The sequence below is a fragment of the Alkaliphilus crotonatoxidans genome, assembly GCF_054658015.1.
The window spans coordinates 115,343-173,013 of the sequence record NZ_BAAHXS010000001.1 but is presented as its reverse complement, the minus strand read 5'-3'; the positions used below and the strand labels follow the sequence as shown (position 1 = coordinate 173,013).

The following is a 57,671-nucleotide window of genomic DNA, read 5'->3' as shown; positions in this document are numbered from 1 at the left end:
GGACACGTGGTTACCGGATTAAGTCAATTCCACCAAGGGGGCCCCGTAACCGTACATTATAAGCAAAAAGGCCTGGCATTAAACCAGGAGGAAACCTTTGATTTCATCATTTGTGCCCTTCCCTTTTCCAATGTAAGGATGCTGGAGTTGAACCCTATTTTCAGCAGTAACAAAATGCAGGCAATCCGGATGCTAAATTATTCTCCATCACAAAAAACGATTATGCTCTGTAAAAAACGTTTCTGGGAGGAGGGCCCTCCTGACAGGCGTATTGTTGGAGGCGGTTCGGCTACAGATATGGTCCTTAATACCCTTTGGTACCCATCTAATCAAGGTATCTTTATCTGCGATCAGGAGTTAAATCGAAAATACGGCTGCTTTGAATCGCCCCCCTGTATATGGGATCTACGGCCTGGCGCCGACCCAAATTTACCTGGAGTCTTGATTGCCAGCTATAATTGGACTCAGGATGCCCTTCGCCTTGGAAATTATTCTGAACCTTACCGCTTCGAGCTGGTCAAACGCCAGGTAGAGGCAGTTCATGGGTTACCGGTGGGGTATCTTGATGAAATTGTATTGGATTATCGAACACTGTCCTGGAGCAACCACCCCTGGGCCCTGGGTGGATTTGCCTTTTATAATCCCCAGCAAAAGAGGCTGTTCTCTAAGGTAGCTACTGAACCAGAATATGATAACAGGGTATTTTTTGCCGGCGAACATGTTTCGGTATCCAGGGCATGGCAGCAGGGATCCCTTCAAACAGGTATGCTTGCAGCTAATGAGCTGGCCCTTGCCTGCCATAAGTACATTGAAAAAGCAGCCCAGGAATAAGGGCTGCTTTTATAATCTAAGTTCACTTAATAGTAATTCAATTAAAAGAGAACATTCCATATATAGGTTTCAACAGAATCGTCCTTCCTATCTTTAAAGAAAGACTTTATTTAAGATGAATCACTGTTATCAGGTACTACTGCATATGATAAAATACGTCAGATGGGTTTGATTGGAGGGGGAAGGAAATGGCAGATTTTAGTAAAGAACTATTGACATTACTATCTACTGACTTATTTTTAAATCTTATGAAATCGGGGAGTATTAAGTTAACCCAGATTTATACCCTTCAAACCCTATTAATCAAAGCAGATATTCCCTTTGATTTCCAATATTCCCCCGGTACCCGAAGGATCGCTCCTGGAGCAGAGCTGACCATCCATATCCGCCCTGGTGTTCGACTACAGTTTACAATTTCCTTTGATGGGGGCGGAACCATTTTTGATATTATAAACTAGGTTAACTTCATTCGATATTAACCAAAATTGTAACGGGGCAATGGTCACTACCCATGACATGGTCATGTATTTCTACATCCTTCAGCCGGTCCTTTAGTCTTTCAGAAATAATAAAATAATCTATTCTCCAACCTACATTCCGCTCTCGAGCCCTACCTAAATATGACCACCAGGTATAGGCTCCCTCAAGGTCAGGATAAAGACTTCGAAAGCTATCGATAAAACCATTCTCAAGAAGTGTGGTCATTTTAGCCCTCTCTTCATCGGTAAAGCCTGCACTTTTTTTGTTGGTTTTGGGGTTTTTCAGGTCAATTTCCTGATGGGCCACATTTAGGTCTCCACAAAGTATGACCGGTTTTTTTCCATCCAATTGCTTAAGATAATCACGAAACATATCCTCCCAGGTCATACGATAATCCAGTCTGGCCAGTCCCCGTTGACTGTTGGGGATATAGGCATTAACTAAATAGAAGGATTCAAATTCCAAAGTAATTACCCTTCCCTCCTGATCATGGGCTTCAATTCCCACACCATACTGAACCGAAAGGGGTTTTTTCTTTGTAAATACAGCAGTTCCGGAGTATCCCTTTTTAACTGCATAGTTCCAATAGTCATAATAGCCCTCCAGGCTTAAATCCAGTTGCCCATCCTGGAGCTTTGTCTCTTGAATACAGAAAATATCTGCATCTACCTCTTTTAAATAATCCATAAAACCCTTTCCAATACATGCCCTAAGGCCGTTAACATTCCATGAAACTATCTTCATAAGTTATCCTCCACTTAAGTTGATTATGATTTTACATAATATTCCAATCATTTCCTCGGAAATACAGAGACTCCTGTCTATTGTCTATTCTATCATAAAGTTAATTCTATGGAAAATATTTATCCCTTTAGTCAAAAGCCCACAAAAAATCCAACACCAAAGGTATTGGATATACAATTATGTTTTATTGAAAACTAGCTATTCAGTGCTTCTTCCAGCTGATCTAGCTTGCCTCCAATTTCCCTTAATTCCTTAGTTAGTTCCTCAAGCAAAAGAAGGTTTTTCTTCTCTTGCCTACTTTTTTCCATTGCCTTTACCTTTAAATTCTTTATACCGTAGGGATCATTAAAATATGCCATTTTTTATAACGCCTCCTATTTTTATTTATTATTATTAAATAATTATTATCCATAAAGTAAATTACCCTACTTTATTTCCTTTAAACAAAAAATTGATCCATCATTGTTATTTTTAATATAAGGGCTTGAAAATAAAAAACAATGCTATTCTAATTTCTCAACATCTCGATCTTCATAGTATATCTATCCTTCTTGAAGCTTTATTTAGACTAGGCATATCATCACTACATACTTCTTCGTCTCTGGATCATACTACTGGAACCGTATTTGACTTAGCCACTCATCCTTAGGCGGTATTGCAGGAAAGTTGGTTATTTTTTGTTTTGTTAGTGGGCCTAATAGAAGCAGCATTAGAGGAATGATAGCGCAAACGTGCGGCAGGTTACCTCAAGTCTATTTCTTCTGTAAAATATTGATTTAAACTGAATAATGGGATGCCTCTTCATAGTGGCATCCCATTTCTGATTCTTATTTCTGCTACCTTTATAAAATTTTTGTTTCAAAATCAATGCTCTTACAGTTATTAAAGGCTTTAAACCTTTCAAGACACCCTCGTATGTCCTCATTGTAGAGGCTACAATCTTTAATATCCTCTTCAAACCACAGATTTTTCACTATAAGCGCCTTTTCTTTTTTACGATTGATTACCTCTATCCTTCCAATAAATCTTTCTCCGTGTAGAACCGGTAATACATAATATCCAAATTTTCTTTGGTGAATCGGTGTGTAAATTTCCCATTTATAATCAAAGTCGAAAATTTTGCTTATTAGCCTTCTATCCCATAACAAGTTATCCAGTGGTGCTATAAACTCTGTTCTTTTCAAGAATTTTCGGTTTTCTAGAACCATATCAAGCAAATGCTTGTCCTGTATTAAACAATAAAATGGCTCTTTAATGCTTTCAATCTCAACCTTCATTATTTTATTATTGTTAAATAATCTTTTAAAGGTATTGCTGCGCTCCATTGCCTTTAAACCATCAATGCCCAGCAAAGCGTCTGAAGGCTTATCCCAAAACATTCCGACTGCTCCGATTCTTCTAGCAATCCACCAATCCAGATGCTGCTCTCGTGTTTTATTCGGGTCTGGCTCCTTTAAAATTTCCGGAGCAATATACTCGTCTGCATACGAATAATATTTAATAGTCCCTTTTTTATGGTGTAATATCAGGACTCCTCTGAAATAAAGTGTCTCTAATGCTGCCCTCGCCAATGTAGTCCGGCTCCATGACCAATCAACCTTGTTTCTCAAATCGATGTCCTTTGATGATACACAACCCTTTTCTTTAACAATTTTTATTATTTCGTCAGCTACCTTATTCACTTCTTCTCTACTTCTGGTTGCCTTTGCATAATGTGCCCTATGGCGTGAAAAGTATTTCCAGTCATCAATACGAAATATAGACATATTTTTATCGAAATAGTCAATAAGTTTTCGATCTATGTATAAAAGCTTATATAGCATTTCCTTAGAAAACTCCTCAACCCTCGATTGTAGTACCAACTCAGCATTCTTTCCACAAACATCGATTGGATCAAATTGAATACAGCCTACCTGTCTAATATAATCACTTACCCCTTCTTCTCCTGAAAATTTATAACCATCAATTAATCCATGCTTCAATAGCAGGAACTGACGTGCTTGTTTCTTAGTTAACACATAGCCTTGTCTCTCCTCCATTTCATTATCTCCCCTCTGTTTATCTTAAGACCCGTACGTTACCTTTCCTATTTTTTTTATCTATTAATTCCGCCTCTAGGAGAAACTTACCACTATTTTTCATACTTACTTTCATTCTAATAATTTCTCCTTTTTCATTCTATTTTACCATAAAGTAGTCCAATCAAATCATCCATCTATAATTATATCCTTAAAAACATCTTGCATTAAAGCTATAAAATGGTACCCTTCCACCAACTAATTCTAAGGGGTTAAGACTACACTAAAGGTCATTTTGCATTTTCACCAAAAAACAGAAAAACTCAAGGGCAATAACCCTTGAGTTTTCATATTGATATGTGAGCAAATCTATAAGCCGAGTTCTGTATTAAATGGTCATCTATCTAGGCCCACTGTTACCAGGGGGCTCAAGCAACCTACCACGGGACACGACGGGCAATCGCTTTTTTGTCCCTACTTGGTCTTGCTCCAGGTGGGGTTTACATAGCCAATCAGTCACCTGATTGCTGGTGAGCTCTTACCTCACCTTTCCACCCTTACCCACTTATGTGGGCGGTATCTCTCTGTTGCACTTTCCTTGGAGTCGCCTCCACTGGGGGTTACCCAGCACCCTGCCCTATGGAGCTCGGACTTTCCTCGTCCACAGCAAAGCTGTGTCCGCGACCATCTGACTTACTCACAATATGAACTTTTATAGCTTGAGTAATTATTTTAGCATAAAATTAATGATATGTCAAAATCCAATATTTGGTTTGTTATTTTTGATCCATCGCCAAATTTGCCAGGGCATCGGCTCTTTTGTTATGCTCCCGCCGCACATGCTGAATATCAAAGCTGTCAAACTTGTTGACCAGTGGCATGATCATCTGGTAGAGAGGAATCAACCCTTCATTCTTTACCTTATATTCGCCTTTAATTTGTTTCACCACCAGCTCACTGTCCAGATAGCAGATTACCTCTTTGAATCCCATATCGAGAGCAGCCTCCAGGGCCCTGCTCAAGGCTTTATATTCGGCAACATTATTGGTTTGCCTTCCAATAAATTGGCTAATTTCCCGAACCACTTCTCCTGCTTCATTTTCTATTACAATACCTATTCCGGCCTCTCCCGGGTTACCCCTGGCACCGCCATCGGTGTAAATTACTGCTTTCATCATCAATTTCCTCCATTCTTCTGTGCTCACCTATTATATCAGCAATGATTTGAATAATCAATTTTTTGTTTTTACTATAACCATTGAAATGGGTTAATATAGGTCTGGGATGGAAAAACCTTTACTTTTAGTTGATGAAGGGCTATTTTCTCTTTCAAATAATCTGTCATCCATTCCACAAAAAATGCTTCCGTTTCATAGTGGCCTGCATCAATAATATTGATTCCCAGCTCCAGGGCCATTTGGGCATCATGGTATTTTACATCACCTGTTATCAGACACTGGCAGCCTGCATCTGCGGCGGCTTTAATGTACTCTGCACCACTGCCGTTAACAATACATACCCGTTCAATCAAGCTATTCACATCACCGATTACCCTGACCCCTGGTATATTCAACTGGGATTTCACCGTTTCTACAAATAAATTTAACGAAACATGTTCCTTGAGTTTACCGATTCTGCCAATTCCCCATTGGGGTGTTTCCTTAATCAAGGGATAAAGATCATAGGCCACTTCCTCGTAGGGATGAGCCGTTATCATAGCATCCACCACAGCTTTCAATTGACCTCCGTCAACTATGGTTTCTATTTTAACCTCCTTTACTGCTTCCAGCTGATTTTCACTGCCAATAAAGGGGGAAGCCCCTTCAAGGGGTTTAAAGGTGCCTGTTCCTTCGCTTCTAAAGGAGCAATGGCTATAATTACCGATGTGGCCAGCACCAGCCTGAGCCATGGCAGCAGCCACCTTTTCTTCGTAGGCGTCAGGAACAAAAACTGCCAGCTTATAGTATTGTTTTTTCCCTGTAACCTCTAAAATTTGAATATCCTCTAGATCAAATTTCAAGGCAATCTGTTGATTTAACCCCTCTTCCACCACATCAATATTGGTATGGGCCGAATAGATGGCAATGTTATTCTCTATGGCTTTGTAAATTAATTTGCCCCTGGGATCATCCCGCCGGATCTTTTTCAGCGGTTTAAAAATAAAAGGATGATGAACGATAATAAGCTGTATGTCCTTATCGATTGCCTCCTCTAACACTGCTTCTGTTACTTCTAGGGCCACCATTACACGATCAGCTTGATCATTTAGGCCCCCCAACTGAAGCCCCACCTGATCCCACGATTCTGCCGCATGCTGGGGGGCCATTGATTCAATCAACGATACGATCTCTTTGATTGCTTGAGCCATAATAACACCTCCTGTAATTTTCTTAAACGTTCTTGGGTTTCCTCAAACTTGGTTTGTACCGCTGCATCTTTATTATTTTTCAACTGCAATAGAATATTTTCGGTAGATGCAATCTTTTTTTCGATAAATTCCTTCGCCAAGGAGGGCGGATTTTCCTTCAATTGAAAGCCTATTTCAAAATATATCTCATCGGCTACCGATTGTTGTCCTGCCTCGGCCACTATAATTTCATAGATTCGATGGTCCTCTTTAACCAGAAGGTCTTTTTGTATGCTAAACCCTGAGGAAACAAGATATCTTCGCAATACATCTCTTCCCTGCATGGGCTGTAATATTAATTTGCTTGTCGCAGCTACTGACCTGGAGGCCTCTATAATCTCTTGAATTAATATTCCCCCCATACCGGCTATAATAATTGTATCGGCCTCACCTGCTTCAATGGCCTCTAAACCATCGCTAAGTCTTGTCTCTATATAATTTGCCAAGTCATATTGCTGAATATTTTTTTCGGCAATTTCCAGGGGTTTGGAATTTACATCACAGGCGATTACGCGGGTGGCTATTTGATTTTGAATAAGGTAAATAGGAATATAGCCATGGTCAGTGCCAATATCAGCTACGCAACTGCCTTTTTTAACCTGTTGTGCTATTTTCTCTAGTCTAGGGGTTAATCTTACCTGCATACTTTTGGCTCCTTTATTGAAAAATAAATATACAAAATAAATTTAATTCCCCGGAGGCTGATTTTATGTCAAAGGATAAAAAGAGAAGGAAGGTTGTGCTTCCCCCAGAGGAATTTATTAAATTTCAGTGGGGCGGTCGTACCCAGGAATGGGAGGAAGAAGCTGATCAAAATATGCACAAGCTTCAGGACCAAATTGATTTAACTGAAAGTGATGATGAAAAAAAGAAGAAAATACAATACGCAAAGCAAAAACAGTATTGGTAATTGAAAACCCCTGGGTAACTTGGGTTGAAGTGCCGCCCTTTGCCGGCATTTCCTAAACCTATCATCCAGGGGTTTTTTATATAATGGGTTGCTTTAATTTAATCTATTCCAGATAATCCTTCAACTTCTTACTTCGACTGGGATGGCGCAGTTTTCTTAAGGCCTTGGCTTCAATCTGGCGGATCCGTTCCCTGGTGACATCGAATTTTTTTCCAACCTCCTCAAGGGTTCGGGCTCTTCCATCATCTAATCCAAATCTTAATCGAAGTACTTTTTGCTCCCTAGGTGTCAAGGTGTCTAACACCTCTATCAACTGTTCCTTTAATAATGAGAAGGCGGCTGCTTCAGCAGGGGCAGGAGCATCGTCATCAGGAATAAAGTCACCCAAATGGCTATCTTCTTCTTCACCAATGGGGGTTTCTAAAGAAACGGGCTCTTGAGCTATTTTTAATATTTCTCTTACCTTATCCTCTGAAAGATCCATTTCCTTTGCAATTTCATCAGGCTTTGGCTCCCGGCCCAATTCCTGAAGTAATTGTCTTGAAACCCTAATTAATTTGTTAATGGTCTCGACCATGTGTACGGGAATCCGAATGGTTCTGGCCTGATCGGCAATGGCTCGGGTGATGGCCTGTCTAATCCACCAGGTGGCGTAGGTACTGAATTTAAAGCCTTTGCGGAAATCAAACTTTTCAACGGCTTTAATGAGTCCAAGGTTACCCTCTTGAATTAAATCTAAGAACAGCATGCCACGACCTACATACCTTTTAGCAATACTGACAACAAGCCTTAGATTTGCCTCTACAAGGCGCTTTTTCGCCTCTTCGCTTCCGGCCTCCATTTTCTTAGCCAATTCAATTTCCTCGTCACCAGTTAATAATGGTACTTTACCAATTTCCTTTAAATACATTCTAACGGGATCATCAATGTTAATCCCTTTTAAAAGAGTAACATCATCCTCAATATTTTCTTCAATAACAATGTCAGGTTCCAGCTCATCGAGCTCAACTTCTTCAATTTCGATGTCATCCTTTTCACCTACCACGTCAATTCCCATGGAGGCAAGATGATCATATAATTCATCTATTTGATCTTTATCAATACTAATGTCTTCCAAGGCATCCATAATTTCTGTATAAGTGACCATCCCTCGTTTTTTGCCTTTTTCAATTAATTTCTTTACAGATTCCTTTTTTACTTCCTGTGATTCACTCATTATGTCCCCTCCCTTCCTTTTAAGCTATCGCCTCTTAAGCTCTGTATTAATTTTCATAATTTCCAAACCTATTTTAAGCAACTCCTTCTCAACCTCTTCCTTATTTAATTTTTTATCCTGAAGTAAAGTATTTTGCTTTTCTCTTAAGAGTTTTAGCTGATATAGACTTTTAAACCGCTTTAAATTATCTACATAGGCTTCCAATGTCTTATCTATATCTATATGATTAATATCTGTACTATAGATTTCATCTATTTCATTCTTTAAGTGGTCGAGCCCCTCAAGTGTAATTTCAGCCCCTTGGTGATATCGCTTTAGTATATGGTCTACAATTCTCTGATGGGCTTCCGTAGAAAAATCCTCCACCATTATTTTTGATAATACCTGTGCTAACACCTTTTCATTGGTGAGCATCGTTTTAATAAGCTGTTGCTCGGCAATAAGATGACCCTTTTGCTCAGCCAGAGGAACAGCATCTATATATTTATTATCTCTTTTGTTTCTAGAACTATACTTTTGTTTCGCATCCTGGGAGCCTTCAATTGAGCGCCCATATATTTCAAGCTGAAGGGCCTCTTTAGAAACACCTGTTTCCTTTTCAATTTTATCTATATAAACCTCCCTTTCAACCGGGCTCTTGATTTGCTTCAGCACCAAGGCTAAGGCTTTCACAAATTTTATTTTTCCCTCGGGAAGATTTAAATCAAATTTTCTTTTCGCTAAATTAATCTTATACTCTATTGGACTAATGGCCCTTTGGATTTGTTCCTCAAATTGATATTTCCCATATTGATTAATATAATCATCTGGGTCCATTTTATTGGGCAGTTCAATCATTTTTGAGCTTAGACCTGACTCCTGTAAAATGTCAATACTACGTAGAGCCGCCTTTTGACCAGCCTCATCACCATCAAAGCAAATAATTAATTCCTTGCAATATTTTTTTAAAATCGACGCATGTCCCTTTGTAAAGGATGTTCCCAGGGCAGCCACGGCGTTCTTTATACCATGCTGATGAAGGGCAATTACATCCATATATCCTTCCACCAGTAACAGCTGTTCATTCACAATATGCCTTCGTGCAAAATTTAGACCATAGATTGTATTACTTTTATTAAAAATTTCAGTTTCAGGAGAATTTAAATATTTAGGCAAGGATTGATCCAAGACCCTTCCACCAAAGCCAATTACATTTCCTCTTACATCAAAAATTGGAAAAATGATACGATTTCGAAAACGATCATAGTAATCTGTTTTTTCTTTATTGGGAAGTATAAGCCCACATTTTAGAAGATCCTCAGTTGAGTAGCCGGCTCCTGTCAAAAACCTGAATAATTCATTCCAGCTATTATAAGCATACCCCAAACCAAAGGCTTTAATTGTTTTAGCTGACAATCCCCTTTTGATAAGATAATTGAGTGCCGGGTTGTTGTGTTTGGTTAATTGATTAAAATAGAACTTACCTGCCTTATTGTGTATTTCGTGATAAAGCATTTTCTTTTGTAGCTCTTTTTTTAATTCATTTGTTGCATTTAGCCTCTCTAAAGGGATATTTGCCCTTTGGGCCAATAGTTTGATCGCCTCAACAAAATCAAGGTTCTCGATTTTCATAATGAATTGAATTACATCTCCCCCCTCACCACAGCCAAAGCATTTAAATGACTGTCGTTGACCATTAATTACGAAGGAAGGTGTTTTTTCACTATGAAAGGGACAGAGGGCCTTATAATTTGCCCCCATGGCTTTAATCTGAATGTATTGAGAAATTACTTCGGTAATTTCATTTTTTTCCTTTATTTCTTCAATAATTTCCTCTGGAAGAATGCTTCCCATGCTTACCACCTAATTTTTCTTACCTCTCATTCATTAATAAATTCTGTTTTTATTGTTAAACTCCTTCTAACAATTTTTTATTTCATAATGTTTTTCGATAAATTCCACCAAAGTCTTCTGAAAATGTTGATTATCCTTTTTCTTTCGCGCGGCAGGGCCTTTAATCTTCCTATTTTCCTTAAGGGCTTTCAAATGATAATATCGTTCCTCCAGCATCTGTTGAATCTGTTCGGCCCGATAAAATTCCCCCCAGGGATTCAAGGCATAGGCCCCCTTTCCCAACACCAGTGCTGCAAGGCCGATATCTGCAGTAATAACCAGATCATTTTCTTCTGTAACATTTACGATCGCCATATCTGCTGCTTGGTATTCATTATCGACAACAATTCGTTCCACAGTTTCTTCTGAATGAGAATAGTGACTAGTGCTATGGACTAGAATGACCTTTATTTTATACTTATTTCCACAATTAATAATAATTGATTTAACCGGGCAAGCATCGGCATCAACAATAATTTTCATCATTACATAACAATCCCTCTTTAAGACATGGTGAAGTTTATTCGACATAAATCTTCTTAATTCCTTCAATCCCTATAAAGAAAATCAATTCTGAAAATTGAATTAACTGCCACAGAAACTGCCATTTGGCCAGGGAATAAACTTTTCTTGAAAGAGTCGAATGGCGTAGGTATCTGTCAAAGAAGCAATAAAATCTGTCACAGTTTGGTTTTTTGATTCTTGCCCTTTCAAGTAAGCATATTCCCTGGGAATCTCTTCGGGGTGTCTACTATAATAGTCGTAAAGGGAAGAAACAATAAAAACAGCCTTTTCCTTCTCCTTTTCACAAAGCTCCCCGTAATAAACCTTACTAAACATAAAGCTTCTTAATTCATCCGTTATCTCTTGGAGCTGTCTGCTTTGATAGATTCCTGGTTCGTTTCCCCCTTTAAGCTGCTTTGAGGTTTCCTCAATCAGATCCAGGACAAAGGTATTAATTCGCTGACTATGGGAATCGCCTAAAACCTTAAGACAGATAGGCGGTATTTCTGATTCCTTTAATATACCTGCACTTAAACAATCCTGTATGTCATGGCACAAGTAGGTAATTCTATCAGTGATCTTAACCAGCCTTCCTTCCAGGGTGTAGGGCAGGGTAGAACCGGTGTGATTCAGTATGCCGTCTCGAACCTCCATAGTTAAATTCAATCCTTTACCTTCCCTTTCCAAGATATCCACTACCCTTAAGCTCTGTTCATTATGCTTAAAATGGCCTGTTATCCGGTTTAGTTCCTCTTCACCACTATGCCCGAAGCAGGTATGTCCTAAATCGTGCCCCAGGGCGATGGCCTCTACCAGGTCTTCATTCAAAGCTAAAGCCCTGGCTACGGTTCTGGCAATTTGACTTAGCTCAAGGGTATGACTCAGACGGGTTCTGAAAAAATCATCCTTAACGATAAACACCTGGGTTTTTTCCTTTAATGCCCGAAAGGATTTTGAGTGGATAATCCGGTCTCTATCTCGCTGATATGGGGTACGTATATGACACTCTGTTTCAGCCTTAATTCGTCCCCTGGAATGACTGCTCTTTTGAGCATACCTTGATAGCTGCTTCATTTCCAGGGCCTCTGTTATTTCCCTCAGCTTGCCGTTCATTCTTTTCCCTCACTTATTGGTTTCTTACTTACTTATTTATATACGATATAGAGTAAAAAAATCCTTTAACCGAAGGTTTTTTCTGTACTTCCTAATTTAAACAAATTTTAACCTTTTATACCTAAGATATTATTTACTTAAATGAAAGGCGAGATGCCATTTTGTAAAGTGAAACGCAATATTTGAAACCGACAACTGAATATTTGTAAACGAAACGCAGTTTTTGTACTCGAGAAGCCAGTTTTGAAAACAAAAAGCCACTATTGTAACCCAAATGCAGTTTGATTTTCCGAAAAATCTGGTGTATTATGGGTTAAAATGGGCATGCCAAACAGAGATCGACTCCCTCTCGATTTTTTTGTAATCGGAGAATCCACCCCTGTTTTATGGATTAAGCATGGATAGTTGGCAGCGCAGTACTTAGTTTCTAATGTTACTTTTTGAGAAGACTTTGTTTTAGCGTGATGTTATCGGCTGCAACCGGTGAACATCCGAGTTTATGCAAAACCTCTTCTCCGTGGTAGAAGCTGAACGTTTCGTATGGGCTACGATTGTTCAGCTTTTTTCTTTTGTAGGAATTGATATGATTCATCATCGTTGTGATGTCTTCCTGAACTAGGTGATTAAAGCTTGTCCCTTTAGGAAGCACTCTACGAATCAGGCAATGATTGACTTCAATAGCCCCCTTCTGGTGAGGACAACCGGCATCGCAGTAATAAATCCGTGTGCGCAAATCAGGCCCATACTCAATAGCCTTGGGATTGGAAAACTCACTACCATTGTCCGTAAGAATAACAGGAAACAGTTTTCGAAACGGTTCACGTCCGAGCCGTTGATCAAGGTCATTAAATATATCAATTACCGATTGAGAGGTATTGGATTCCCTCAGGAAAGCAAGCATCAGATTAGTTTCTACGAAATGTATTGTTAGTAGGCACTTACCACCCTGGGAACCAATTACAGTGTCCATTTGGACGATCGCAGTATCAGGATTATCGTCAATGAAGCTTTGGAACGCCTCGTAGTTGCGACCAATTCTGCAGCCCTTGTCTACTTTAAATTCCGGCTTTTTATATCGCTCGCGGAACTTTACTTTCCTGGGTAAATCAATATTGCGCACATCGAGCAAGCAGGCATCGATGTAGTTATAGATGGTTTTTTCACTACACATTATTTCATCTTGATGAGTAACATAAATCTGATGGATGGATTGTCCCTGCTTCACCAGCGGACTGATAATTGCATTAAGTCTGGCTATCTCTTCTTCGCTGACACACAGACCACTACGGGATTCAGAAATAATTTTATGAGCTTTAACATGAGCATGCTCCGCATGGTAGAGGTTTTTCATCAAAGTACACTTACTGATCTGCTCGCAGCCATTGCAGACGTAAGGTACCCGAAATCTTGCAGTACAGATTTCCTCAATGAAGTCAGGGCAGTTGTGGTTACACTTTTGACAGAGTTTGCAGTATGCTGCTGAAAGCCTCGAGCATTCCTTGCCGCAGAGCCTTTTCTTTCTACAGTTAATACGGTTTTTGCAAGCATTGTATGGAAACCCTGGATATCCAGTGGCTACTTCTGCAAGATGCTTACGGACTTCTCTGGAAATCGTTGTCGGATTCTTATGCAATCTCCGAGCAATTTCTTTAAATGATACACTCTCTTTTAGGTATTTTTGAAGGGTTAGCCTCTCTTCGTATGTAAAAAACTTAGACATATTTTACTCTCCTTTTTGCCGCCAACCCATTTAGAATATATGGCAGAGAAAAGGTTTGTAAATAAAAAGATTGGTTCAAGACCAATCTTTTGTAAGCCAGATTGCAACCACCTGGAATTTATTCATTTTATCGCTTTATATATTTTAATTTCAATTGAAAGGGTTGCATTTCGATTTGCAATTAAAGCTAAGATATTATTTTTTTCCCTTCCAGCACCTAACTGCTGGTTAAACAGTTAATAAATGCATCATTTTATAACCTTAATACCCTCATTTAATATTTTTATAGCAGGAAATCAAGGAAATAGGCACTGGCCATAATACGCTTACAACCACGGCCTTACCCTTTCAGGTTGCTATTATTTAGCATATGTTTCTTCGTGCATTAGCTTTCCAATCCTTTCAACATTAAAAGGACCGTTAAATATATGAAACGATCCTTCTATTATTAAAATATGAGTATATTTTCAATAAATGAGGGCTAGATTTATGTTGGCTATTTTCTTTTATTGGCTCCTTCCATAGCTGCTCCAATTGCAACGCCAACACCAATTCCCACTGCAATATTGTTAAGAAGCAAACCAAATACACAGCCCAATGCAATTCCAATTGCCAAGCCGCCACCTCTTTTCTTAGGGGCATTATCTTTATGATTCATAAAAACACCATCCTCTAAGTTTAGCTCCCTACTAGCATTGTCGAGGAAGCAACCCTATAATTCATTAATCAAATACCATCTACTGGAAACTGCAGCTACTTATATCTTCAGTAATTTAAGAATAGTTATTATCATTATACCTGATCACCTTTTTCAAGTCAAAAAGCTGTAATAAAAACCCTCGAGGTATATTTTTCCTTTATAAACCATCGATTATTACTTTCCTTTTATATAGTACAAAATATGGTAACGATTTTTATTCAATAAACACTGCGACGTCCGAAACCAATAAGCCCCAACCACGTTAATGCCGCTGTAATAGCCGTTAAGATAAGTAACGGCACAATTGATACTTCGTTGACAGGAATACTGTAATGGGCATAGGCAAAGGGGGTTAATTTCAGAACGGCCCATCCCACCACTCCGACCTCCCAGAGCATCTCGATGAGAATGAACCCGCCTAAGATCAGCCAGCTGAGGGCTGAAGCAATGCGTGGCAACCAGCCATAAAACAGGGCAGTAATGCCAATAAAAATCCAGACAGGAGGAATTTTGATCAGACTCATTGCTAATACACGAGGAAAATGACTTAATTCTCCTGTAGCTATACTCCATCCCAGGCCGGATGCCAAGCCGAGGACAAGCAGTATCAACATACTGCCTGCGAAAGCAACCACCAAATAGCTACCCATCCATTTGAACCGACTTACGGGTTTTGACAATATTATCTCGGCATAATGTTCTTTTTCTTCCTGCCATATGCTTTGTACCGTTGTGATGGCAAAGACGGATAAACCGCCCATCAGTCCTAAGATGTAAATTAAAATTGCCATGAAAGCTTCCTGATTACCTAACTTTACTATAGCAGTTGCCCATTCAGTATCCATATGGGCGAATGTGGAACTGATGGCTTCGGATATATTTGGAGTACCCATACCCATCATTCCTCCAAGACAAGCCATACCAATTGCCCAAACCAAAATACTGCCTCTACGCTGATGCCATGCAAGGGCCATGGGAGATTTAAGACGAGGAGAGGCATCTGCCGAACCTTCTTTCTGGTTGATAAACCCGGCACCCATGTCACGACGGCCCAGCAGTATATAGGAAAGCAGCATCGGCAAAGCAGAAAGCACGATAAAAGCCAGCAATGGCCAAAATTGATTTTCTCCAAAGGGAACGGTGATACGGAACCATGCTTCAGGGGCAAACCATGCCCAATAGGTAGCTCCGCCACCCATATTATTTACAACCATAGCTACCATGGTTAATCCATATACACCAAATACGGCTCCCCTTGCGCTGCCACTATGAACAAAAATCTGGGAGCATAATCCACCTACACCGGCAAAGATACATCCGGAAGCGACAAGGGTCAGTCCCGTCAGCAGGGAGCCACCCCCTGCAAAGCCGTTTCCCATCAAAAATATTGCAATCAAGAAGCCCGCCAGCAGACTTCCTCCACAGGAAAGGATCAGAGCTGCCGATAGATTAGCATATCTTCCTACCGATCTTCCGAGAATCAATTCGTTTCTTCCAGATGCCTCCTCTGAACGGGTATGACGTATCGTTGTAAGTGCTGCTCCCAACATAACTGTTATGGAAGCCTGTAAAAGACCTCGCCACAGGATAGCTCCTTCCATGCTTAAGGGAACAACAGGTCCAAGTAAGGTAGAGGTAAGAGGACTTTCGGACAATTCAGCTATAAACACTTGCCAATCTGGCATCACCTTGATAAAGGACATCTGTCCGGCAATCACCATCAAGGCAAGCAATATCCATATAGGCAGAATCATTCTGTCTCGACGCAGATAAAGCTTAAGCAGCTTGCCTGTACCTGTAAAATGATTTCCTTTCATGTTAGTTCAACTCCTCCTTTCCCCCAAGCTTGTCTCCGTAGTGACGCATAAACAGCTCCTCAAGTTTGGGAGGCTCCGCCATCAGAGACTTAATACCCATTGGCGCAAGGGCATTCATCACAGCCTCTATGTCATTGGCATCCACCGAAAATCGCCACTTTTCTTCTCTTCGTGATATATCGTGGACCCCTTGCAGCTGATTTAGGTCTACAGGTTTTGCAAGCTCAACGGTAACGGTTGTTCGGGTTAAATGCCGTAGTTCGGCAAGGGTACCGCATTCAACCATTTTCCCCTGGCGAATAATCCCGACTCTATCACAGAGTGCTTCTACCTCCGCAAGAATATGACTAGATAGAAAAACGGTTTTTCCCTGTTTCTTTACTTCTGCGATACATTCCTGAAAGACTAATTCCATTAATGGGTCAAGGCCGCTGGTAGGCTCATCTAAAATCAGCAGCTCAGCATCGGAGGCAAAGGCTGATATAAGGGCTACCTTTTGCCGATTTCCCTTGGAATAGCTGCGGCATTTTTTCTTGGGATTAAGCTGAAATCTGTCAAGCAGTTCCCTTCGGCGGGAAGAGTCAACCTTTCCCTGCAAACGTCCCAGAAAATCAATGACTTCTCCACCGGTTAAGTTGGGCCACAGAGTCACGTCTCCCGGTACATAGACAAGACGACGATGAAGTGTAACGGCATCATGCCAGGGATCACCTCCCAAAAGCTTGGCTTCTCCACCATCTTTACGAAGCAGCCCCAAAAGGATACGAATCGTAGTGGATTTTCCAGCACCATTGGGGCCAATAAAACCATAAACCTCCCCTTGCTTCACGGTAAGATCTAGACCTTGTAAAGCCGCCTGCCTGCCAAAGAACTTTTTAAGATTTCTCACCTCAATAACATTCATTACTTCTCCCTCCAATCAACTATAATAGGTTTTTCTCAGCTCATCCAGATAGCCATCAAATTCGATTCGTATTTGTTCAAAATCAAACTCTGGTGTATCGGTGTTTTTAAACTGCTCTAGTATTTGACCTGCATACCCACCTACAGCCCAATAAATTAATTGCTTAGCTTTTTCGATGTCCAGATGACTTCGAAAGTGTGACGTATCGATATCGCCATAAAATCGCTCAAAGCTAAAGCTTTCTATCTTCTTATGCCTTTTTTCCAGTTCATACTTAACCTCCTCAGAATTCGTCAAAACAACTACTCTAACAAAATCAAAAATCCATGGATTTTTTTGCATCACCTGAATTTTAAGTAGACATGCCTGTCTCAAGCGCTGAAAAATGTCCTTTTCATTCAGATCAATCTTGTTAAAATACTCTGTTTGCAAAAATTCCAGGCAATAGTCATAAAGAAATAGAAAAAAATCCTTTTTATTATTGACATAGTGAAACATTAGGGGCTTTGAAATACCAGATTCCCTGGCAATTACATTGGTTGAAGCTTCATCAAAGCCTTTTCGGGCAAATTCCTTTAATGCCGCATTTAAAATACTATTCCGCCTTTCAGGTGCTAAACTTAAAAATTTAGAAAACATAACAAAACCCTTTCTTATAATCAATTAATTGATTTCATTTACCTATTAGGTCAATAATATTATATGCCTATTTATCTAATAGGTCAATAGGTGATCATATATTTTCAAAAGAATATAAATGATATTTAGTTTTTAATTATTGCTTAATGATTTACTACACGATCTATAATTTAAAACTGATATTTACTTTTTAAATATTATAAATAAATTCGAAAATATTTATTTATAGTTTTGACAACAATAATAACATATGTTATTATTAACATATGTTATTATTAAAAGAGAGGTGTAATCAATGTCCATTAAATTTGCAATACTAGGTATTCTAAGCTGGAAACCAGCTACAGGATACGAATTGAAAAAGATTTTCGAGGAATCTACCTTCATGTACTGGTCGGGGAATAATAATCAGATTTACAAAGCCCTTCTTCAGCTGCAGGATGATGAGCTTGTTACCAGTGAAGTGATCCATCAGGACAGCTCACCTTCTAAGAAAATCTATACCATAACAGAGGAAGGCCTTAAGGAATTAAAGAAATGGATTATGTCATCCCCCGAGGCTCCTGAAATTAAAAAAGCCTTTTTAGTGCAATTTGCCTGGTCAGATATATTAAGTGATCAGGAGCTTAATGAGCTGCTCACAAATTATGAAAATGAAATTAAAGCTCAGTTGGTCATGCAGCAGGAAAAAAGTCGCCGAGCACTTCATTCTCCCGATAGAAGCCATCGAGAGGGCTTAATATGGGAACTGATTTCAGAAAACATAATTTCAACCTATCGTAATGAATTGAACTGGATTCTCAAAGTCCGTCAAAGATTAATGGAAAACCAGGACGCAAAGGAGAAGGAAAAAATGAATTATCAAATTGTAGAAGTAGTGAATAGCAAATATATAGAGCTGATTTCTGCCGTCACCCCCTTAAGCACCGAGAAGGATGCCCTTGACCTGGTGTCTTTATCCATGGAGCACGGAACAAACCTGATTATGGTCCATTATCCTGTTTTATCGCAAGACTTTTTTAAATTAAAGACTGGTGTAGCGGGTGCCATTATTCAAAAGCTCATAAACTACAATATAAAAGCAGCTGCTGTTATTCCCCAGGAGTTTATTCAAAAGGGCAGATTTAAAGAAATGGCCTTGGAAGCAAATAAAGGAAATCATTTTAGAATGTATGGAAGTAAAGAAGAAGCTGAAGAATGGTTATTACAAAAGTAAAATCTAGCCAGGTAAACAATTCCAAAAAGACAGAGTAATGAATTTATATCATTCTAGTTTTCTTCACCCTCCCTATAAAAAAACAGGGCATTGTCTCTTAAAACTTAAAAGACAATGCCCTTACCTTTAATCATCAATATGGCAATTTTCATCTTGTATTTTAGAACTCGTATATTATTAAAAATAGCTAAGAGATCCCTTAATAATTCCTATTAAGTATTCAGATTCCCGGCGGATATGATTAATTACTACCACTGCTATATCATTATTCCTTACTGCTTCGCTTTCTGCAGTAAGCTGATTTAAGAAACCTACAAAGCTCAAACTTTGATTCAGTGCAAATAAGGTAAATTGCTTGATGCTTTCCAGTAATACAGGACTCATTATACCCTTAGAGCTGATAAATGCTTGAATATAACGGACTGCCATTCCCTCTGCTTGGGAAAGCGCCTGTTCCCAGTTTTTCAGGTCTTCTACAAAATTTCCCTCCAAATTTTTGACAACCTGGCGAATCACTACAGTATGTTCACTTTCTTGATTTTTCCACAATTCTATTTCATCCAGTACCTTCAGTGGAGTTTTATCACCGTAACAATATTGCATAAAAATCACCCCTCCAATCATTCCGGTTATTAGGTAAAACCCTTACCTACATTAATATATGGCAATGAAAAGATTAGAGTGATTGTTTTTTCTTTGCCCTTAAAACATTAAAGATTATTTTTTCAATTTCATTAAAGACCTGCTAAATCCTATAAATGGGAACAAGGTGAAAATAAAACAAACCATAAGTGCCGCCATGACAATCACAGAAAAAAAGCCAAAATCAATTATCCTTGTGGTAATAAACCATATAGCAAGCATAATGGCAAAAATACTAGCCCACTTACCGCTCAGCTTCCAATTGACCAGAAGTACCTCCTCACGTGAATCCAAATCACTAAAAATCGGAGCTGTGCCAGCCTTTGCTCTGAAAATCTGATATCCTGAGGCTATAACCACTGGACTCCAACCGCTTGCTTCATAAAAAGCAAGCATGTCATCATTAATTTCCGTCTCTATGTTCAATGCATAATCAAAATCACACGGCTCTCCTTCTTCGAAGCGATAAAAAATACCCTTCATCCCAACCATGTGCCATCCTTTTTTACTCATGTCTTTCAAAAGCTTCATGTCACTTTCAGGGGTCATTGCCAAGCCACCACTCATTTTATATCTAGCCATTGTCTTTCCCTCCTAACCATTTTTCTGCAAGAGATATCAAGTTCTTACGATAATTCAAGTTCTTAATAAGAATCCTTCGCCCTTCCTCTGTAATTTCATAGCGTATCTTGGCATCCTCTTCGCCAATATCCACTATCCATCCGGCATTCTTTAGCTTCTTTAGGGTTGTATACATGGTTGCTGGACCAATCTGAACGGTACCCTCTGTCATGTCCATAATTTGCTGCATAATCCTATAACCATGAATTGGTTCAAGCATCGTTAGAAGAATTAAAAAAATACTATCTGTCAGTTCTCCCGTTTCATATGGACTTGTCTTTGCCATCCATAATTCCCCTCCCTATATCCATCATTGATATATTTATTATATCAATCATGGATATATATATCAATAATAAAATAAGTAAATTAGTCTTTTTCTTAAAATACATCAATCCGGACAATTATTTTTCTTCAAAAAATAACCCCCTGAAAAAAACTAATGATGGTTTGTTTTTCAAGGGGCAATATTTTTATTTTTCTCTAGCAAACGACTGTTTCTACAATAATCTGCAATTTTAATCGAACGAAATTATTTGAAGTTCAAAGTTTGTACCATAAAAAAATACCAGATCGCCCTCTATAATTACTTAATCTGATTTAATTAAGCTTTAAGCTTTTTTTGAACATACCTTAAGATTCTAGGGTTTATAATTAGGTAATTTATAATCATAATATACTGAAAGATATAACCAATAAACGCTTGGATGATTGCAACTCCTTTTGATAATCCAAAGGGCGTCATATCCCCATAGCCAACGGCAAATAGTGTTATAAAACTAAAGTAAATCGAGCGGGTAACAATATCTCTAAATTCTTCCTGATGGGCCACAGAAGAATAGTGGTCAACGATTACACCTACCTCCAAAATCTCTAAAACGATATAAATAACAGCGAAAAAAGAAGCTATGATAATAGAGATAACAAATAATATTATTATATTATAAAAGATAACTGTTCTTCTTCTCATAAATTAGACATTCCTCCCTTTATCAATACTTTGATAAATCATATGCGAATAAAGGAAGATTTATTTTGATAAAAAAAACTGCAAAATTGATAGTAGCTTTCAACAGACTTCTCTTTCTTAAATCTTAATCATATCATATTTTTATAGACAAGCTAATATATTAATAATAAAGTACATAATTCATAGTGGTAAAATGCAACCTTTTGCTAAAATTAGGAGGGAATACAAATGAGAAAACATTTTCAATCAGCACCCAACACCTTTAATTTTATAAATTATACAGGGTTGACAGGGTTATTTGCATTCTCTTTATTGAACCTGGCGGCACTGGTGGAATATATAAAATACTCATTAGGTATATCTAACCACTTCATTGCTCTGTTACCCGCTATTAAATTACTATTAAACATTGATCTTTTGTTTATAGTGGCCCTCATTTTAATATATAATACCATTGAGAAATTTTTAGACTTGAAGCTCCTCTTTACTATAGCCCTGCTGATAGGAATAGTTGGCACATCATATGTCCTAGTAAAGCACAAGCCTATCGTCTTAATTTCAGCCCTAGGCTTATATGGACTAGGAATTTCACTATACGCCAGTATCGCTGGGTTTGCGATTCTCAACCCCAAAAATGATCTCAGTCATAAAGCTAAGTATGATAAATTATAAAAAAGCTTTTACTACAGCTGCACCTATCCCCCCATTATTTGTTTTTGACTCCTCAAATTCGACCGAAACTTTACAATAACGATTATTTTATTGAGAAAAGAAACATCAAAAGGGTATTATCTCATAGATCACTATGAAATAATACCCTTACTTCTTTTTAATACAAACCCTATAAATTTTCAGAGCTTATTTGAAACACTTTTAATGACGATAGGCGCTATACCTATGTGCTTTTATTTCTTCTTAACAGGAATCCATACTTCACTATAGGCATAGTCCCTTTTATCTTCATTCATTTTAGTAAATGAAAAGGTAGGACTATTAATTACTTCGTAATTAGATGAAGGAAGCCATTCTGAGTATATCTTTGCCATTGTTTTTTGCAAGGTGGCAGGAAAGGGCCCTTCATTTGGAAATATGGCCCAAGTACAGGCATCAACTGGTACCTTTTCTAGTAAATCACTAACGTGATTTTTAGTTGTTAAAACTCCTATCAGATGAGTCAAGTATCCTTCTTCCTTTAAGAAATTTGCATCAGCCTCATAGGAAACATTGACAATTTCATAGGGTTCAATATTTTGAAGAGAATGCATCTCTTCTTTTTGTTCGTCGGTTATACTTTGGGCAAGCTTAACAATTTCGTTATTAACACCTTCAAATTGCATTGGGACACGTTTACTCACGCCAACTAAATTAAACGCTGGCTTATCCTCAATTCTAAATTCCATAGAACTTCCTCCCTTGACGGTTAATATAAATGAAAGCTTGGGAAATGATTTACTTATACCTTTTTTTATTACATCTGAGGGTAAAAAGCCACTCCACTTTTTAAATGCTCGAGTAAAGCCATCTATTGACTGATAGCCATATTTTAAAGCCACATCCGTTACCCTTTCTCCATGTAATAAATCTTTACTTGCTTCCGACAATCTTCTGTTTTTGATATATTCACTAAGGGTGAGGCCTGAAAGATAAAAAAATATCTTTCTAAAGTGATAATCAGAAACTCCAGCATATTTAGAAATCATTTCAAGTGACAGATCATCGGTTAAATGATCTTCAATATAGTCAATCACATGATTTAATTCCTTTAACATCATCTCCCTCCTTTCTTATCTACATAATATCAAAGCTATTTTAACGATGCTCGACCTTTTTTACACAAATAATATCGTATTGCTATATACTACAATTAAAATTAAGTCAATAAATTGGGTATTGTACAAAAGCTTGAATGAACTTAAGTTACAATACCCCTTTATTTTCATAATATTAATGGCGTTAAGTGTCTTTGTTGAAAGACTTGTAAAATAATTTTATATTTAAAACCCAACTAAAAATCTAATTACTAATCAATGGGAACTACATGGTTTCCTTTGAAAGTACTTGTTTATCCATATTACTACCTTCCATTCCCATTGTAAAAGCAGGGATTATTAATGACCATCCAAATAGATTCAACAATACACCTATGCCAACAGAACCTATGGTCAAACCGAAGTTAAGAAGATATAAAATTGGGATATATAAAACAAATATCATAAAAACACCTGGTATCATAGCTATGAACTTAAGAATATCATTTTTTACTAGTAACTGAACAAAGCAAAATAGAATTGAAAATGCTACGGGAAGTACGAAAACATATGCCGCCCCTTCAAGGTATATACTTGTAAGTATAGCCATAATTAGATTCAAAGCTATTCCTGCCAGCAGAAACTCCACTTCGCTATTATCCTTTCCTTTGAATTTGTTACTTGCAAAGCCAAAAACAAATATCGCTCCCACCATAATTGCTAAGTATAACAAGTTAGCATGAGGAATGTTTGGTAGGTATATTAAATTGAATTTCAGTCCATTAATCTTAGATAAAATATAAGAAATTAATGTTGCCAATATAGCAAGCACTATTATTGTTAAAGAAGTTGTTATTGTATTTAAAATGATTTTTCTAATATTAAGTTTTTCTTTTTTATATGCTAAAATTGTTAGGGCTATAAAACTGATTACTACAACAACAAGTAGTACGCTTGCAGTGTTTTCACTATATCTTACCACCATACTTGGGGATATATTAAAGAATATTTCATTTGTTGTTGATTCAAAATCTAATAACTTGTCCTTAGGGGTAAAAGCGAAACTTCTGGCAATGTTAAAAATTTGCTCCCCATAATGCTGGATTGAACTTAAATCAATATTTTCATAACTATCTTGATTCGTATGATAATAGTCAAGACTATCAACAACAGCGAAGTTTAAACCATTGAATTTGTACTTAAGAAATACTGAAAAATCGCTTCCATTTGGCATGTTTCTATAGATGTCAGTTGCAAATGAAAAAGCAAATGGATATTTTGCATTTTCAATAAAATATTTTATTAAAGCAGAGTTTTTATCTCCAGTTTCAAACATTATAACAGGTCCTTTGATACCTCTAGCTTCAATATTGACAACAAATTTAACATTTTTAAACGCTTCAACATTTTTTTCAAGTTCATTTACAGCTCCATCTAAATCTGCTTCTTCAGAATCAGTAAACAAAATTTGTATATCGTTTTCCAGTGGAATACTATGAGCTTTTATAGCCCTTATTGTTTCAAGTATTGTAACAACACCATATCCATCATCTCCGGCACCATACGATACTCCCTTTTGTGGGCTTTTATTTTTATAATCCCATCCATAGGCAGAATCATAGTGAGCAACCAACAAAATTGCATCATCTGATTTACCTTCTATTCTTCCATGAATATTTTTGATTTTATAACCAGGAAAGGTATTACTCTTTCTTTCAACGTCATATTCTGAAGTTACAGGATTTAATCCCATTTTTTCCAGCTCATCATAAAGATATTGATATATCTTCTCATGGGCTTCTACATCAATAATTGAGTGAGGTTCCTTTGCAATAACTTCTAAATGTTCTGCTGCATTTATAGCTGAAAATCTACTTTTATCAGCACCAGTATATACCTTAGGAGTTGATAATGTATGGAACCCCAGAAAAACTCCTATAGCCAAAACTATACTGAACGTAATAATATATTTTGTATGACCTTTCATAACTTTTTGCTTCCCCCTTATATTTATTGTTTTATTTTCTAATATCTATCAGTTGCTCACGTTCACTGTAAATCTTTTCTTTATAAAATCATATCCGGATATTAAAGCAGTTAAGCCCTAACTCAATAACATTACCTACTTAATATAATTAGGTATTAACCTAAAAAAATGCCTTTCTATATTCTAGGGAGCTTTGCTTTGAAAAGTTCTTCATTTTGCTCGGCTCCTTATCTACAGTATAATAATTTTGTAAAACATATACTTAATTACAGTTAACAATTATTGAGTAATTTTCCTAGCAACCAAGGTATCTATCAGTTTGTATAATAGTAATAAGCCTAAAAAAGCTAATGAGTACAATCCTAACATAAAGTTAATTGCAAATAACCAAAACCTTCCCCCTAAGCCAATGCTTATCATAACTTGAATTAGTATTATTGTAAGAACGAAAATCATCACATACCCGATAAGATAGTAATGGCTAGGCAACTCAAATATTCCAGTATTTTTGGAAAGTGAAGTAAACTCATTTACTTGAAATTGACTTATAGCCGTTCTTACTGCTTCATCTTTTGTTTTGCCGTTTGCTTCTAAATCTTTTACAAAGTCATTTAAATACTGTTTTAGATCCTCCTTCTCATCTTTCTTCATTATTAAGCTGTTAACGTACGAATCTATATTATCACTCTTTCTGTAAATCGCATTCACCTTAATGTGGTCTACATAGTTTAAAACGCTCCATACGAATGCACTCCCTATAGCAGTTCCATATGTTATAATTTCAAATCCTATATTAATATCAGGGTTAACTTTATTATTATAAAGCGAAAGCACAAATAGTATCATGGAAAGTAGCAATAACCATAGGTATCGAATATCTGATAGGTTGAATATCTTTTTTATCCATAATTTCATAAATATAACCTCCTAAATAAATTTTCCAACTATCTGGACTGTTTCTTTCCAGTCATTAATTAACTGAGACAACTGCTTTTTTCCTAGTTCGGTTATCTTGAAATATTTCCTACGGCCACCACCGGATTCATCTCCCCAATAAAACTCAATAGCTTTTTGACTTTCCAGCCTTTTTAGCGCCAGATACATGGTAGCCTCCAGTATTTCAAAGGCACCCTCCGTTTTCATTTTTATTATTCTTGATATTTCATAACCATAATTATCACCATTACTTAATACACTTAAAATAAGTATGTCAATAGTACCCTTTAACATTTCCTTATTCAAAATATCACCACCCTTAAGAGTACATAATATTATTATGTACTTAATTATTATTAGATTATCACAACTACTCAATAATGTAAAGTACATATTTTTTATGAGTTTCTTTTTCTCTTCTTATTTAAGTCTTTAAGTAAATTATCTAATACATCCTTAAACCCAATTTGCTATAATCGCACCGCAAGAAAATATCATGATTACCCTTGGCATACAAATCTTTTTGGGCAATCGCCATAACCTTCAGTGCTATCAAAATAGACCCATCACCTTTTTTACTATTATGGATTACTTCCTGCAATCCAATGCTGATTGTTCCCATAGAAAAAAATATCTCCAACCATTTAGAAATGGTTGGAGATACAAAAGCTTTTATGTTTAATCTGTCTATTTGACAAGGCCAGTTAATAATAACGCTCCTCTTTAGGTTACAGATAGCATATTGTATAATTTCAACAATCGTACGTCATCTTTAGATACTTTGAGTTGATTAATCAGAGCAGAATCTTCTATCAAACGAGTTTTTGATAACAGCATTTTAGTGGCAATAGGCATCATTGGCCTAGATGAAAATCCGTTAAACAGTCCCCATTTTGTGTCAGAATCCAAATATGAGGCAAGTATCTGAATACTGGCCTTTTCCATAGGTGTGTCCTTGTTATTAAGGGAGATATGGGTAAGTGCATCATAATGTTCAATAAATCCCCAATAAGTATTTTCACAGTTCTGATAGTTTGCAAAATCTTTATAGTTCATATACATCATAATTTTATATTGATGATTTTCTGTTTCAGAGAGTACATCGAATACACAACGTATAATATTGTTGCTTCGTCCATCATAAAGATAGGAGTAGAATTGCGATGCCCCACTGAAAAAGGCAGGATTATTATTCTGAGAAGAGATAACAGTACGTTTCGGTGGACAATAGAGCAATTGTTCAACATGAATTTGCAGAGCATCAGCAATTTCATATAGTGTTGCTATATCAACGGAGATTTCTCCTCTTTCATATTTGGAGATTGTAGATTTACTTTTGTAAAGCACATTGGATAATTGATCCAATGTTAATTTTCTCATTCTTCTAAAAGTCCTAATTTGCTTGCCAATCTGTATATTAATCTCAGACATCATTTTTCCCACCTTTATTTAAAAGTTTCGTATAAATACACAAAAGTTCGAGATTTGGATAGTTTTTACTGTATACAAGGATTTTAACATAGGAGAAGAAAAAAATCTATTTTAAATAGAAAAATCATAAAAAAAATCCACTTACAAGAAACTTCAACCCTTTTGACTGTAAAAATTTTGATTGTTAAAATGAGTTATGCGGTAGAATGACTTACGAATGAATGTCATTTAATTACGTAAGTACAGATAAAATATAAGGTTTTTAAGTAATGAACAGGAGTGATAAAAACATGTATAATTTCGACGAAATTATTGACCGTAGACATACAAATGCTATGAATACGGATGGGTTCCGCAATTATATTTTCAATGCAGATGAGACAATGACATTTCCTTATAAAGATGAAGAATTTATAAGGATGTGGGTTGCAGATATGGAATTTGCAACACCAGATGTTGTAATCGATGGTATTAAAAAACGTTTGGAAAAACGTATTTTCGGATATACCAGAGTATTCGAAAACAGCTATTATGAGGCCTTTGCGAATTGGTGTATGAAACGTTATGGATGGACATTTGATAAAAAGGAGCTAGTTATGTCAAATGGTATTATACCGGCATTGTTTGAGTTAGTAGATTATATTTGTAAAGAGGATGAAAAAGTTCTGTTTTTAACTCCGTCCTACGCATATTTCAAGTATGCGGCTGATTTTAATCATAGAGAGTGTGTATGCTCAAATCTAATTAATGAGGATGGATATTATACAATAGATTTCGAGGACTTGGAAAGAAAAGCTGCAGATGATAAAACAACACTCTTTATCCTTTGCAATCCTCACAATCCTACCGGGCGTGTGTGGAAAGAGGATGATCTGAAGAAAATCGGAAGAATTATAGAAAAGCATCAGCTTTGGGTTATTACTGATGAAATCCATTGCGACTTAATTCGCCTTAATCAAGTACACATTCCCCTAGGGAAGATTATGCCAGATTATAAAAAACTGATTACATGCATGGCACCTAGCAAGACATTTAATATAGCTGGCCTGATGCTTTCACATATTATTATTCGTGAAGAAAGTCTTAGAGAAATATGGCTTAATAGACATTATAATTTTGATAATCCTCTGAGTATTGCGGCTGCACAGGCAGCATATGAAAATGGAGAAATATGGCTTGAGGATTTACGAGCTTATCTGGATGAAAATTTTAGATTCACACAAGAGTATCTTTCTCAAAATTTACCAAATTCAAAATTTAGAGTATCTGAAGCCACTTATCTTGCATGGGTGGATTTAAGTACTTATTTTGAGAAGGATGAGAATTTGCCTTTGTTTTTTGCATATAGAGCAGGGGTTCTACTTGAGGGTGGAGATATGTTCGTTCAGAATTCTGATGGTTTTATCCGATTAAACCTGGCATGTCCAAAGTCTGTGCTGGTAGAAGGTTTGAAACGAATATGTGAGGCAGTCAATACAAAGCATAATGAAAAATTCACAGGGGTTTAAGTTGCACCAGCTTATGCCCCATGGGGAGATTTACAGAACAAATAGCTGTTTTTCAGGCCATTTTTTGTTCCATAATACCTAATCTTAACAAAAAATGAGGTGCTATCTCTTAAAACTCTAAGATATAGCACCCCTACTTTATTCAATAACAAATCTCTTTAATCATTGGTATATAATGCTTTTAGCCCTATTTATTTCTTATTTTGTAATGCCAGCTGATTGGTCTTTGTTGATAATGGCCGCCTGGGCCGCAGCCAATCGGGCTATGGGTACCCTGAAGGGTGAACAGGAGACATAATCTAATCCTAATAAATGGCAGAATTCGATGGAGCTGGGTTCGCCCCCATGTTCCCCACAAATTCCAAGCTTTATTTCTGGCTTAGTCTTTCTTCCCAGCTCTACCGCCAGCTTCATCAGCTTACCCACTCCATTGCGGTCAATCCGTTGAAAGGGGTCCTTCTCTAAAAGCCCCTTATCTAAATATTCCTTAATAAAGGCCCCTGCATCATCCCTTGAAAAGCCATAGGTCATCTGGGTTAGGTCATTGGTTCCAAAGGAAAAGAAGGCAGCTTCAGTGGCAATTTCATCGGCTGAAATGGCTGCCCTGGGTACCTCAATCATGGTTCCTACCTGGTAATCGACCCTAAAGCCAGCTTCAACAAACACTTCTTCAACTGTACGTTCTATTATATCCTTAATATACTTCAGTTCCTTTAAATCCCCCACCAAGGGTACCATAATTTCAGGCTTTACAGTGATCCCCCTTTTGGTCTGCATATGAACCGCTGCCTCCATAATGGCTTGAACCTGCATTTGATAAATCTCTGGGTAGGTGATGGCTAGCCTACAGCCCCGATGCCCCAGCATGGGGTTAAATTCATGAAGGTCATTTACAACGTCCTTCAGCTCATGATAGGAGACACCCATTTCCTTTGACAATTCCAATATATCTTCCTCTTCATGGGGTAAAAATTCATGAAGGGGTGGGTCCAGCAGCCTGATGGTCACCGGTAAGGGCCCCATTACTTCAAATATATTGATAAAATCCTGTCTTTGCATGGGTAATAGCTTCTCTAATGCCTTTTTCCGCTGTTCCAGGGTTCTGGCTAAAATCATTTGACGAACTACTGGAATTCTGCTTTCTTCAAAAAACATATGCTCTGTTCGGCATAGCCCTACTCCCTCAGCACCAAACTCCTTAGCCTGACTGGTGTCTCGTGGCGTATCAGCGTTGGCCCTTACCTTTAATTTTCGATACTGGTCTGCCCAACCCATAAAGACTTCAAAATTACCTGTCAGCTGTGGGTCCTTGGTTTTAATTTCACCTGCATAGACCTCTCCTGTATTTCCATTTAAGGAAACATAATCCCCTTCTCGTAGGGTTAGTTCCCTTACTCTGACAATTTTCTGGGCTTCATCTATTTTTAATTCACCGGCACCGGCAACACAGCATTTACCCATTCCTCTGGCCACCACCGCAGCATGGGAGGTCATGCCACCCCTGGCAGTTAAAATTCCCACAGATGCTACCATTCCTTCGATGTCCTCTGGGGAGGTTTCATGTCTAACCAAGATCACACTTTCTCCGGAATTACTGGCCTTTACCGCATCCTCTGGGGTAAAGTATAGCCTTCCCGAGGCAGCCCCTGATGATGCCGGCAGTCCCCGGGTAATCACCTCTGCCTTTTTTAATTCAACCTCATCAAAGGCTGGGTGCAGCAATTGATTTAACTGCTGAGGTTCAACCCTCAGGATGGCGTCTTTTTGATCGATTAGACCCTCTGAAACCATATCTACTGCAATATTAATGGCAGCCAGGGTAGTTCGTTTTCCATTTCTTGTTTGAAGAATATAGAGCGCTCCTCGTTCAATGGTAAATTCAATATCCTGCATATCCCGATAATGGTTTTCTAGCAGATGGGTTACTTCAATAAAACGCTGATAGGCCTGGGGCATTTTTTCCTTCAAGGCTTCAATGGGCTGGGGAGTTCTAATACCTGCCACCACATCTTCCCCCTGAGCATTCATTAAAAACTCACCAAAAAGCTTCTTTTCTCCGTTGGATGGATTTCTGGTGAAGGCCACACCTGTTCCAGAGGTATCCCCCATATTACCAAAGACCATTGATTGTATATTGACTGCCGTACCTAAATGTTCAGGAATTTCATGGATTTTACGATATACCTTGGCCCTTGGATTATTCCATGACTTAAATACCGCTTCTACGGCCATCAATAGCTGTTCTCTGACATCCTGGGGAAATTCTATGCCCGCTTCCCTGGCAATAATCTTTTTGAATTCTTCCACCAGAAACTTTAAATCCTCTGTTGTTAAATCAACGTCTTGATTCACATTTTGATCTAGTTTTCTCTTTTCCAAAATGGTATCAAATTTATATTTTTTTACCTCCAGCACCACATCCCCAAACATTTGAATGAACCTGCGATAGCTGTCATAGGCAAAACGTTCATTGTTGGTGGCCTCTGCCAGGCCCGCAACCGATTCATCATTTAAGCCTAAATTCAATATGGTGTCCATCATACCAGGCATGGAAAAAACTGCGCCGGATCGGACCGATACCAGCAAGGGATTGGATATATCGCCAAAGCGTTTTCCGGTATTTTCCTCAAGTCTGCTTAAATGTTCAAAAATTTCAAGCTTCAATGCCTCCCAGAGCTTTGAGCCCTGTTGATAATATTCATTACAGGCCTCTGTTGTGACTGTAAACCCTGGTGGAACCGGTAAGCCAATCCGGGTCATTTCTGCAAGGTTGGCACCCTTTCCCCCCAGTAGGGACTTCATTGACATATTTCCTTCACTAAAGCCGTATACAAATTTTTTCATCTTTTAAACCTCCGATTTTATCTATCTACCATTATTGAATTTATATCCAATTTCTTTGAAGATTTCTAAAATAATACTGGCGCTTTCCTCCACTGCCTTTGAAGAAACATCAATAACGGGGCAGCCTACCTTTTTCATGATAGCCTCAGCATAGTCAAGCTCCTCTAAAACCCTTTCCATACTGGCATAGTTGGCTTCATGCTTAAGGCCCAGGGCCTTTAGCCTTTCCTGTCTAATTTCAATTAGCTTTAAGGGATTGGTCGTTAAGCCAATAATCTTCCGATTGTCTACCTCGAATAGCTCCTTAGGAGGATTAACCTCTGGCACCAGGGGTACATTGGCCACCTTTAAATTCTTATGGGCTAAATACATACTCAAGGGGGTCTTGGAGGTTCTTGAAATGCCTACCAAAATAATGTCAGCCTTTTTCAAGCCCCTTGGGTCCTTGCCATCATCATATTTAACAGCAAATTCAATGGCCTCTACCTTTTTAAAGTACTTTTCATCCAGCCTTCTGATCAGCCCCGGCTCCCTCTTAGGCATATTTTTAAAAACCTGCTCCATAGCTCCAATAACGGGAGACATAATGTCAATATAGGGAATTTGATATTTTTCAGCCTCCACCATTAAGTCATTTTTTAGCTCCTCCACCACCATGGTAAATAGAATAACGGCCTGTTCTTCCTTGGCTTCGGTAATTACCTCATCTATTTGCTGCTTTTCGGTTATAAAAGGAAATCGTCTGATTTCGTAATCTTCAATATTAAATTGACTAATGGCAGCCTTCGCCACTTGTTCACCTGTTTCACCAATTGAGTCAGATAGCACGTAGATTACACAATTATTCTCTTCCATCTTCTACCTCCTATTCTCTGCACAGCTCAACCAATAGCTTGGTGACGCTGCTCTTAGAAATCTTTCCCACAACCTTAAGCCTTTCTTTTCCTTCAATTCTTTCCTTCTCTACCACTGGCAAGCTGTCTACCTCATGATCAATAATTTTAATTGCCGCCTGCAGGGCATTTTCATCCGGCATCACTGTAACAATATTGGGCCATCTGGTCATAATCATCCCCACGGGAACCTTATTGATATCGGTACCGCCAATGGCGCTTTTTAAAAAATCCTTTCTGGATACTACACCAGCCAGATATCCTTTAGATGAAATCACGAAAACTGTACCAACATCCTCTAAAAAAAGAGTTACAATGGCTTCGTAGACAGAGGTTTCTTCGGTGACAAAGGCAGGAACAGACATAATGTCAGACACCTTAATATTTTTCACCTGTTGGGAAAACAGATTAATATCCGACTTGCCCGAATAAAAATACCCTACCTTTGGTCTGGCATCTAAAATACCTGACATGGTTAGAATGGCCAGGTCTGGTCTGAGGGTGGCCCTGGTCACCTTTAGCATAGCTGCAATTTGTTCACTGGTGATGGGCTCCCTTTCCTTGACAATCTCAACTATTTTTTGCTGACGATTTGATAATTCGATATCACTCACCCCTTTGTGCTACTCTATATGTTATTATGTTATATTATATAAATAATGTATCACATAAAGTGCTTATTTGCTATACTTTTTTATTCATAGAAAGTTTTGCAACTCATAAGAATTCTGTAACTCATTGAAATACCAGGCTTTTTTATGCCCAACCTGAGTATATTCTGTTATTCCTAAATATAGTTTTTTTCCAAACCACTTAATTCAAATATCACATGACTAGACCTACTGGCCAATCATTCAAAAGTACTGTAAAGTATTAAAAATACAAATCTTACGTTCGACTTCTTATTATTTTGCAGTTTCTGAATAATATTTTGACTTTTTCTCTACTTCTTTGCTTCACATTATTATTTCACTGAGCAAATGGCTAGTTTTAATACCTTAACATTTGTAATTAGGCTATAATATTTCGACATCAGAATTTGACATGTTAAGACATTCTACTATATTATAATAGTTAATAATTGGAAAAGAGGGGGAAAAATCTATATGTATTTTAAAATTTTAGATAAATTCGGGAAGTGATTTTCCCGCAGTTATTCTGATTTGTATTTTACAACAAGAGTCCGAAATTATTTATAACAGTTTATACAATTGAAATTTCAAGCAAGCTACAATTATTATATTGCCAAAATTTTAAATTAGAAAAATATTACTGTATGGAGGAATTGTTATGACGATAATTAATGATATGGTCACTTTCGGAGCTAAATTTATCTACTATACCATTCCTATTGCAACGGTTATTATTGTAATTGTTCTTATAAAGAAAAATATTGAACAAAGAACAAGAATTGCTAATGATTTAATTTGTTTATCTTCTCCCGATAGCTTTAAATTAGTTTTTGCATTCATAATTTCAAGTTTCTATTTAATTGTATTAACGAAACTTTTTATTCCTTCATTTACTAAAGTTTTTGAAATAACAATACCACAGTATTTTGATGGATGGTATCAATTACTTTGGGTAGCTAATATAAGAAGCTTATCCTATCGACTTCTTGTTAATGATATGTTGCGAGAAGCATCAATTCTAATTGGTTATGATGTAGATTTAGTTTTTTTCATAATAATCTCTTCATTATTATTTGTCATTCCTTATTTAATTTATCAGGGATTACAGAAAAGTATGATTTGTCAAAGTGGTGTGCTTGTATCAAATAAGCTGATCAAATGGGAAGATTTTCAATGTGCTAAATGGGAGGGGCCTATAGAAAAAAATAATAAAGCGCATTATTTTTTATGGCTATATATTGGAGATTCTAGAAGATCTAAAAATTGGGATGATCCATTTAATACGCTAAAATTAAAGGTTAAAGCAGAAGATAGAGAAAGAATAAACAGTTTGATAGAAGCAAATAATCAGTAGGTTTACGCTAGTTTCTATCATATCTTCAAAAAAACAGCAGGAAATTAATTCCTGCTGTCAGTATTTGACCTGCTTTAATTGATGTTAATATTTTAATTTTTCTTCTAAATAGGTATTTAAATCAGCAATGGCAATTCGCTCCTGCTCCATGGTATCACGATGCCTGATGGTGACGCTTTGATCCTCCAGGGATTCGTAGTCAAAGGTGATACAGAAGGGGGTACCAATTTCATCATGACGTCGATAGCGCTTACCAATACTGCCGGCATCATCATAATCCACCATGTATTTTTCAGACAGCATTTCGTAGATTTTTCCCGCCTCATCCTTAAGCTTTTTGGTCAATGGAAAGACAGCTGCCTTAAAGGGAGCCAAAGCCGGATGAAGCTTCAATACTACCCTGGTATCATTTTCGTCTACCTGTTCTTCATGGTAGGCGTCTACCAAAAATGCCAGAGTGACCCGATCTGCCCCCAGGGATGGTTCAATACAATAGGGAACATATTTTTCATTGGTTACCGGGTCTTGATAATTGAATTCTACCCCTGAATGTTCACTGTGCCTTTTTAAATCAAAATCTGTACGGTCTGCAATGCCCCAAAGCTCACCCCAGCCAAAGGGAAAGCGATATTCAATATCGGTGGTGGCATTACTGTAGTGGGAAAGCTCTTCAGGAGAATGCTCCCTCAATCGAATATTTTCTTCCTGCATATTTAGGTTTAATAACCAGTTTTTACAGAAATCCGACCAATATTGGAACCATTCTAAATCCTCTCCTGGCTTACAGAAAAACTCCAGCTCCATTTGCTCAAATTCCCTGGTTCTAAAGGTGAAGTTACCTGGCGTAATTTCATTTCTAAAGGATTTACCAATTTGGCCAATACCAAAGGGAACCTTCTTTCTGGAGGAACGCAGTACATTTTTAAAGTTTACAAAGATTCCCTGGGCAGTTTCTGGCCGCAGAAAGATTTCTGTACTGGAGTCTTCTGTTACACCCTGGTAGGTCTTAAACATTAGATTAAACTGTCTTATATCAGTATAGTCCATGGCACCACAGGCAGGGCATGCAATCTGATTATCTTCGATAAATTTCTTCATCCGCTGATTCTCCCAACCATCAACAATAATCTCTTCATCGCCTTTAGCCGCATAATCTTCTATTAGCTTATCGGCACGATAGCGGCTTTTACACTTTTTACAATCCATTAAAGGGTCATTAAAGCCCCCTACGTGGCCCGAAGCCACCCATACCTGAGGATTCATTAAAATGGCTGAATCCAGTCCGACATTATAGGGGTTTTGCTGAATAAACTTTTTCCACCATGCCTTCTTTACATTATTTTTTAATTCAACCCCCAGGGGCCCATAATCCCAGGTATTGGCCAACCCTCCGTAGACCTCTGAGCCTGGAAAAATAAAGCCCCTTGATTTTGCCAAAGATACAATTTTGTCCATTGACACTTCCATATCATTCCCTCCTAAAAATAATAAAAAAATAAAAGCCCTCCATCCCCTTAGGGACGAAAGGCTTTTCTTCCGCGGTTCCACCCTAGTTGGTACATTACTGTACCCACTTTCTATGCTGGCTCAAAAGCGCCCTTCATGAAAGCGCTGTATTGGGCTTGCACCATCCCCAACTCGCTTAAAACAGTCCTTTTCATTACTCCTCTTTTTCACAGCCAATCTATTCATTAATTGCTATTAAATTTACCAAATTATCGTTTACTTGTCAATGGTTTTTAGCGATTTTTTATGCTGCTATTCTTCTTCATCATCTTTGTCGTCACCTAAAATGTTATCGATCTCTTCCTTCTTTTTACTTTTATCGGACCGCATCATGTTCCTGAGCTCATTGACCTTATCTTCGGCCATGTCATTTAAATCAACTACTTCGCCATTTGACTTGACAATTTCTATGGTGGCCCGACTGGCCAGGGCTGTAGACACCCCTAAAATAGAAACCAAGGGAGCTAACACCACACCAACGGCCCCTGCAGTAACAGGAATGTTTAGAAGTACCTCTCCATCCTTCTTTAAAATAATTTTAGTGACATTACCCTTTTTAATAATGGCCTTCAGCTTTTCAATTACTTCATTTCCTGCAATTCCCATGGTTTCAGTCCAGTTTCGGCCAGTTTTGTCCTCTAGCTCTATAAGGGCCTCCACCACATTTCCATCGTACTTTTCCAATACCTCTTTGGCTTCCCGATAGGATACCCCTGTCCGCTCTCTTATAATGTCAATTTTTTCGAGATTAATTTCCATTTTCCTCAACTCCTTAAGATAATTTATCAAGCATTTCTAAACTTTTGAATTGATATTTATTAATATGCACCATCATATACTTTTTTAACAGTTGATTCAGCTCATTCATTAAACTTTTTTTAATCTTTAAGGTGCTTATTTCTGATAATTCCTTTTCCATTAAATAATTGGCCAGCCGAATAGTAGTTTCCGACACACCTATGGCAAAGGGGTCTTCATGAAAGCAATGGGGACATAGAATTCCACCAGCTTCTATGCTAAAACGTACTGTATTAAATTGAGTACGCCCACAGCCCACACAACCCCTTAAATGGGGTTTAAAACCGGAATAGGCCAAAAGCTTCAATTCAAAGGCCCTGACAATGGTTTCTGGTACGATATCCCTTTCCAGGAGTACCGTTAATGTTTTTTCCAACAGGTTGAAAAGTCGATTATTGGTCTGCCCTTCATTGGTAACCACCTCGATTAGCTCCAGTACATAGGCGCCGTAGGTCAGCTTATCCAGGTCTTCTCTAATGCCATAAAATATTTTTTTAGATTCACACTGATTAACTGTATAGAGGCTTTTTCCCTTAAATAGAATAAAATCACTGTAGCCAAAGGGTTGAATACCAGCTAGCAGATTGCTCTTGGGCCTTCTTGCCCCCTTGGCAATGGCATTTACCTTGCCCAGCTTTCTAGTAAAAAGGGTTAACATGCTGTCAGTTTCTCCATATTTTCTATTCTTTAATACAAAGGCTTCTGTATTGATCAGCATGAATCATTCCCCCGTTTAAATTATTTTACAGCTCGATTTTTGCTTTCCTCTTCTATTCTATGCATTTCCTCTTTTTTTGCCGGATAACTTTTATAACATAAGTAGGCCTCCAGGCTCCCGGTTTTTTCAAAGACATTCCAGAAAATTTGATCAAGCATTTGTCAGGTCCCCTTTCATATTTATGTATCCTGAATTTATTTTCTGTAATCTGGGACCGACTATACATTGTAAATTTTGTTATTGGAATGCTATCTTATTCATACCCAAAACCCTTTAATATACTATCACGATTTCGCCAATCTTCTTTAATTTTAACCCAAAGCTCCAGATAGACCTTTGAACCTAATAAAGCTTCGATGTCCTCCCGGGCACTTTTCCCAATTCCCTTTAATTTTCGCCCATTTTTTCCGATAATGATCCCTTTGTGGGATTTACGTTCACAATAGATGGTACTGTGTATATCAATAATCCCCTGATCCTCTCGCTTTTTCATCATTGAAACCTCCACAGCCACCCCGTGGGGAATTTCCTGCTCGGTATAATGGAGTATTTTTTCCCTGATAATCTCCGCCACGATTACCCTTTCTGGCTGATCAGTCACCATATCTGCCGGGAAATACTGTGGGCCCTCGGGTAAATAGCCTACTATTTTTGCAATTAGTGAATGTAGATTGGCTCCTTCAAGGGCAGAAATACCAATAATATCTTGAAAAAGTCCAGTGGCCTCATAGGCATCGTATAGCTTACGAAAGGTTTCTTGGTTCATCTTATCTATTTTATTCATGACCAATATAACCGGTGTCTCTACCCCCTGCAGCTGTTCCATAATAAATCGATCTCCAGGGCCAATCGACTCCCCCTCATCCACTACAAACAAGATAACATCCACCTCTCGAAGGGTTTCCTTGGCCACCTTAACCATGTATTGTCCCAGCTTATGCTTAGGCTTATGGATTCCAGGGGTATCTAAAAAGACAATTTGGTGATTTTCTCCTGTATGAATGCACTGTATTTTGTTTCTGGTGGTTTGGGGCTTATCAGAGATAATGGCTATCTTTTCACCGATAAGCTGGTTCATTAAGGTTGATTTGCCCACATTGGGCCTTCCGATAATTGTAACAAAGCCTGATTTATATTTCATTTTCTCCTCCTGCCTTAAGCTGAATTTCACGGTTATTAGGGAAAATAATGACCCATGTATTTCCCTTATTGACTAAAAGTCTTTGTCCATTTTCATCACGATATTCCGTAGGAGATCGGTGGGAATCCTTACGCCAGGTAATGGGAACGGCCTTGCCATTAGTAATATAAACACCATTTCCTTGACTTATCAGCTTCATATCCCTTCTTCCCTCGGTATCACCGGGTATATGCTTAATCTCTGTATATTGAACAATAATATTTTTGGTTGTCAGCTGGTTTTGATTATTTTCGTCTATGTGGGGCCCGCCGTACTGAAAGCGATTATATAGACCAGATTCTTCGTTGTATTCAAAGCTGGTGGTTATTCGATTGGTAAAGGGCAGATCCACTTTATTAGCCTCTACACCCTGGGGTGTGGTGTCTTCATCGTAAAAATTCAGCATTGGCTGAAGATTTTCAGTGATCTCCGTTCTATATTTTTCACGTTCCCAACCCAACATAATCTTTTCAGCGCTGGTATAAACGCTATGCTCGTACATTCCCTTTTTCTTCCTTCGTTCCGCATCACGCCAGAACATAATGGTATCTAAATAGGATAGCCCATTTAAATTATCTACCTTTAGATTGGCTATTTCAGCATAGGCCTGGTCGCTGCCGCCATAATGAACAAATATGGCATCGTGGTTAAAGGCAAAATCTAGGTAATAGTGTCTGGCACTACGGACAGGGCCTATTTTTTCAGCATCAAAGTCTTGAAACACCGCCAATAGTCTTGTAATATCGCCTTCAGCCAGGGTTTCATAAATAATATCGGCCTGGGATATACCGCTCTGGGGCAGGGCCGCCCGAAGGTTATTAATCATTACTGCTACAGGTCTGCGTTTAGCAGCAGCCTCATCTATGTACAGTCCTGTTAAAGGATTGACAGCCATTCCCTCGGGAATACCCTCTTCCTCAGGGATCACCACCTCTACAATGGGGGGCTCTTCTGCAATATCCTGATCTTTATTGCAGCCATTAATTGAAATTAACAAAATAGCTGTCAGTATAAATAGAGTGGTTTTTTTGATCATCCGCCGCATTTCATCATTCCTTTCAGTACTTTATTCAGGCTTATCTTGACATTAGGTTGGTATTTATTTAATCGCCTTGATAGAGTTAATTTAACCAAATAGCTGAAACAGTATAATTGTTATTATTGTACCCAATGCTGCTCCCCCGATTACTTCGGCAAAATTATGTATTTTCCCCTCTATTCTGCTCTGGCATACCAATAGGGCCATTAGAATGGAGAGGGTTGCAATAAAGGTGTTTTCTGAAATGAAGGTAATGGCCGTAGCCAGGGAAAAGGCCACAGCCGCATGACCACTGGGCATTCCGCCCTGTAGTGGAGTTCCCCGGCCAAAATAGGCCTTCATACTGATTACAGCAATAATAACGATAATAAAAACGATAAAGGTAATATGTATGGGCGACTGCCTGACCCGATGGAGTACCATCAGGGTATAGGGATTAATTCTTTGAAAAAAGATGAAGTAGGCAACAAAGATAGAATTAATGGCAGCAATTAAAACTGCACCAGCCGCAACATTTTTGGCGATTTTGGCGAAGATATGGTATTGATCTGTAATTAAATCAATGGCCGCTTCGATGGCTGTATTAATCATTTCAGCAATAATAACCAGTGAAATGGTCAGTAGAAGAATTAAAAATTCAAAGCGACTCAGCTCGAAAAACAAGCTGAAAATCAAAATAGCAATTGAAACAAAAAAGTGAATTTTCATATTCCGCTGGGTCTTTAAGGCATAAAGAATCCCTTCAATTGCATAGTTAAAGCTGTCGATTAATTTTCTTACCTTCATTCCCCTAACCCCATTATTCACGTATTTGACCAATTAATTTCAATACTGCCTCTTCCTTACTTCTCATCTGGGCCTGACTGCTTTCATCCTGATGGTCATAGCCCATTAAATGAAACATACTGTGGACAACTAAAAATGCCATTTCCCGCTGAAAGCTATGGCCGTACTCCTCTGCCTGCTCCAGGGCCCTTTCCACAGAAATAACAATGTCTCCTAATAGCTTCTCTTCTCCCTGGGGGAAATCATCCTCCACCAGGGGAAAGGAAAGGACATCTGTTGCATAGTCCTTTCCTCTGTACTGTTTATTTAATTCCTGTATTTCCTGGTTTCCTACCAAAGACAAGCTTACCTCATAATCTGAATCCCAGCCTTCATAGGCAAGGCTATGAGCCACTGCCTCCTCCAATAGTTTTTCCAAGCTTTTATCGATCTCTTTGTTTTGACGATTATCAATGACCAGACTCAATGGCCTTCCTCCCCTTTGCTTCCTTCATATCCAAATCAGGATATTCAATTCGTTCATGGAATATACCTAGAATAACATTGATGAATGCCTGCTTGATACTTTCCAGCTCCTTTAAGGTTAAATCACAATCCTCTAACTGGCCATCCTCAAGCTTATCCTTAATTATCTTTTCAATCATTTTTTGAATTTTATCTCGATTGGGAGCCGACAGACTTCGAACCGCCGCCTCTACAGAATCGGCCAGCATAACAATGGCGGTTTCCTTTGTCTGGGGCTTTTTCCCCTTATATCGAAAGCTTTCCTCATCAACCTTTTCACCATTTTCACCATTCAGCGCCTTGTGGTAAAAATAAGCCACCAGCGTATTGCCATGGTGTTCATTAATAAAAGCAGTGATTTCACCCGGTAGCTTATGTTTTTTAGCCAGTTCAAGACCATCCTTCACATGATTGGTAATAATCAGACTGCTGAGGGACGGACTGATTTTATCATGGGGATTTTCAGACGTCAGCTGATTTTCCTTAAAGAAGTAGGGCCTTGAGGTTTTCCCAATGTCATGATAAAAGGCACCGGTTCGGGCTAACAGGGAATTGGCTCCAACGGCATTGGCAGCAGCTTCGCTGAGATTTCCCACAATAATACTATGATGATATGTGCCAGGGGCTTCTATTAATAGCTTTTTTAATAATGGATGATTGGGGTTTGACAGCTCTAAAAGTTTTAGCGGGGTGACTACCCCAAATACTGATTCCCACAGGGGCAGAGAACCTACCGTCAGCACTGCACAGAAAATACCGTTTAATGCTCCATAAAACCCATTGGTTAAAACACTACTCACCTCATGGCTGTTGATAAAGCCAATACCAATTACCGTTACAATATGGGCAAGGCTGACCAAAATCCCCGATAAAAAAATGCTCCCCCGCTGCTGGGAATTCAATACACTAAAAATCCCTACAGTTCCCCCCACCAGGGTCATGAAAATTAAACTAATATTATTCCCCGTAATCAATGCCACCAATAGGCTTAAAACGAGGTTTACCAAAAATGAAAAACGAGCATCGGTCAGAATGGCTAAAAGCATAGCCCCTGCTGCCACAGGCATGACATAAATCGAAATAATGGAGCTGGCCTTTGAAACAATTAATATTGTAATAAAAATGATCATAATCATCATAAGGGTGCCTGGTTTTTCCAGTAATTGCTTATTAAACACCATAAGATAAGCCATAATCAAAAGCTCCACCATCAGCACAATCAAAGCGATTCCAGTATAGAGCATAAAGTCGATTCGGCTGTATTCCGTTAGCAGCCCCAGCTCCCGCAGCAGGTTTAAGCGGTCATAGGTGATGGTTTCACCCTCTCTTAATATGATGTCACCCTTACGAATCATTACTTTTTCTACGTTTTCTCTGGCCTCTTGACGTTTTTGTTCAGTGGCCTCAATATCCATAAATTGATTAGGCCGAATGGTTGCATTAATCAGAGAGATAGATAACTCCTGCAGCCCTTCGTCAAAATCTGTCAAAGTTAACACATATTCTTTAATATTATTCTTTACTTTTTGCAGATCTTCTATTTTGATGCCATTTTCCATGTTTTGTGCCACAATATCATAAATATAATTTTCCAGGTATTTCAGCTTTTCTATTGGCGTATTAAGGGCAACAGTGATATTGCTGCCGGATATACCCAGGTCGTTTTCATCGATTGCCTGCCTTTTTTCCAGCAGGGTCAGCTCCTCATTGTCCCGCACAACGTAAACTAAATTAAAAAATCGCTCCAGGTCCTTTTTTACCTCAATATGAACCGACGAATCGAGCTTGTACAATATTTCCTCTTCAGCGGCGGCGGCTTCCTTTAGTTTATCTGTTTCCCATCGATCTTCAATTTCTTTAGGAGACCGAATATCGGCATGGGCCCGCTGACCTACAGCCAAATCATATTTAGTCGGCTTCAGGCTGGCCACCAAGATTAAAAACAAGCTCAAGAAAAACAACAATGCCAGAAAAAGCTGTTTAATTCCCTTATGGTTTACATCTTTTTTACGGGATAGCCTGGAGAACTTCTTTTTTATATTCCCTATCATGCCCATCGGATTTCCTCCTTATGACCTTATTTTATCACTTCCCCTTGACGGGGGTTGCTTTGCTTCGCTTGTTTTCATCTATTTCATAGGCTTTAATGATCCTCTGTACCAGAGCATGTCTGACCACATCCTTGTCTGATAAAAAGCTTATGCCAATTTCCTCTACATCCTTTAAAACATCAATGGCATGCTTTAATCCTGAAGATTTTCCCCTTGGCAGGTCTACCTGGGTAATATCCCCTGTGACCACTGCCTTGGAGCCAAAGCCTAATCTGGTAAGAAACATCTTCATCTGTTCCCTGGTAGTGTTTTGGGCTTCATCCAGTATAATAAAGGAGTAATCTAAGGTTCTTCCCCTCATATAGGCCAGGGGAGCCACCTCAATCATACCTCGTTCCATATATTTTTGAAATTTTTCAACACCTAAAATATCATAAAGGGCGTCATACAAGGGCCGTAAATAGGGGTCCACCTTGTCCTTCAGGTCCCCCGGAAGAAAGCCCAGACTTTCCCCCGCCTCTACAGCAGGCCTTGTTAAGATGATACGATTCACCTGTTCATTTCTAAAGGCCTTAACGGCCATTGCCACGGCCAGATAGGTTTTACCTGTTCCGGCAGGGCCTATTCCAAAGGTTAAGTCTTTCTTTTCAATCTTTTCGAGGTATTTTTTTTGGCCCAGGGTCTTTGGCTTAATGGGTTTTCCCTTATCGGTAACAAAGACCACATCCCCTGCCAGCTCCTGAACTCCCTCAGATTTTCCTTCTAATAGTAAACTTGCCGTATAGCTTATGTTTTGGCTGGTTAAGCCTTCCCCCTTCTGGTAAAGGGATAACAGTTCGGAAACCAGTTTTTCAGCCACATCTACTTTTTGATCACTGCCAATAATGACAATTTCATCCTCCCTAAGGACCACATCGACTCCCAGAAGCTTTTGAATTAGCTTTATATTTTCATCAAAGTTACCAAACAGTTCCCGGGTAAAATCCGTATTTTCTACTTTAATTCTCTTCTGTAATGAATTGATCAAAGATTAATCCTCCTTAATATCTATTTTGACCTGCTCTGCTATATTTTCTCGAACCTCAATGATAATATCCCCATGCAGCAGATCCCCTTCCTGGTTAAAATTTACAGTGGTATTTAAGATCTCTGCTTCCAGAGGGATTTGTTCCAATAACTCAGTTAAAGCCTCCTCATGGATTAACTGCTTAACGACTTCAATATCCAGAAGCTCCTCCTCTTCAATGATTTCTTCATAGGTAATTACCTTAATTTCGACAGGAAACTTAATATTCCTCCACAGGGTAGGTTTACTATTGTCCTCCTCCAGCAAATATTTGTCGAAGGGGATTTCATTATTTCCTAACGTCAGATTCAGCTTTCCGATCCGAAGGCTTCTCTGTTTATAAGTTTCTCCAGTTTTGATTTGATTAATGACTGTTAAGTTCTTTGATTTAGTCGCCTCATAATAGGTTTTTGCATAAACCTCCCCATAGGCATGAACATAAAGGGGGCTTTCCATGTGCTGTCTGGTGACAATTCCAGTGATTAGCAAATCTCCTTCTGTAACAATATCCCCTTCCTTCACCAGGGCATCACCATTTTTAGCAATAACCTTTTCAATCAAACCATTTTTAACGGCTACTACGTTACAGGGGGTCTCTTTATCAATTTTTTCAGGCGGCGTAACCTTTTCCACCACCTCTACCTTGGCATAGATCCCCCTTATTTCTATTCCTACCCAAGCCAGACCATTAAATTCAAGCATTAATTCACTTTCTATTTCTCTTAAATCGATAAAGTGTCGATTGCTTCCAACCTTGAGACCAACCTTCTCTAAATGGGTCATTAGGGCTGCTGTTTCAATTTGTTCATTCCCCACAACCTCAATCTTGTAAATAAAGCTGGAGGCAACGATCAACAAAAGGAAAGAAAAAAATGCTCCCAATAAAAGCATTTTCCTTTTTTTAATTTTATGGGCCCAAAAAGGATATCCGTTTTTTCGAGTCAGCGACACCTTGCAGCCAGCCCTTCTGGCCAGCTTTTTTACAGCTTTGTAGCCCTGTATGCCGATACAGGCCTCTAGGGTAGTATAGCTTAACCGCCTTATATCCCACAGATATATGTCCTTTGCAATACAATGATTAATGAACTTTTCTAGGTTCAACCCTTCTATTTTTATAATAACATAACCCCTGAAATAATTCCATAGTCTCAATATTAACAAGCGTCCCACTCCCTAATCCATAAATTCAGCCTGGTCTATTTCTCCCACCAGTACAATCTCCTCCTGAACAATTCGCTTTAAGAGTAAATTTTTACCTGTCACCCTCAATACGCCGCATTTGGTAAAAATCCTTACCCTGGTGCTGGAATATTCAATAATTCCCTTATGATTTTCCACATAAATTTGAAGGTTGCCAATCATGGTTACCTTGGGCAGGTCTAGCATAATATCCTGGGGTAGCTCCAATATATCGGCTATGCTTTTCTTAATTTCGTCACTTTTTTTCATTTCGGCACACCTCCCATCTATACAATTTTTATGCTTTAATCGTATTTGATAGACCTGGGAAGATTTAATGCATAAAAAAAAAGATAGAGAAAAAAATCTTCTCTATCTTTTAAAATGCTATCTCAAAGCCTTGGGTTTTCCCAATATCTCTGACATAATGATTCCCTGTAGCACTTCCTTTTGACCAAAGTTCAGCACCTTAGCCTGTTGATAAATGGGCTGTTGTTGGCCGGTTGCCGGCTCAACCAATTTGACATCCTCTTTCTCATACTCCTCAATTGGAGGCGATTCCTCTATTTCAGCTTCCATTATCTGATCAGCAGGAGGCTCTTTAACCATCTCCTCTGTCATTCCCCTTTGAAGCTCTTTAAGTACTTCATCCATCAAGGAGCCCGGCCTCCTGCTCCTTTCCCTTTCCGGTCTTGCAGGGGCACTTTTTGGCAGGGGGCTTCCCTGACCAACGGGCGTAGCTGTAGGCCTAGGATTTCTATTATTTTGTTGACTTCTTTTATTTTTGTTAAATAATGAGCTTATGGCTGCAATAACAATAAAGCCAATAATACTTTCCCAACTCATTGATTCACTTCCTTTATACCGATGCCGATGCTCCCGTAAAGACCGGAATCTGGCATCAGAAATCTAGTTATTTACCTTTATTGGTCCTTCTTACTGTCTTCCTTAGACAGGTTTGAAATGGAATCTCTCATATTGGTGTCAGCTAAAACATTTTTCATATTGTAATAATCCATTACACCTAGCTTTCCTTCTCGTAAGGCCTGAGCCATGGCCCTTGGAACTTCAGCCTCAGCCTCAACAACCTTTGCCCTCATTTCCTGCACGGCAGCAGCCATTTCCTGTTCCACTGCAACGGCCATAGCCCTTCTTTCTTCGGCCTTCGCCTGGGCAATTCGCTTGTCAGCCTCGGCCTGATCGGTTTGCAGCTTGGCACCAATATTTCTTCCTATATCGATATCTGCAATATCTATTGATAGTATTTCGTAGGCGGTTCCCGCATCTAACCCCTTCTTGAGGACCGTTCTGGAAATTAAGTCTGGGTTTTCCAATACCTCTTTATGGGCTTCTGCTGAACCAACGGTGGTAACAATTCCTTCACCGACCCTGGCGATAATGGTTTCTTCACCGGCACCCCCTACTAATCTTTCGATATTCGCCCGAACCGTTACCCGGGCCTTTACCATTACTTCGATACCATCCTTAGCTACAGCAGCAATTTTAGGAGTTTCAATAACCTTTGGATTAACGCTGACTTGTACTGCCTGAAGTACATCTCTACCGGCCAGATCAATGGCAGCAGCCCTGGCAAATTCCAGATTAATTTCAGCCCGTTGAGCAGCAATCAGGGCATCAATAACACGATTCACGTCTCCACCGGCTAAGTAATGGGCTTCCAGCTTGTCTGTATTTAGATCCAGTCCAGCCTTATTGGCTTTAATTAAAGGACTGACAATTCGACTTGGCTGAACCCTTCTTAATCTCATACCAATTAGGGTAAATAGCCCAATTTTAATACCTGAGAAATAAGCGGTTACCCATAGTCCAACGGGTACAAAGCTTAAAAAAACAGACAGCAGTATAAAGATTACTGCAATGATAATAATTAACGAAACAATTCCCTGCATAAACAAAATCCCTCCTAATCGATTTTTCTTACAATTATTTTTCTTCCCTCAACCTTTACAACCTTCACCAGGGAACCGACCTCTATAAAATCCCCTTCAGAGATTACATCATATAGCTCATTCTTAATTTCAATGGTTCCGGCGGGCCTTAGGAAGGTCTTTACAGTCCCCTGTTCTCCCATCAGATGATCATATTGTACCCTGGAAGAAACATAACCATCCTCTACATTTTCCCTGGTCGAAAGTACTATTCTGCTAAAGAATTGATTTCGAGGTGCATACTTCAATATTACAATAAAGGCCACCAGGGTTAGTAAAAAGGCTATTATCAGTGACGTTAGTGCCACTGCCAGGTTACTGGCCCCCAATACAATACTGGCGATAATACAGATTATCCCGCCGATTCCAGGCACCCCAAAGCCTGGTACAAAGGCTTCTATGACCAGGAGGGCGATTCCCGTCAGGAAAATGATCACCACCGCAAAGCCTGCATTACCTGCCATAATACCACCACCAAAGTATAAAACAAAGGAGATTAGACCAATGGTTCCACCCAGCCCAAAGCCAGGTGTGAAAATTTCTATGAGAATTCCGATAAAGCCCGCAGCCAATAAAATCGGTACCACATAGGGATTAGTTAATAGTTGGGCTAATTTAATTCTTGAAGGCAGCTCTACGGTACGAATATTTCCATAGGCAATATTAAATTCCTCAAGAATTGTTTCATAATCGGAAGCCACCAGGTCAGTAAAATTTAAATCCTGTGCCTCATAGGTGGTGAGGTTTAAAAGTCGACCGCCCTCCACCACATCGGGAATTTCAATACTTGAATCAGCCATGGCTGCCACCAGCTGGGGATCTCTGCCTTTTTGCTGTGCCACAGTACGAAGTTGACCTGTCCAATAGGACAAATTCTTTTCTGTATTGGGAATAGGCTCTGCGGAACCAATGGTGGCTCCCGGTGCCATAACAATTTGATCGGCCGAGATGGTAATCAATACCCCGGCTGATTCGGCCTTTTTATTGACAAAGGCAATGGTAGGGACATTGCTGCTTATGATGCTGTCACTAATGTTCACAGCAGATTCAATCAGCCCGCCATAGGTGTCAATTTCAATGATGATTGCCGCCACATTGGGGTCATTCATGGCCCGATTAATATTGCTATGTAAATATTGATATACTGCAGGGCCTATTTCTCCCTTTACGGGAATGACATAAACATTTCCCCCTGTCCCATATGATTCTGCACCAGGAATAGAAAGGAAGACCAAGGCCAATAGAAGAAGACATATAAATTTTTTTGACATATTTCTCACCTCCTTAAGATGCTTATTATAATATATATTCATATTTTCTGCCGTTAAACTTATTTTTAACAATTAAAAAACTGTCAAATTAAGCTAAAGCCCCTTACTAATGGAAATTCGTTAGTAAGGGAGCATTTTCCTCTAAAAAAACTTTAATTTTTTGGCAGAATTACCGTAGCAGTAATGGGATAGTGATCTGAAGCCCGGCTTTTTATTACCTGATAATCTATGAGTTCGAAGCTTGGGGGAACAAAAATATAATCAATTCTTTTAGATAAAAAGGGAAAATCGAAGGTTGGGGTGTTGTTTTCTCCCAGGGCCCAGGCCACATCCACCATTTTTCGCTTCAGCTCCATCAGGGCTGGATCCTGTGGTGACATATTAAAGTCTCCCACCAAAATAACGTCTCCGGCAACGGTACCCATATAATTTTGTATCGATCTCAGCTGACTTTGACGTTCTTCATCATTCAACCCTAAATGGGTAACCATAAAGTTAATTCTTCTGCCGTTAACATTAATTACTGCATTTAGCAGGCCCCTTTGCTCTCGATTACTGGGTAGAAACAAATTTTCACTGAATTCGATGGGATATTTACTCAAAACGGCATTACCATAACGGCCCCCCAGTATATTGATATTTTCTCCATATACATAGTTCATTTGCAAAGCTTCCCCTAGATACCTGACTTGATTCTGCATTCTGGATCGGGGCATACTGCTGTCTACCTCCTGCAGGCCAATGATTTCTGCTCCGCTGGCTTTCATCAGCTGAACCATTTCATCCAGGGTATGACGCCCGGTTAAGCTTTTGCCATGATGAATATTATAGGACATGATTTTCATAGGGGTTTCACTGCCTTCCGATAATTCAACAGAAAATTCTAATTCCTGCTGGACCTCCATATCTGTTGGAGTGTAGGAAACTCCTTCATTATTTTGGGGATATATTATTATATTATTCATATTTTTAAAATCCACCATTTGTCCTGTTATATAAAAGGAATTTAAGTAATTTTTCCTTTGTCTTTTTTGAATGGGGTCTTTGAGTAGAAGATAGTGGGTCATTTCGCTGTCGAAATTATATACTTCAGCGATCATTTCCTCTATTTCATCGGGTGCCACAATTTCTATTTTTGCTATGGCCTCCTGCTGCTGGTGCATGACTACCCTCAATTCTTCATGGGATGAAGCCCTTATTCCCAGGTTAAGGCTGAATAGAAGTACAATCATGAATAGTAACAATAGCTGTTTTTTATCCATAGCCCTTCCCCCGTCTTCAGAAAGTTTAGTAAATAAATTATATCATAGATGGGGTTTGGGTTAATAATAGCATATTTTGTAAAATACAAAAAACAAAACCCAGAGCGAACTCTAGGTTATTATTTTTAAGATTGTAAGCATTTTTTCACAATTTCATTAACCAATTTGCCATCGGCCTTTCCTCGTGTTTTAGGCATCAAGGCAGCCATGACCTTGCCCATATCCTTCATGGATTGGGCACCGATTTCTAAAATTGTATCCTTAACAAGCTTTTCGATTTCATCCTCTGACATTTGGGCAGGTAAATATTTCATAAGTAGTTGGATTTCCTGTTGGGCTTGTTCAACGAGGTCTTGACGGCCTCCCTTTTCAAACTCCTCTTGGGCATCTCTTCTTTGCTTAACTTGCTTTGCGATGATTTCAATAATCCCATCATCCTCAAGATCGATTCGCTTATCTACTTCCACCTGCTTTATATCAGCACGAACCATTGTGATTACATTTTTTTTAAGCTGATCTTTTTCCTTCATTGCTTCCTTAAGATCATTGGATAATTGCTCCTTAAGGGACAATTTATTCACCTCTACTTTATTCTACATTAGAATTTCTTAGTAGTGTTTTTTCTTCGGGCAGCTTCAGCTTTCTTTTTACGCTTTACGCTGGGTTTTTCGTAATGCTCTCTCTTTCTTACCTCTGACAAGATTCCAGATTTTGCACATTGTCTTTTGAATCTGCGAAGAGCACTATCTAAGGTTTCATTTTCTCTTATTTTAATCTCTGACATTTACTTCTCCCTCCCTCCGCTAGCACCCGCTGTGCTTTATCTATAGCAACATAATGCTATATTGCTAGTGGGATACTACAATACCATGTTATTATACATTAAATAAAATGGTTATGCAATAAAAATTTTAGCCCGGAGGCCATTGCAACTGCCTTCCCCCCAACAGGTGGAAATGCAGATGCTCAACTGTTTGTCCTCCGTCCTTCCCACAGTTATTGACGATTCTAAAGCCATCCTTTAAATTAAGCTCCTTAGCCAGGGCCGTAATGGCATTGAAGATCTCTGGCATGATGGTTTTTGTATCCTCGTTCTCCAGATGAAGGGCTGAAGCAATGTGCTTTTTAGGAATAACCAGCAAGTGGACAGGGGCTTGGGGCGAAAGATCATAAAAAGCCAGTACCTGCTCATTTTCAAAGGCAATTTTAGCAGGTATTTCCCCCTCAACAATTTTGCAAAAAATACATTCAGACATAGTACACCTCCTTATCCACTACTATTCCATATCCATATCTATTTCAACAGAAATATAAAAATTCCTTTTTCCTGTCAAAAATTTAGTCAAGGAAGCCCATCCCTTATTAATAATGATAATAGCTGATCAAGCTGTAATTGTACCAATCATAGCTTCCCCTTCAATTGCTGTCAATCGAACCCATTGCAGGGTTCCTTCCTGAGCTTCGGTTCCTGGAACCAATACCTTTAAATAATTATCCGTTAGCCCCTCGAGAAAACCTTGTCGTTCTTTACTCATTGTCTCCAGCAATACAGACCTTCTTTCACCAACAAATGTCTCTTGATATTGGCGTTTCAACCTTGCCCCTAGAGTAATCAACCTTTCACTTCTATGGTGTTTTATGGTTCCCTCCACCTGGTCAGGGTATTCCGCTGCCGGTGTTCCCTTTCTGGGAGAGAACTTAAAGACGTGAATTTCGCTGAATGCCATTTCTTCAACAAATCGGCAGGTGTTTTCAAAGTCTTCATCGGTTTCACCGGGAAAGCCAACAATAATGTCTGTCGTTAAGGCTATATCTGGGAAATAGCGCCTGATTCGTTCAACAATTTCTCGATACAGGGCTGTGGTATATTTTCGATTCATGCGCTTTAAGGTTTCATCGCATCCGCTTTGCAATGACAGATGAAAATGATGACATATTTTATTGAGCTTGGCCAGGGCCTGAGTAAATTCTTCGGTCAGCAGGGTCGGCTCCAATGAACTCAGCCGAATTCTCTCCAAGCCTTCTATTTCATTCAATCCCCTCAGTAGATCGATTAGAGCATCTTTTTGTTGAAAATCCTTACCATAGGAGGCTACATGGATACCCGTCAGTACAATTTCCTGGAAGCCATTTTTCACCAAGGTCTTTACCTCCTTGATGACTTCTTCCTTTTTGCGACTTCGGATGGGTCCCCGGGCATAGGGAATAATACAATAGCTACAATATTGATTACAGCCCTCCTGAATCTTTAGAAACGCCCTGGTCTTTCCCTTGATTTCCTGTACCGACAGTTCTTCAAATTCTCTAACCTTCATGATGTCATCAACAACATTTATTTTTTGGTGTGGATTCATTTCTTCAATATATTGTACGATTTTACTTCTTTCGTTGGTTCCAAGAATCAGATTTACCCCTTCAATTTCCAATACCTCCTGGGGAGCAGTTTGGGCGTAACAGCCCACCACCGCCACAATGGCCTCAGGATTGATTTTTTTGGTTCTTCGAATAAATTGTCTGGACTTTTTATCGCCAATATTAGTAACGGTGCAGGTGTTAATGACGTAGACATCAGCCCACTCTGTATCAGGCACCACTTGATAGCCAGCCCCTTCAAAAAGCTCCATCATGGCCTGGGTTTCATATTGATTTACTTTACAGCCCAACGTATGAAATGCTACTTTTTTCACCTAACAACCTCCTAAATCACCTAACTCATATAAAATCATCGACAGCAAAGCCAGCCCGGCGGTTTCGGTTCTTAAAATCCGTGGCCCCAGGGTCACAGAATGGCAGGATATTTTTTCAGCAGCATTAATTTCTGCTTCTTCGAAGCCACCCTCTGGCCCTACCCATATACCAAGGCTTTGAACCTTGTCGGCCTTGGCAGATTGTAAAATTGCTTTAAGGCCTCTTTCCCTTTCCCCTTCATAGGCAACAATATTCAATTGGTTCCCTAATCCGTGGGAAAGGGCCTCTTGAAAGGATAAGGGCTGCTGGATCAAAGGAATTTTTCCCCTTTTACTTTGCTTGGCCGCTTCCGTGGCAATTTTTTGCCATCGATCAATTTTTTTAGCTTGATCCTTTTCGTTAAGCTGAACAACCGTACGTTTTGTCACAACCGGGATAATCTCGACAATTCCCATTTCGGTGGTTTTTTGAATGATCAGCTCCATCTTGGCTGCCTTGGGTATTCCTTGATAGAGGCTAACCTTAACAGGGGCTTCACGGCGGCTTTGAATCCGTTCCTGATAGGATACCAAAACCTGGTCCTTATGGACTTCCTGAATTTTACCTATGTATTCCCACTTTTCGCCGTCACAAAGCTCCAGGGAATCTCCTGTTCTTAGACGCAGTACCTTGGTTATATGCCTTACATCTTCACCTTTAATAATAATCTGCTGTCTTTCTTCATTTACGTCGCTGGGTTCAACAAAAAACCGGTTCATTCTTATTCACCCTTATATTGAGCAACAATGGCTGCCCATTCGCCCATTTTATTTACCTTGACCACCTCAAAGCCATTGGTTTTTAGACTTTCTACCACCATATCTATTTTTTCAAGGATAATACCAGAGGAAATAAATATACCGTTCTTTTCAATAAAATTAGTAATGTCCTTAGATAACAGGGTAATGATATCAGCTATGATGTTGGCCACCACCACATGGGCTTTGCCAGTTAAGGCATCGGTTAAATTCCCCTGCTTAACCTCTACAATATCCTCTACATGGTTAAGGCTTACATTTTTTTCAGCAACCTCCTTGGCAACGGGGTCTAAATCAATAGCCGTCACCCTTTCGGCTCCTATTTTTGCCGCTGCAATGGCCAGTATACCGCTTCCACAGCCAATATCAAAAACAATAGAATGGGGCTTGACCGCCTGCTCCAGCTCCATTACACACATCATTGTCGTTTCATGGGTACCGGTACCAAAGGCCATACCTGGGTCCAGCTCAATGATAATATCTTCTTCGGCAGGCTCATATTGCTCCCAGGTGGGTTTTACCACTACCCGCTCACCAATCTTAGTTGGTTTGTAATACTGCTTCCAGGCATCGCTCCAATCATCCTCTGAAACTTCAATGGTGGTAACCTCACCCAGCCCAATATCCAGGCCATATTGGGGCAGCATCCCTACCAATTCCTTTATGAGCTCAACCTTGTCCACTAAATCTGCCGAGGCAGGCAAATAGCCCTTCACAATGGCACCTTCAAAATTGGTTGGTAGAATGGATTCATCGACATAGTCCCAAATCAGTTCATTGTTTTCTTCAAAGACAAAGTCATTGGGGTCTTCAATGGCCACTCCTGAAACACCGGCATCGTACAAAATGTTAGAAACAGCCTCTACCGCCTCTGTCGTTGTTTTAATTGAAACTTCAATCCACATCATTTATTATCACATCCCTGTAAATAATGTCCCTAGAGTTCTATCCTATTATACAATAAAATTAGTAGATTGCATAATATTCGTGAAAAGGAACATTTAATTTTTACTGCCATAATAGCCCATAGACGAACTTATTTCTTAAGCCTTGGTTCGATAAAAATCACTCTAGCTATGTAGAGTGATTCTTATCAATTGCTGAAAGCATCCTTTACCTTGTCAAAAAAAGACTTTCTTTGCTCATGAACATCTTCTCCGCCTTCAGCGGCAAATTGACGAAGTATATCCTTTTGCTTTTCTGATAGCTTTTTAGGTACCTCTACCAATACCTTAACAAACTGGTCTCCCTTTCCATAGCCCTTGGGGCTGACAATTCCCTTGGATTTCAGCCTGAATACAGTGCCGCTTTGGGTTCCCTCAGGAATTTTATATTTAACCTTTCCTTCCAGTGTAGGTACCTCCAGCTCATCACCCAGGGCTGCCTGTACAAAGGTAATGGGTATTTCACAAATAATATCCAGACCTTCTCTGACAAAAATACGATGGGGCAGTACCTTTAAAACCACATATAGATCTCCGGGAGGGCCTCCCTTGGTTCCTGGTTCCCCTTCACCCCGCAGAGGAATCACCATGCCGTTGTCAACACCGGCAGGAATACGAACCTTAATTTTTCTAAGCTTTCTAACCTTACCCCGGCCTTTGCAGGTAGTACAGGGTTCTTCAATAATTTGCCCTTCGCCTCCGCAGTGCTGGCAGGCCTTCACATTGACAATCTGGCCCAGGGGCGTTCTTTGGGCATATCGAATTTCTCCTGTTCCTTTACAGTGAGGACAGGTCTTCTTATCAGTTCCGGGCTTCGCTCCGGTACCGTTACAGGTCTCACAATTGTCATAGCGATGAAACTCTACAGTTTTTTCAGCTCCAAAGGCCGCCTCTTCAAAGGTAATGGTCGTTTCATACTTAACATCTGAGCCCTTCTGGGGGCCGCTTCTTCTTCTACCAGAGCCGCCGCCGAACATATCAAAAATATCACCGAATATATCATCAAAACCGCCAAAGCCCCCGAAGCCACCTTCAAAGCCGCCACCACCATTGCCATTCATTCCGGCATGACCAAACTGATCATAACGCTGCTTTTTTTCTGGTGAACTTAATACCTCGTAGGCCTCGTTGATCTCCTTGAACTTGGCTTCTGCCTCCTGGTCACCCTGATTTTTATCGGGGTGATATTTCATGGCTAATTTACGGTAGGCCCGCTTTATTTCATCAGCATTTGCATTTCGATCGACTCCTAAAACTTCATAAAAATCTCGTTTGCTCACCTTCTCACCACCCTTATATCTGGACTTTCAACAACCTTAGGACACCCCTAGGGGTGTCCTAAGCCATTTACTTCTCGTCCTCTTGAACCTCTTCATATTCAGCATCAACAACATTATCGTCCTTTTGTTCTGACCCTTGGGGTTGGTCTTCTGGAGCTGCTTGCTGATACATTTGCTGAGCGATACCGTGGAAGGCATTGTTCACATCTTCAATGGCCTTTTTCATACTTTCCACATTATCTTCTTCTATAGCTTTTCTTAACTTTTCTAATTCAGCCTTTACCTTTTCTGCATCATCCTTATTCACCTTATCCTCTGCATCCTTTAAGGCCTTTTCAGTTTGGTAGAGCAAGGTATCGGCTTGATTTTTCACTTCAACCTTTTCCTTTTTCCGCTTATCCTCTTCTGCAAATTTCTCTGCTTCCTTAACCTTTCTTTCAATGTCTTCATCGGAAAGATTGGTTGAGGCAGTAATGGTAATTTTTTGCTCCTTGCCAGTGCCTAAATCCTTGGCCGAAACATTAACAATACCATTGGCGTCGATATCAAAGGTTACTTCAATTTGTGGAATACCCCTTGGTGCTGGTGGAATTCCTGTTAACTGAAATCGTCCTAATGTGATATTATCGGCAGCCATGGGCCTTTCCCCTTGTAATACATGGATTTCAACGGCCGGTTGATTATCGGCAGCTGTTGAGAACACCTGGCTCTTCTTGGATGGTATAGTTGTGTTTCTTTCGATCAGCTTTGTAAAGACACCACCAAGGGTTTCAATACCCAATGACAAGGGGGTAACATCCAACAGAAGTACATCCTTTACTTCTCCGGTTAATACCCCTGCCTGAATGGCAGCACCGACGGCAACACATTCATCGGGATTTACACCCTTGTGGGGTTCTTTTCCGGTAATTTTCTTTACTGCCTGCTGTACTGCCGGAATTCTGGTGGAACCCCCCACTAAAATTATCTTATCAATCTCAGTTGCAGATAGTCCTGCATCGGAAAGGGCCTTTTTCATAGGCTCCATGGTTTTTTCAACCAAATGGGCTGATAATTCTTCAAATTTTGCCCTGGTTAAATCTAGGGTTAAGTGCTTTGGCCCTGTGCTGGTGGCAGTAATAAAGGGAAGATTAATGTTGGTGGTCATTGTGCTGGAAAGCTCTTTTTTAGCCTTTTCAGCAGCTTCCTTCAATCTTTGCAGTGCCATTTTATCATTTCTTAAATCGATTGATTCCTGCTTTTTAAATTCCTCTGCAATGTAATCAATAATCACCTGGTCAAAGTCGTCTCCACCCAGATTATTGTTACCATGGGTGGCCAATACCTCAAATACGCCGTCTCCCAGCTCAAGAATGGAAACGTCAAAGGTTCCGCCCCCAAGGTCGTAAACCAGAATTTTTTGGTGCTGCTCAGTTTTATCTAATCCATAGGCCAAAGAAGCAGCCGTTGGCTCATTAATTATTCTTTGAACATTTAAACCTGCAATTCTGCCGGCATCCTTTGTTGCCTGTCTTTGACTGTCAGAAAAATAAGCGGGAACGGTAATAACAGCATCGGTTACAGTTTCACCTAAGTAAGCCTCAGCATCAGCCTTCAGCTTTTGTAAGATCATCGCTGAAATATCCTGTGGAGTATAATCCTTGCCGTCAATTGTAACCTTATGATCTGTTCCCATATGTCTTTTAATTGAGATAATGGTTCTGTCTGGGTTCACCACTGCCTGTCTTTTGGCAGGCTCACCAATAATTCTTTCTCCGTCCTTACCAAAGGCAACTACTGAAGGAGTTGTTCTGTTTCCTTCGGAATTAGGTATAACAACGGGTTCTCCACCCTCTAAAACGGATACACATGAGTTGGTTGTTCCCAGGTCTATTCCTATTATTTTAGCCATTGTTTTCTTTTCCTCCTTATTTTATATGTTGTCGTATTACTTGATTATTTAGCCACCTTTACCATGGCCGGTCTTAAGACCTTTTGATGAATCTTATAGCCCTTT

At 39.1% G+C, this 57,671-nt stretch carries 60 protein-coding genes, 1 other RNA gene and 1 other annotated feature (2 of these 62 running past the window's edge); of the genes, 7 read left to right on the top strand and 54 right to left on the bottom strand.

What is annotated here, in order from left to right; genetic code table 11:
• Together ACYQ1I_RS00810 and ACYQ1I_RS00805 are read left to right on the top strand one after the other, a co-directional pair.
• A protein-coding gene (locus tag ACYQ1I_RS00810) for a flavin monoamine oxidase family protein (RefSeq protein WP_459761674.1) crosses the window boundary here: on the top strand, nt 1-831 show its 3' portion. The gene continues 933 nt to the left of window position 1, outside the view; the window shows 831 of its 1,764 coding nt (coding positions 934-1,764); its start codon lies beyond the left edge, outside the window; the stop codon is at nt 829-831.
• Between the two features lie 188 nt (nt 832-1,019).
• Complete coding sequence (locus ACYQ1I_RS00805; RefSeq protein ID WP_459761673.1) at nt 1,020-1,289, top strand: hypothetical protein; 270 nt, start codon at nt 1,020-1,022, stop codon at nt 1,287-1,289.
• Nucleotides 1,290-1,296: 7 nt separating this feature from the next.
• Here the strand turns inward: ACYQ1I_RS00805 and ACYQ1I_RS00800 are convergent, their stop codons facing one another.
• From ACYQ1I_RS00800 to ACYQ1I_RS00770, 7 genes are all read right to left on the bottom strand, one after another.
• Nucleotides 1,297-2,055, bottom strand: a complete 759-nt coding sequence (locus ACYQ1I_RS00800) for an exodeoxyribonuclease III (RefSeq protein ID WP_459761672.1) — start codon at nt 2,053-2,055, stop codon at nt 1,297-1,299.
• 194 nt (nt 2,056-2,249) lie between these two features.
• Entirely contained in the window at nt 2,250-2,414 is a 165-nt protein-coding gene (locus ACYQ1I_RS00795) for a hypothetical protein (protein ID WP_459761671.1), read from the bottom strand.
• A 483-nt stretch (nt 2,415-2,897) separates the two neighbouring features.
• Nucleotides 2,898-4,094, bottom strand: a complete 1,197-nt coding sequence (locus ACYQ1I_RS00790; protein WP_459761670.1) for a winged helix-turn-helix domain-containing protein — start codon at nt 4,092-4,094, stop codon at nt 2,898-2,900.
• 335 nt (nt 4,095-4,429) lie between these two features.
• An RNA gene (gene rnpB, locus ACYQ1I_RS00785) (RNase P RNA component class A) lies at nt 4,430-4,773 on the bottom strand.
• 76 nt (nt 4,774-4,849) lie between these two features.
• The gene (locus ACYQ1I_RS00780; protein WP_459761669.1) at nt 4,850-5,248 is read right to left on the bottom strand and encodes a ribonuclease HI family protein; all 399 of its coding nucleotides are present in this window, start codon (nt 5,246-5,248) and stop codon (nt 4,850-4,852) included.
• A 74-nt stretch (nt 5,249-5,322) separates the two neighbouring features.
• Nucleotides 5,323-6,441: a Nif3-like dinuclear metal center hexameric protein gene (locus ACYQ1I_RS00775; RefSeq protein ID WP_459761668.1), complete on the bottom strand. Its 1,119-nt coding sequence runs from the start codon at nt 6,439-6,441 to the stop codon at nt 5,323-5,325.
• A complete protein-coding gene (locus ACYQ1I_RS00770; RefSeq protein ID WP_459761667.1) occupies nt 6,408-7,124 on the bottom strand; it encodes a tRNA (adenine(22)-N(1))-methyltransferase in 717 nt (238 codons plus the stop codon). The genes ACYQ1I_RS00775 and ACYQ1I_RS00770 overlap by 34 nt, the downstream gene beginning before the upstream one ends.
• A gap of 65 nt (nt 7,125-7,189) precedes the next feature.
• On the opposite strand from ACYQ1I_RS00770, the gene ACYQ1I_RS00765 reads away from it, so the two are divergent.
• Nucleotides 7,190-7,390, top strand: a complete 201-nt coding sequence (locus ACYQ1I_RS00765; protein ID WP_459761666.1) for a hypothetical protein — start codon at nt 7,190-7,192, stop codon at nt 7,388-7,390.
• Nucleotides 7,391-7,493: 103 nt separating this feature from the next.
• On the opposite strand, the gene rpoD is transcribed toward ACYQ1I_RS00765, so the two are convergent.
• The 9 genes from rpoD to ACYQ1I_RS00720 form a co-directional block, all read right to left on the bottom strand.
• Nucleotides 7,494-8,606 carry an RNA polymerase sigma factor RpoD gene (gene rpoD, locus ACYQ1I_RS00760; protein WP_459761665.1) on the bottom strand — a complete coding sequence of 371 codons (1,113 nt, stop codon included), beginning with the start codon at nt 8,604-8,606 and terminating at the stop codon, nt 7,494-7,496.
• A 24-nt stretch (nt 8,607-8,630) separates the two neighbouring features.
• Nucleotides 8,631-10,439 carry a DNA primase gene (gene dnaG, locus ACYQ1I_RS00755; protein ID WP_459761664.1) on the bottom strand — a complete coding sequence of 603 codons (1,809 nt, stop codon included), beginning with the start codon at nt 10,437-10,439 and terminating at the stop codon, nt 8,631-8,633.
• 66 nt (nt 10,440-10,505) lie between these two features.
• Nucleotides 10,506-10,964: a YaiI/YqxD family protein gene (locus ACYQ1I_RS00750; protein ID WP_459761663.1), complete on the bottom strand. Its 459-nt coding sequence runs from the start codon at nt 10,962-10,964 to the stop codon at nt 10,506-10,508.
• 99 nt (nt 10,965-11,063) lie between these two features.
• Nucleotides 11,064-12,095 carry a deoxyguanosinetriphosphate triphosphohydrolase gene (locus ACYQ1I_RS00745; RefSeq protein ID WP_459761662.1) on the bottom strand — a complete coding sequence of 344 codons (1,032 nt, stop codon included), beginning with the start codon at nt 12,093-12,095 and terminating at the stop codon, nt 11,064-11,066.
• A 433-nt stretch (nt 12,096-12,528) separates the two neighbouring features.
• Nucleotides 12,529-13,815, bottom strand: coding sequence for an IS30 family transposase (locus tag ACYQ1I_RS00740; RefSeq protein WP_459761661.1), 1,287 nt, complete (start codon nt 13,813-13,815; stop codon nt 12,529-12,531).
• A 496-nt stretch (nt 13,816-14,311) separates the two neighbouring features.
• Complete coding sequence (locus ACYQ1I_RS00735) at nt 14,312-14,473, bottom strand: glycine zipper domain-containing protein (protein WP_459761660.1); 162 nt, start codon at nt 14,471-14,473, stop codon at nt 14,312-14,314.
• A gap of 260 nt (nt 14,474-14,733) precedes the next feature.
• On the bottom strand, nt 14,734-16,332 hold the full coding sequence (locus ACYQ1I_RS00730) for an ABC transporter permease (RefSeq protein ID WP_459761659.1): 1,599 nt from the start codon (nt 16,330-16,332) through the stop codon (nt 14,734-14,736).
• 1 nt (nt 16,333) lies between these two features.
• On the bottom strand, nt 16,334-17,236 hold the full coding sequence (locus tag ACYQ1I_RS00725) for an ABC transporter ATP-binding protein (RefSeq protein WP_459761658.1): 903 nt from the start codon (nt 17,234-17,236) through the stop codon (nt 16,334-16,336).
• Between the two features lie 15 nt (nt 17,237-17,251).
• Nucleotides 17,252-17,875, bottom strand: coding sequence for a TetR/AcrR family transcriptional regulator (locus ACYQ1I_RS00720; RefSeq protein ID WP_459761657.1), 624 nt, complete (start codon nt 17,873-17,875; stop codon nt 17,252-17,254).
• Between the two features lie 295 nt (nt 17,876-18,170).
• Between ACYQ1I_RS00720 and ACYQ1I_RS00715 the strand changes: the two genes are divergently transcribed.
• Nucleotides 18,171-19,091, top strand: coding sequence for a PadR family transcriptional regulator (locus ACYQ1I_RS00715; protein ID WP_459761656.1), 921 nt, complete (start codon nt 18,171-18,173; stop codon nt 19,089-19,091).
• 177 nt (nt 19,092-19,268) lie between these two features.
• Here the strand turns inward: ACYQ1I_RS00715 and ACYQ1I_RS00710 are convergent, their stop codons facing one another.
• From ACYQ1I_RS00710 to ACYQ1I_RS00695, 4 genes are all read right to left on the bottom strand, one after another.
• The gene (locus ACYQ1I_RS00710; protein WP_459761655.1) at nt 19,269-19,694 is read right to left on the bottom strand and encodes a DUF2935 domain-containing protein; all 426 of its coding nucleotides are present in this window, start codon (nt 19,692-19,694) and stop codon (nt 19,269-19,271) included.
• Between the two features lie 114 nt (nt 19,695-19,808).
• On the bottom strand, nt 19,809-20,315 hold the full coding sequence (locus tag ACYQ1I_RS00705) for a DUF2812 domain-containing protein (protein WP_459761654.1): 507 nt from the start codon (nt 20,313-20,315) through the stop codon (nt 19,809-19,811).
• Entirely contained in the window at nt 20,308-20,640 is a 333-nt protein-coding gene (locus tag ACYQ1I_RS00700; RefSeq protein ID WP_459761653.1) for a PadR family transcriptional regulator, read from the bottom strand. The genes ACYQ1I_RS00705 and ACYQ1I_RS00700 overlap by 8 nt, the downstream gene beginning before the upstream one ends.
• Before the next feature lie 318 nt (nt 20,641-20,958).
• The gene (locus tag ACYQ1I_RS00695) at nt 20,959-21,324 is read right to left on the bottom strand and encodes an ion channel (RefSeq protein ID WP_459761652.1); all 366 of its coding nucleotides are present in this window, start codon (nt 21,322-21,324) and stop codon (nt 20,959-20,961) included.
• Nucleotides 21,325-21,552: 228 nt separating this feature from the next.
• Here ACYQ1I_RS00695 and ACYQ1I_RS00690 point away from each other — a divergent pair, with 228 nt between their 5' ends.
• Complete coding sequence (locus ACYQ1I_RS00690; RefSeq protein WP_459761651.1) at nt 21,553-21,996, top strand: hypothetical protein; 444 nt, start codon at nt 21,553-21,555, stop codon at nt 21,994-21,996.
• Between the two features lie 233 nt (nt 21,997-22,229).
• Here ACYQ1I_RS00690 and ACYQ1I_RS00685 read toward each other — a convergent pair whose 3' ends face one another.
• The 6 genes from ACYQ1I_RS00685 to ACYQ1I_RS00660 form a co-directional block, all read right to left on the bottom strand.
• Nucleotides 22,230-23,093 (bottom strand): AraC family transcriptional regulator, encoded by an 864-nt coding sequence (locus ACYQ1I_RS00685; RefSeq protein WP_459761650.1) that lies wholly within the window; start codon nt 23,091-23,093, stop codon nt 22,230-22,232.
• Nucleotides 23,094-23,358: 265 nt separating this feature from the next.
• Complete coding sequence (locus tag ACYQ1I_RS00680; protein ID WP_459761649.1) at nt 23,359-25,059, bottom strand: M20/M25/M40 family metallo-hydrolase; 1,701 nt, start codon at nt 25,057-25,059, stop codon at nt 23,359-23,361.
• Nucleotides 25,060-25,338: 279 nt separating this feature from the next.
• Complete coding sequence (locus tag ACYQ1I_RS00675) at nt 25,339-25,974, bottom strand: hypothetical protein (RefSeq protein ID WP_459761648.1); 636 nt, start codon at nt 25,972-25,974, stop codon at nt 25,339-25,341.
• A 12-nt stretch (nt 25,975-25,986) separates the two neighbouring features.
• Nucleotides 25,987-26,301 carry a PadR family transcriptional regulator gene (locus ACYQ1I_RS00670; RefSeq protein WP_459761647.1) on the bottom strand — a complete coding sequence of 105 codons (315 nt, stop codon included), beginning with the start codon at nt 26,299-26,301 and terminating at the stop codon, nt 25,987-25,989.
• Nucleotides 26,302-26,440: 139 nt separating this feature from the next.
• Nucleotides 26,441-26,617: a hypothetical protein gene (locus ACYQ1I_RS00665; protein WP_459761646.1), complete on the bottom strand. Its 177-nt coding sequence runs from the start codon at nt 26,615-26,617 to the stop codon at nt 26,441-26,443.
• A gap of 101 nt (nt 26,618-26,718) precedes the next feature.
• A complete protein-coding gene (locus tag ACYQ1I_RS00660; RefSeq protein WP_459761645.1) occupies nt 26,719-27,426 on the bottom strand; it encodes a helix-turn-helix domain-containing protein in 708 nt (235 codons plus the stop codon).
• A 290-nt stretch (nt 27,427-27,716) separates the two neighbouring features.
• Between ACYQ1I_RS00660 and ACYQ1I_RS00655 the strand changes: the two genes are divergently transcribed.
• The gene (locus tag ACYQ1I_RS00655) at nt 27,717-28,934 is read left to right on the top strand and encodes a MalY/PatB family protein (protein ID WP_459761644.1); all 1,218 of its coding nucleotides are present in this window, start codon (nt 27,717-27,719) and stop codon (nt 28,932-28,934) included.
• A 198-nt stretch (nt 28,935-29,132) separates the two neighbouring features.
• Here ACYQ1I_RS00655 and ppdK read toward each other — a convergent pair whose 3' ends face one another.
• The 3 genes from ppdK to ccpN are packed head-to-tail and all read right to left on the bottom strand — an operon-like array spanning nt 29,133 to nt 33,285.
• Nucleotides 29,133-31,778 carry a pyruvate, phosphate dikinase gene (ppdK, locus tag ACYQ1I_RS00650; protein WP_459761643.1) on the bottom strand — a complete coding sequence of 882 codons (2,646 nt, stop codon included), beginning with the start codon at nt 31,776-31,778 and terminating at the stop codon, nt 29,133-29,135.
• A 21-nt stretch (nt 31,779-31,799) separates the two neighbouring features.
• A complete protein-coding gene (locus tag ACYQ1I_RS00645; RefSeq protein WP_459761642.1) occupies nt 31,800-32,633 on the bottom strand; it encodes a pyruvate, water dikinase regulatory protein in 834 nt (277 codons plus the stop codon).
• A 10-nt stretch (nt 32,634-32,643) separates the two neighbouring features.
• Nucleotides 32,644-33,285: a transcriptional regulator CcpN gene (ccpN, locus tag ACYQ1I_RS00640; protein ID WP_459761641.1), complete on the bottom strand. Its 642-nt coding sequence runs from the start codon at nt 33,283-33,285 to the stop codon at nt 32,644-32,646.
• A 676-nt stretch (nt 33,286-33,961) separates the two neighbouring features.
• Here ccpN and ACYQ1I_RS00635 point away from each other — a divergent pair.
• On the top strand, nt 33,962-34,657 hold the full coding sequence (locus tag ACYQ1I_RS00635) for a DUF5673 domain-containing protein (RefSeq protein ID WP_459761640.1): 696 nt from the start codon (nt 33,962-33,964) through the stop codon (nt 34,655-34,657).
• An 84-nt stretch (nt 34,658-34,741) separates the two neighbouring features.
• On the opposite strand, the gene ACYQ1I_RS00630 is transcribed toward ACYQ1I_RS00635, so the two are convergent.
• From ACYQ1I_RS00630 to grpE, 25 genes are all read right to left on the bottom strand, one after another.
• On the bottom strand, nt 34,742-36,124 hold the full coding sequence (locus ACYQ1I_RS00630) for a glycine--tRNA ligase (protein ID WP_459761639.1): 1,383 nt from the start codon (nt 36,122-36,124) through the stop codon (nt 34,742-34,744).
• A gap of 46 nt (nt 36,125-36,170) precedes the next feature.
• Nucleotides 36,171-36,343, bottom strand: a binding site (T-box leader).
• Between the two features lie 72 nt (nt 36,344-36,415).
• Complete coding sequence (locus tag ACYQ1I_RS00625) at nt 36,416-36,922, bottom strand: DUF4342 domain-containing protein (RefSeq protein ID WP_459761638.1); 507 nt, start codon at nt 36,920-36,922, stop codon at nt 36,416-36,418.
• A gap of 13 nt (nt 36,923-36,935) precedes the next feature.
• Nucleotides 36,936-37,679: a DNA repair protein RecO gene (gene recO / locus ACYQ1I_RS00620; protein WP_459761637.1), complete on the bottom strand. Its 744-nt coding sequence runs from the start codon at nt 37,677-37,679 to the stop codon at nt 36,936-36,938.
• A gap of 20 nt (nt 37,680-37,699) precedes the next feature.
• Nucleotides 37,700-37,837 carry a YqzL family protein gene (locus ACYQ1I_RS00615; protein WP_459761636.1) on the bottom strand — a complete coding sequence of 46 codons (138 nt, stop codon included), beginning with the start codon at nt 37,835-37,837 and terminating at the stop codon, nt 37,700-37,702.
• 95 nt (nt 37,838-37,932) lie between these two features.
• Complete coding sequence (gene era, locus ACYQ1I_RS00610; RefSeq protein WP_459761635.1) at nt 37,933-38,820, bottom strand: GTPase Era; 888 nt, start codon at nt 38,818-38,820, stop codon at nt 37,933-37,935.
• Nucleotides 38,810-39,904 carry a DUF3048 domain-containing protein gene (locus ACYQ1I_RS00605; protein ID WP_459761634.1) on the bottom strand — a complete coding sequence of 365 codons (1,095 nt, stop codon included), beginning with the start codon at nt 39,902-39,904 and terminating at the stop codon, nt 38,810-38,812. The genes era and ACYQ1I_RS00605 overlap by 11 nt, the downstream gene beginning before the upstream one ends.
• 81 nt (nt 39,905-39,985) lie before the next feature.
• A complete protein-coding gene (locus tag ACYQ1I_RS00600) occupies nt 39,986-40,684 on the bottom strand; it encodes a diacylglycerol kinase (protein ID WP_459761633.1) in 699 nt (232 codons plus the stop codon).
• Between the two features lie 13 nt (nt 40,685-40,697).
• Nucleotides 40,698-41,150 carry an rRNA maturation RNase YbeY gene (ybeY, locus tag ACYQ1I_RS00595; protein WP_459761632.1) on the bottom strand — a complete coding sequence of 151 codons (453 nt, stop codon included), beginning with the start codon at nt 41,148-41,150 and terminating at the stop codon, nt 40,698-40,700.
• Nucleotides 41,134-43,245 (bottom strand): HD family phosphohydrolase, encoded by a 2,112-nt coding sequence (locus ACYQ1I_RS00590; RefSeq protein ID WP_459761631.1) that lies wholly within the window; start codon nt 43,243-43,245, stop codon nt 41,134-41,136. Before ACYQ1I_RS00590 ends, ybeY begins: the two co-directional genes overlap by 17 nt.
• Before the next feature lie 28 nt (nt 43,246-43,273).
• Nucleotides 43,274-44,266 carry a PhoH family protein gene (locus ACYQ1I_RS00585; RefSeq protein ID WP_459761630.1) on the bottom strand — a complete coding sequence of 331 codons (993 nt, stop codon included), beginning with the start codon at nt 44,264-44,266 and terminating at the stop codon, nt 43,274-43,276.
• A 3-nt stretch (nt 44,267-44,269) separates the two neighbouring features.
• The gene (gene yqfD / locus ACYQ1I_RS00580; RefSeq protein WP_459761629.1) at nt 44,270-45,475 is read right to left on the bottom strand and encodes a sporulation protein YqfD; all 1,206 of its coding nucleotides are present in this window, start codon (nt 45,473-45,475) and stop codon (nt 44,270-44,272) included.
• 3 nt (nt 45,476-45,478) lie between these two features.
• Nucleotides 45,479-45,754, bottom strand: coding sequence for a sporulation protein YqfC (yqfC, locus tag ACYQ1I_RS00575; RefSeq protein ID WP_459761628.1), 276 nt, complete (start codon nt 45,752-45,754; stop codon nt 45,479-45,481).
• 117 nt (nt 45,755-45,871) lie between these two features.
• Complete coding sequence (locus ACYQ1I_RS00570) at nt 45,872-46,330, bottom strand: hypothetical protein (RefSeq protein ID WP_459761627.1); 459 nt, start codon at nt 46,328-46,330, stop codon at nt 45,872-45,874.
• A gap of 77 nt (nt 46,331-46,407) precedes the next feature.
• Entirely contained in the window at nt 46,408-47,394 is a 987-nt protein-coding gene (floA, locus tag ACYQ1I_RS00565) for a flotillin-like protein FloA (protein WP_459761626.1), read from the bottom strand.
• Between the two features lie 14 nt (nt 47,395-47,408).
• Complete coding sequence (locus ACYQ1I_RS00560) at nt 47,409-48,704, bottom strand: NfeD family protein (RefSeq protein WP_459761625.1); 1,296 nt, start codon at nt 48,702-48,704, stop codon at nt 47,409-47,411.
• Between the two features lie 152 nt (nt 48,705-48,856).
• The gene (locus tag ACYQ1I_RS00555; RefSeq protein ID WP_459761624.1) at nt 48,857-49,966 is read right to left on the bottom strand and encodes an endonuclease/exonuclease/phosphatase family protein; all 1,110 of its coding nucleotides are present in this window, start codon (nt 49,964-49,966) and stop codon (nt 48,857-48,859) included.
• Between the two features lie 125 nt (nt 49,967-50,091).
• Nucleotides 50,092-50,538, bottom strand: coding sequence for a GatB/YqeY domain-containing protein (locus ACYQ1I_RS00550; protein ID WP_459761623.1), 447 nt, complete (start codon nt 50,536-50,538; stop codon nt 50,092-50,094).
• A 26-nt stretch (nt 50,539-50,564) separates the two neighbouring features.
• A complete protein-coding gene (rpsU, locus tag ACYQ1I_RS00545; RefSeq protein WP_459761622.1) occupies nt 50,565-50,750 on the bottom strand; it encodes a 30S ribosomal protein S21 in 186 nt (61 codons plus the stop codon).
• Between the two features lie 127 nt (nt 50,751-50,877).
• Complete coding sequence (locus tag ACYQ1I_RS00540; RefSeq protein ID WP_459761621.1) at nt 50,878-51,222, bottom strand: histidine triad nucleotide-binding protein; 345 nt, start codon at nt 51,220-51,222, stop codon at nt 50,878-50,880.
• A gap of 126 nt (nt 51,223-51,348) precedes the next feature.
• Complete coding sequence (gene mtaB / locus ACYQ1I_RS00535; RefSeq protein ID WP_459761620.1) at nt 51,349-52,653, bottom strand: tRNA (N(6)-L-threonylcarbamoyladenosine(37)-C(2))-methylthiotransferase MtaB; 1,305 nt, start codon at nt 52,651-52,653, stop codon at nt 51,349-51,351.
• Complete coding sequence (locus tag ACYQ1I_RS00530) at nt 52,654-53,412, bottom strand: 16S rRNA (uracil(1498)-N(3))-methyltransferase (RefSeq protein WP_459761619.1); 759 nt, start codon at nt 53,410-53,412, stop codon at nt 52,654-52,656.
• Nucleotides 53,413-53,414: 2 nt separating this feature from the next.
• Nucleotides 53,415-54,359, bottom strand: a complete 945-nt coding sequence (gene prmA, locus ACYQ1I_RS00525) for a 50S ribosomal protein L11 methyltransferase (protein WP_459761618.1) — start codon at nt 54,357-54,359, stop codon at nt 53,415-53,417.
• A gap of 185 nt (nt 54,360-54,544) precedes the next feature.
• Nucleotides 54,545-55,675 carry a molecular chaperone DnaJ gene (gene dnaJ, locus ACYQ1I_RS00520; RefSeq protein WP_459761617.1) on the bottom strand — a complete coding sequence of 377 codons (1,131 nt, stop codon included), beginning with the start codon at nt 55,673-55,675 and terminating at the stop codon, nt 54,545-54,547.
• A gap of 67 nt (nt 55,676-55,742) precedes the next feature.
• Nucleotides 55,743-57,566, bottom strand: a complete 1,824-nt coding sequence (gene dnaK, locus ACYQ1I_RS00515; RefSeq protein WP_459761616.1) for a molecular chaperone DnaK — start codon at nt 57,564-57,566, stop codon at nt 55,743-55,745.
• Between the two features lie 44 nt (nt 57,567-57,610).
• Nucleotides 57,611-57,671 carry the end of a nucleotide exchange factor GrpE gene (grpE, locus tag ACYQ1I_RS00510; protein WP_459761615.1) on the bottom strand. The gene runs 518 nt beyond the window's last position, so the window shows 61 of its 579 coding nt (coding positions 519-579); the start codon falls outside the window, past its right edge; the stop codon is at nt 57,611-57,613.

Excerpts from the sequence above, each read along its gene's own strand:
- ACYQ1I_RS00805 (WP_459761673.1), top strand. The coding sequence starts at position 1,020 with ATGGCAGATTTTAGTAAAGAACTATTGACATTACTATCTACTGACTTA.
- ACYQ1I_RS00800 (WP_459761672.1), bottom strand. The coding sequence starts at position 2,055 with ATGAAGATAGTTTCATGGAATGTTAACGGCCTTAGGGCATGTATTGGA.
- ACYQ1I_RS00795 (WP_459761671.1), bottom strand. The coding sequence starts at position 2,414 with ATGGCATATTTTAATGATCCCTACGGTATAAAGAATTTAAAGGTAAAG.
- ACYQ1I_RS00790 (WP_459761670.1), bottom strand. The coding sequence starts at position 4,094 with ATGGAGGAGAGACAAGGCTATGTGTTAACTAAGAAACAAGCACGTCAG.
- ACYQ1I_RS00780 (WP_459761669.1), bottom strand. The coding sequence starts at position 5,248 with ATGAAAGCAGTAATTTACACCGATGGCGGTGCCAGGGGTAACCCGGGA.
- ACYQ1I_RS00775 (WP_459761668.1), bottom strand. The coding sequence starts at position 6,441 with ATGGCTCAAGCAATCAAAGAGATCGTATCGTTGATTGAATCAATGGCC.
- ACYQ1I_RS00770 (WP_459761667.1), bottom strand. The coding sequence starts at position 7,124 with ATGCAGGTAAGATTAACCCCTAGACTAGAGAAAATAGCACAACAGGTT.
- ACYQ1I_RS00765 (WP_459761666.1), top strand. The coding sequence starts at position 7,190 with ATGTCAAAGGATAAAAAGAGAAGGAAGGTTGTGCTTCCCCCAGAGGAA.
- rpoD (WP_459761665.1), bottom strand. The coding sequence starts at position 8,606 with ATGAGTGAATCACAGGAAGTAAAAAAGGAATCTGTAAAGAAATTAATT.
- dnaG (WP_459761664.1), bottom strand. The coding sequence starts at position 10,439 with ATGGGAAGCATTCTTCCAGAGGAAATTATTGAAGAAATAAAGGAAAAA.
- ACYQ1I_RS00750 (WP_459761663.1), bottom strand. The coding sequence starts at position 10,964 with ATGATGAAAATTATTGTTGATGCCGATGCTTGCCCGGTTAAATCAATT.
- ACYQ1I_RS00745 (WP_459761662.1), bottom strand. The coding sequence starts at position 12,095 with ATGAACGGCAAGCTGAGGGAAATAACAGAGGCCCTGGAAATGAAGCAG.
- ACYQ1I_RS00740 (WP_459761661.1), bottom strand. The coding sequence starts at position 13,815 with ATGTCTAAGTTTTTTACATACGAAGAGAGGCTAACCCTTCAAAAATAC.
- ACYQ1I_RS00735 (WP_459761660.1), bottom strand. The coding sequence starts at position 14,473 with ATGAATCATAAAGATAATGCCCCTAAGAAAAGAGGTGGCGGCTTGGCA.
- ACYQ1I_RS00730 (WP_459761659.1), bottom strand. The coding sequence starts at position 16,332 with ATGAAAGGAAATCATTTTACAGGTACAGGCAAGCTGCTTAAGCTTTAT.
- ACYQ1I_RS00725 (WP_459761658.1), bottom strand. The coding sequence starts at position 17,236 with ATGAATGTTATTGAGGTGAGAAATCTTAAAAAGTTCTTTGGCAGGCAG.
- ACYQ1I_RS00720 (WP_459761657.1), bottom strand. The coding sequence starts at position 17,875 with ATGTTTTCTAAATTTTTAAGTTTAGCACCTGAAAGGCGGAATAGTATT.
- ACYQ1I_RS00715 (WP_459761656.1), top strand. The coding sequence starts at position 18,171 with ATGTCCATTAAATTTGCAATACTAGGTATTCTAAGCTGGAAACCAGCT.
- ACYQ1I_RS00710 (WP_459761655.1), bottom strand. The coding sequence starts at position 19,694 with ATGCAATATTGTTACGGTGATAAAACTCCACTGAAGGTACTGGATGAA.
- ACYQ1I_RS00705 (WP_459761654.1), bottom strand. The coding sequence starts at position 20,315 with ATGGCTAGATATAAAATGAGTGGTGGCTTGGCAATGACCCCTGAAAGT.
- ACYQ1I_RS00700 (WP_459761653.1), bottom strand. The coding sequence starts at position 20,640 with ATGGCAAAGACAAGTCCATATGAAACGGGAGAACTGACAGATAGTATT.
- ACYQ1I_RS00695 (WP_459761652.1), bottom strand. The coding sequence starts at position 21,324 with ATGAGAAGAAGAACAGTTATCTTTTATAATATAATAATATTATTTGTT.
- ACYQ1I_RS00690 (WP_459761651.1), top strand. The coding sequence starts at position 21,553 with ATGAGAAAACATTTTCAATCAGCACCCAACACCTTTAATTTTATAAAT.
- ACYQ1I_RS00685 (WP_459761650.1), bottom strand. The coding sequence starts at position 23,093 with ATGTTAAAGGAATTAAATCATGTGATTGACTATATTGAAGATCATTTA.
- ACYQ1I_RS00680 (WP_459761649.1), bottom strand. The coding sequence starts at position 25,059 with ATGAAAGGTCATACAAAATATATTATTACGTTCAGTATAGTTTTGGCT.
- ACYQ1I_RS00675 (WP_459761648.1), bottom strand. The coding sequence starts at position 25,974 with ATGAAATTATGGATAAAAAAGATATTCAACCTATCAGATATTCGATAC.
- ACYQ1I_RS00665 (WP_459761646.1), bottom strand. The coding sequence starts at position 26,617 with ATGGGAACAATCAGCATTGGATTGCAGGAAGTAATCCATAATAGTAAA.
- ACYQ1I_RS00660 (WP_459761645.1), bottom strand. The coding sequence starts at position 27,426 with ATGTCTGAGATTAATATACAGATTGGCAAGCAAATTAGGACTTTTAGA.
- ACYQ1I_RS00655 (WP_459761644.1), top strand. The coding sequence starts at position 27,717 with ATGTATAATTTCGACGAAATTATTGACCGTAGACATACAAATGCTATG.
- ppdK (WP_459761643.1), bottom strand. The coding sequence starts at position 31,778 with ATGAAAAAATTTGTATACGGCTTTAGTGAAGGAAATATGTCAATGAAG.
- ACYQ1I_RS00645 (WP_459761642.1), bottom strand. The coding sequence starts at position 32,633 with ATGGAAGAGAATAATTGTGTAATCTACGTGCTATCTGACTCAATTGGT.
- ACYQ1I_RS00635 (WP_459761640.1), top strand. The coding sequence starts at position 33,962 with ATGACGATAATTAATGATATGGTCACTTTCGGAGCTAAATTTATCTAC.
- ACYQ1I_RS00630 (WP_459761639.1), bottom strand. The coding sequence starts at position 36,124 with ATGGAAGTGTCAATGGACAAAATTGTATCTTTGGCAAAATCAAGGGGC.
- ACYQ1I_RS00625 (WP_459761638.1), bottom strand. The coding sequence starts at position 36,922 with ATGGAAATTAATCTCGAAAAAATTGACATTATAAGAGAGCGGACAGGG.
- recO (WP_459761637.1), bottom strand. The coding sequence starts at position 37,679 with ATGCTGATCAATACAGAAGCCTTTGTATTAAAGAATAGAAAATATGGA.
- ACYQ1I_RS00615 (WP_459761636.1), bottom strand. The coding sequence starts at position 37,837 with ATGCTTGATCAAATTTTCTGGAATGTCTTTGAAAAAACCGGGAGCCTG.
- era (WP_459761635.1), bottom strand. The coding sequence starts at position 38,820 with ATGAAATATAAATCAGGCTTTGTTACAATTATCGGAAGGCCCAATGTG.
- ACYQ1I_RS00605 (WP_459761634.1), bottom strand. The coding sequence starts at position 39,904 with ATGCGGCGGATGATCAAAAAAACCACTCTATTTATACTGACAGCTATT.
- ACYQ1I_RS00600 (WP_459761633.1), bottom strand. The coding sequence starts at position 40,684 with ATGAAGGTAAGAAAATTAATCGACAGCTTTAACTATGCAATTGAAGGG.
- ACYQ1I_RS00590 (WP_459761631.1), bottom strand. The coding sequence starts at position 43,245 with ATGGGCATGATAGGGAATATAAAAAAGAAGTTCTCCAGGCTATCCCGT.
- yqfC (WP_459761628.1), bottom strand. The coding sequence starts at position 45,754 with ATGAAAAAAAGTGACGAAATTAAGAAAAGCATAGCCGATATATTGGAG.
- ACYQ1I_RS00570 (WP_459761627.1), bottom strand. The coding sequence starts at position 46,330 with ATGAGTTGGGAAAGTATTATTGGCTTTATTGTTATTGCAGCCATAAGC.
- floA (WP_459761626.1), bottom strand. The coding sequence starts at position 47,394 with ATGCAGGGAATTGTTTCGTTAATTATTATCATTGCAGTAATCTTTATA.
- ACYQ1I_RS00560 (WP_459761625.1), bottom strand. The coding sequence starts at position 48,704 with ATGTCAAAAAAATTTATATGTCTTCTTCTATTGGCCTTGGTCTTCCTT.
- ACYQ1I_RS00555 (WP_459761624.1), bottom strand. The coding sequence starts at position 49,966 with ATGGATAAAAAACAGCTATTGTTACTATTCATGATTGTACTTCTATTC.
- rpsU (WP_459761622.1), bottom strand. The coding sequence starts at position 50,750 with ATGTCAGAGATTAAAATAAGAGAAAATGAAACCTTAGATAGTGCTCTT.
- ACYQ1I_RS00540 (WP_459761621.1), bottom strand. The coding sequence starts at position 51,222 with ATGTCTGAATGTATTTTTTGCAAAATTGTTGAGGGGGAAATACCTGCT.
- ACYQ1I_RS00530 (WP_459761619.1), bottom strand. The coding sequence starts at position 53,412 with ATGAACCGGTTTTTTGTTGAACCCAGCGACGTAAATGAAGAAAGACAG.
- prmA (WP_459761618.1), bottom strand. The coding sequence starts at position 54,359 with ATGATGTGGATTGAAGTTTCAATTAAAACAACGACAGAGGCGGTAGAG.
- dnaK (WP_459761616.1), bottom strand. The coding sequence starts at position 57,566 with ATGGCTAAAATAATAGGAATAGACCTGGGAACAACCAACTCATGTGTA.